At 63.9% G+C, this 55,385-nt stretch carries 57 protein-coding genes (2 of these 57 cut by a window edge); 29 read left to right on the top strand and 28 right to left on the bottom strand.

All coding sequences use genetic code 11. The features are described 5' to 3' along the window. The 4 genes from AC1RQC_RS21445 to AC1RQC_RS21430 all read right to left on the bottom strand — a co-directional run. Window positions 1-1,053, bottom strand: the 5' portion of a protein-coding gene (locus AC1RQC_RS21445; protein ID WP_492827167.1) for an acyl-CoA dehydrogenase family protein. Its footprint begins 102 nt before the window's first position; 1,053 of the gene's 1,155 nt are visible here — the first part of the coding sequence; the start codon lies at window positions 1,051-1,053; the stop codon falls past the left edge of the window. Window positions 1,054-1,152: 99 nt separating this feature from the next. Continuing rightward, a complete protein-coding gene (locus tag AC1RQC_RS21440; RefSeq protein ID WP_492827169.1) occupies window positions 1,153-1,578 on the bottom strand; it encodes a Zn-ribbon domain-containing OB-fold protein in 426 nt (141 codons plus the stop codon). After that, entirely contained in the window at window positions 1,575-2,768 is a 1,194-nt protein-coding gene (locus AC1RQC_RS21435) for a thiolase family protein (protein ID WP_492884517.1), read from the bottom strand. The genes AC1RQC_RS21440 and AC1RQC_RS21435 overlap by 4 nt, the downstream gene beginning before the upstream one ends. A gap of 18 nt (window positions 2,769-2,786) precedes the next feature. Beyond that, window positions 2,787-4,052 carry a CaiB/BaiF CoA transferase family protein gene (locus tag AC1RQC_RS21430; protein WP_492884516.1) on the bottom strand — a complete coding sequence of 422 codons (1,266 nt, stop codon included), beginning with the start codon at window positions 4,050-4,052 and terminating at the stop codon, window positions 2,787-2,789. A gap of 367 nt (window positions 4,053-4,419) precedes the next feature. Between AC1RQC_RS21430 and AC1RQC_RS21425 the strand changes: the two genes are divergently transcribed. Genes AC1RQC_RS21425 through AC1RQC_RS21395 form a run of 7 tightly spaced genes read left to right on the top strand, consistent with a single transcriptional unit; the run spans window position 4,420 to window position 11,923 of the window. Continuing rightward, window positions 4,420-5,736, top strand: a complete 1,317-nt coding sequence (locus AC1RQC_RS21425) for a Rieske 2Fe-2S domain-containing protein (protein WP_492810141.1) — start codon at window positions 4,420-4,422, stop codon at window positions 5,734-5,736. Window positions 5,737-5,757: 21 nt separating this feature from the next. Further along, window positions 5,758-6,717, top strand: coding sequence for a PDR/VanB family oxidoreductase (locus tag AC1RQC_RS21420; protein ID WP_492827172.1), 960 nt, complete (start codon window positions 5,758-5,760; stop codon window positions 6,715-6,717). A gap of 39 nt (window positions 6,718-6,756) precedes the next feature. Next, the gene (locus AC1RQC_RS21415) at window positions 6,757-7,479 is read left to right on the top strand and encodes a FadR/GntR family transcriptional regulator (RefSeq protein ID WP_492827174.1); all 723 of its coding nucleotides are present in this window, start codon (window positions 6,757-6,759) and stop codon (window positions 7,477-7,479) included. A gap of 39 nt (window positions 7,480-7,518) precedes the next feature. After that, a complete protein-coding gene (locus AC1RQC_RS21410; protein ID WP_492884514.1) occupies window positions 7,519-8,487 on the top strand; it encodes a Bug family tripartite tricarboxylate transporter substrate binding protein in 969 nt (322 codons plus the stop codon). 49 nt (window positions 8,488-8,536) lie between these two features. Next, window positions 8,537-9,721 (top strand): thiolase C-terminal domain-containing protein, encoded by a 1,185-nt coding sequence (locus AC1RQC_RS21405; protein WP_492884512.1) that lies wholly within the window; start codon window positions 8,537-8,539, stop codon window positions 9,719-9,721. Then, window positions 9,718-10,182, top strand: a complete 465-nt coding sequence (locus tag AC1RQC_RS21400; protein WP_492884510.1) for a Zn-ribbon domain-containing OB-fold protein — start codon at window positions 9,718-9,720, stop codon at window positions 10,180-10,182. The genes AC1RQC_RS21405 and AC1RQC_RS21400 overlap by 4 nt, the downstream gene beginning before the upstream one ends. Beyond that, window positions 10,091-11,923, top strand: a complete 1,833-nt coding sequence (locus tag AC1RQC_RS21395; RefSeq protein WP_492884508.1) for an FAD-dependent oxidoreductase — start codon at window positions 10,091-10,093, stop codon at window positions 11,921-11,923. The genes AC1RQC_RS21400 and AC1RQC_RS21395 overlap by 92 nt, the downstream gene beginning before the upstream one ends. A gap of 149 nt (window positions 11,924-12,072) precedes the next feature. Here AC1RQC_RS21395 and AC1RQC_RS21390 read toward each other — a convergent pair whose 3' ends face one another. The 4 genes from AC1RQC_RS21390 to AC1RQC_RS21375 form a co-directional block, all read right to left on the bottom strand. Then, on the bottom strand, window positions 12,073-13,431 hold the full coding sequence (locus AC1RQC_RS21390; RefSeq protein ID WP_492884506.1) for an MBL fold metallo-hydrolase RNA specificity domain-containing protein: 1,359 nt from the start codon (window positions 13,429-13,431) through the stop codon (window positions 12,073-12,075). 11 nt (window positions 13,432-13,442) lie between these two features. Beyond that, a complete protein-coding gene (locus AC1RQC_RS21385; protein WP_492884504.1) occupies window positions 13,443-14,279 on the bottom strand; it encodes a universal stress protein in 837 nt (278 codons plus the stop codon). A 129-nt stretch (window positions 14,280-14,408) separates the two neighbouring features. Further along, entirely contained in the window at window positions 14,409-15,053 is a 645-nt protein-coding gene (locus AC1RQC_RS21380) for a response regulator (RefSeq protein WP_492810123.1), read from the bottom strand. Beyond that, on the bottom strand, window positions 15,050-16,423 hold the full coding sequence (locus AC1RQC_RS21375) for a PAS domain-containing sensor histidine kinase (RefSeq protein ID WP_492884502.1): 1,374 nt from the start codon (window positions 16,421-16,423) through the stop codon (window positions 15,050-15,052). Before AC1RQC_RS21375 ends, AC1RQC_RS21380 begins: the two co-directional genes overlap by 4 nt. Before the next feature lie 273 nt (window positions 16,424-16,696). On the opposite strand from AC1RQC_RS21375, the gene AC1RQC_RS21370 reads away from it, so the two are divergent. The 3 genes from AC1RQC_RS21370 (at window position 16,697) to AC1RQC_RS21360 (ending at window position 18,604) form a co-directional block, all read left to right on the top strand. Next, entirely contained in the window at window positions 16,697-17,128 is a 432-nt protein-coding gene (locus tag AC1RQC_RS21370) for a response regulator (protein WP_492884500.1), read from the top strand. Between the two features lie 114 nt (window positions 17,129-17,242). Further along, a complete protein-coding gene (locus tag AC1RQC_RS21365) occupies window positions 17,243-18,043 on the top strand; it encodes a helix-turn-helix domain-containing protein (RefSeq protein ID WP_492374944.1) in 801 nt (266 codons plus the stop codon). A 279-nt stretch (window positions 18,044-18,322) separates the two neighbouring features. Then, window positions 18,323-18,604 carry a DUF1488 family protein gene (locus tag AC1RQC_RS21360; protein WP_174425406.1) on the top strand — a complete coding sequence of 94 codons (282 nt, stop codon included), beginning with the start codon at window positions 18,323-18,325 and terminating at the stop codon, window positions 18,602-18,604. Here AC1RQC_RS21360 and AC1RQC_RS21355 read toward each other — a convergent pair. Next, window positions 18,601-18,855 (bottom strand): hypothetical protein, encoded by a 255-nt coding sequence (locus AC1RQC_RS21355; RefSeq protein WP_492374943.1) that lies wholly within the window; start codon window positions 18,853-18,855, stop codon window positions 18,601-18,603. The two genes, AC1RQC_RS21360 and AC1RQC_RS21355, sit on opposite strands and share 4 nt — an antisense overlap. 204 nt (window positions 18,856-19,059) lie before the next feature. On the opposite strand from AC1RQC_RS21355, the gene AC1RQC_RS21350 reads away from it, so the two are divergent. Further along, the gene (locus AC1RQC_RS21350) at window positions 19,060-20,655 is read left to right on the top strand and encodes a bifunctional aminoglycoside phosphotransferase/ATP-binding protein (RefSeq protein ID WP_492374942.1); all 1,596 of its coding nucleotides are present in this window, start codon (window positions 19,060-19,062) and stop codon (window positions 20,653-20,655) included. Between the two features lie 25 nt (window positions 20,656-20,680). Here the strand turns inward: AC1RQC_RS21350 and AC1RQC_RS21345 are convergent, their stop codons facing one another. From AC1RQC_RS21345 to AC1RQC_RS21335, 3 genes are read right to left on the bottom strand one after another with little or no spacing between them, the layout of a single operon-like run. Continuing rightward, on the bottom strand, window positions 20,681-21,211 hold the full coding sequence (locus AC1RQC_RS21345; RefSeq protein ID WP_492374941.1) for a flavodoxin family protein: 531 nt from the start codon (window positions 21,209-21,211) through the stop codon (window positions 20,681-20,683). Window positions 21,212-21,221: 10 nt separating this feature from the next. Next, window positions 21,222-21,830, bottom strand: coding sequence for a lipid-binding SYLF domain-containing protein (locus AC1RQC_RS21340; protein WP_492374940.1), 609 nt, complete (start codon window positions 21,828-21,830; stop codon window positions 21,222-21,224). Beyond that, entirely contained in the window at window positions 21,827-22,333 is a 507-nt protein-coding gene (locus AC1RQC_RS21335) for a universal stress protein (protein ID WP_492884497.1), read from the bottom strand. The genes AC1RQC_RS21340 and AC1RQC_RS21335 overlap by 4 nt, the downstream gene beginning before the upstream one ends. A gap of 274 nt (window positions 22,334-22,607) precedes the next feature. Between AC1RQC_RS21335 and AC1RQC_RS21330 the strand changes: the two genes are divergently transcribed. The 4 genes from AC1RQC_RS21330 to AC1RQC_RS21315 all read left to right on the top strand — a co-directional run bounded on the left by AC1RQC_RS21330 (window position 22,608) and on the right by AC1RQC_RS21315 (window position 26,668). Next, window positions 22,608-23,063 (top strand): universal stress protein, encoded by a 456-nt coding sequence (locus tag AC1RQC_RS21330; RefSeq protein ID WP_492374938.1) that lies wholly within the window; start codon window positions 22,608-22,610, stop codon window positions 23,061-23,063. 94 nt (window positions 23,064-23,157) lie between these two features. Then, a complete protein-coding gene (locus AC1RQC_RS21325) occupies window positions 23,158-24,774 on the top strand; it encodes a L,D-transpeptidase family protein (protein ID WP_492374937.1) in 1,617 nt (538 codons plus the stop codon). 29 nt (window positions 24,775-24,803) lie between these two features. Continuing rightward, complete coding sequence (mepK, locus tag AC1RQC_RS21320; RefSeq protein ID WP_492374936.1) at window positions 24,804-25,364, top strand: peptidoglycan L,D-endopeptidase MepK; 561 nt, start codon at window positions 24,804-24,806, stop codon at window positions 25,362-25,364. A 308-nt stretch (window positions 25,365-25,672) separates the two neighbouring features. Further along, a complete protein-coding gene (locus AC1RQC_RS21315) occupies window positions 25,673-26,668 on the top strand; it encodes an AraC family transcriptional regulator (RefSeq protein WP_492374935.1) in 996 nt (331 codons plus the stop codon). 64 nt (window positions 26,669-26,732) lie between these two features. Here AC1RQC_RS21315 and AC1RQC_RS21310 read toward each other — a convergent pair whose 3' ends face one another. From AC1RQC_RS21310 to AC1RQC_RS21290, 5 genes are all read right to left on the bottom strand, one after another. Next, window positions 26,733-27,500 (bottom strand): DUF4410 domain-containing protein, encoded by a 768-nt coding sequence (locus tag AC1RQC_RS21310; protein WP_492884494.1) that lies wholly within the window; start codon window positions 27,498-27,500, stop codon window positions 26,733-26,735. 235 nt (window positions 27,501-27,735) lie between these two features. Beyond that, a complete protein-coding gene (locus AC1RQC_RS21305) occupies window positions 27,736-29,127 on the bottom strand; it encodes an ATP-binding protein (RefSeq protein WP_492884667.1) in 1,392 nt (463 codons plus the stop codon). Then, window positions 29,127-29,840, bottom strand: a complete 714-nt coding sequence (locus tag AC1RQC_RS21300; protein ID WP_150985838.1) for a response regulator — start codon at window positions 29,838-29,840, stop codon at window positions 29,127-29,129. The genes AC1RQC_RS21305 and AC1RQC_RS21300 overlap by 1 nt, the downstream gene beginning before the upstream one ends. A gap of 46 nt (window positions 29,841-29,886) precedes the next feature. Next, window positions 29,887-30,180: an EF-hand domain-containing protein gene (locus AC1RQC_RS21295; protein ID WP_492374933.1), complete on the bottom strand. Its 294-nt coding sequence runs from the start codon at window positions 30,178-30,180 to the stop codon at window positions 29,887-29,889. A gap of 69 nt (window positions 30,181-30,249) precedes the next feature. Further along, window positions 30,250-31,206 carry a hypothetical protein gene (locus tag AC1RQC_RS21290; RefSeq protein WP_492884492.1) on the bottom strand — a complete coding sequence of 319 codons (957 nt, stop codon included), beginning with the start codon at window positions 31,204-31,206 and terminating at the stop codon, window positions 30,250-30,252. A 264-nt stretch (window positions 31,207-31,470) separates the two neighbouring features. On the opposite strand from AC1RQC_RS21290, the gene AC1RQC_RS21285 reads away from it, so the two are divergent. Next, window positions 31,471-32,391 carry a sterol desaturase family protein gene (locus AC1RQC_RS21285; RefSeq protein ID WP_492884490.1) on the top strand — a complete coding sequence of 307 codons (921 nt, stop codon included), beginning with the start codon at window positions 31,471-31,473 and terminating at the stop codon, window positions 32,389-32,391. Here AC1RQC_RS21285 and AC1RQC_RS21280 read toward each other — a convergent pair. Beyond that, window positions 32,381-33,394, bottom strand: a complete 1,014-nt coding sequence (locus AC1RQC_RS21280; protein ID WP_492810104.1) for a serine hydrolase domain-containing protein — start codon at window positions 33,392-33,394, stop codon at window positions 32,381-32,383. The genes AC1RQC_RS21285 and AC1RQC_RS21280 overlap by 11 nt on opposite strands. Window positions 33,395-33,641: 247 nt before the next feature. Between AC1RQC_RS21280 and AC1RQC_RS21275 the strand changes: the two genes are divergently transcribed. The 9 genes from AC1RQC_RS21275 to AC1RQC_RS21235 all read left to right on the top strand — a co-directional run bounded on the left by AC1RQC_RS21275 (window position 33,642) and on the right by AC1RQC_RS21235 (window position 41,474). Then, window positions 33,642-34,697: a LacI family DNA-binding transcriptional regulator gene (locus tag AC1RQC_RS21275; protein WP_492374928.1), complete on the top strand. Its 1,056-nt coding sequence runs from the start codon at window positions 33,642-33,644 to the stop codon at window positions 34,695-34,697. A 215-nt stretch (window positions 34,698-34,912) separates the two neighbouring features. Then, window positions 34,913-35,716, top strand: a complete 804-nt coding sequence (locus AC1RQC_RS21270) for a transporter substrate-binding domain-containing protein (protein ID WP_492373690.1) — start codon at window positions 34,913-34,915, stop codon at window positions 35,714-35,716. 55 nt (window positions 35,717-35,771) lie between these two features. Continuing rightward, window positions 35,772-36,530, top strand: a complete 759-nt coding sequence (locus AC1RQC_RS21265; protein WP_492373691.1) for an amino acid ABC transporter permease — start codon at window positions 35,772-35,774, stop codon at window positions 36,528-36,530. Then, window positions 36,527-37,177, top strand: coding sequence for an amino acid ABC transporter permease (locus AC1RQC_RS21260; RefSeq protein WP_150985829.1), 651 nt, complete (start codon window positions 36,527-36,529; stop codon window positions 37,175-37,177). Before AC1RQC_RS21265 ends, AC1RQC_RS21260 begins: the two co-directional genes overlap by 4 nt. Continuing rightward, entirely contained in the window at window positions 37,164-37,898 is a 735-nt protein-coding gene (locus AC1RQC_RS21255; protein WP_492373692.1) for an amino acid ABC transporter ATP-binding protein, read from the top strand. Before AC1RQC_RS21260 ends, AC1RQC_RS21255 begins: the two co-directional genes overlap by 14 nt. Beyond that, window positions 37,895-38,683, top strand: coding sequence for a sugar phosphate isomerase/epimerase family protein (locus tag AC1RQC_RS21250; RefSeq protein ID WP_492884488.1), 789 nt, complete (start codon window positions 37,895-37,897; stop codon window positions 38,681-38,683). The genes AC1RQC_RS21255 and AC1RQC_RS21250 overlap by 4 nt, the downstream gene beginning before the upstream one ends. Then, the gene (locus AC1RQC_RS21245; RefSeq protein ID WP_492884486.1) at window positions 38,680-39,624 is read left to right on the top strand and encodes a sugar kinase; all 945 of its coding nucleotides are present in this window, start codon (window positions 38,680-38,682) and stop codon (window positions 39,622-39,624) included. The genes AC1RQC_RS21250 and AC1RQC_RS21245 overlap by 4 nt, the downstream gene beginning before the upstream one ends. 20 nt (window positions 39,625-39,644) lie before the next feature. Further along, window positions 39,645-40,622: a 2-hydroxyacid dehydrogenase gene (locus AC1RQC_RS21240; protein ID WP_492884484.1), complete on the top strand. Its 978-nt coding sequence runs from the start codon at window positions 39,645-39,647 to the stop codon at window positions 40,620-40,622. 36 nt (window positions 40,623-40,658) lie between these two features. After that, on the top strand, window positions 40,659-41,474 hold the full coding sequence (locus AC1RQC_RS21235) for a shikimate dehydrogenase family protein (RefSeq protein WP_492884482.1): 816 nt from the start codon (window positions 40,659-40,661) through the stop codon (window positions 41,472-41,474). A 43-nt stretch (window positions 41,475-41,517) separates the two neighbouring features. On the opposite strand, the gene AC1RQC_RS21230 is transcribed toward AC1RQC_RS21235, so the two are convergent. Both AC1RQC_RS21230 and argH read right to left on the bottom strand, forming a co-directional pair. Next, entirely contained in the window at window positions 41,518-42,480 is a 963-nt protein-coding gene (locus AC1RQC_RS21230) for a Bug family tripartite tricarboxylate transporter substrate binding protein (protein ID WP_492884480.1), read from the bottom strand. Between the two features lie 31 nt (window positions 42,481-42,511). Then, a complete protein-coding gene (argH, locus tag AC1RQC_RS21225; protein ID WP_492810092.1) occupies window positions 42,512-44,035 on the bottom strand; it encodes an argininosuccinate lyase in 1,524 nt (507 codons plus the stop codon). 159 nt (window positions 44,036-44,194) lie between these two features. On the opposite strand from argH, the gene AC1RQC_RS21220 reads away from it, so the two are divergent. Further along, entirely contained in the window at window positions 44,195-45,088 is an 894-nt protein-coding gene (locus tag AC1RQC_RS21220) for a LysR substrate-binding domain-containing protein (RefSeq protein WP_492810090.1), read from the top strand. Window positions 45,089-45,160: 72 nt separating this feature from the next. After that, window positions 45,161-45,298: a zinc-binding dehydrogenase gene (locus tag AC1RQC_RS21215; protein ID WP_492810332.1), complete on the top strand. Its 138-nt coding sequence runs from the start codon at window positions 45,161-45,163 to the stop codon at window positions 45,296-45,298. Window positions 45,299-45,442: 144 nt separating this feature from the next. Here AC1RQC_RS21215 and AC1RQC_RS21210 read toward each other — a convergent pair whose 3' ends face one another. The 5 genes from AC1RQC_RS21210 to kbl form a co-directional block, all read right to left on the bottom strand. Then, window positions 45,443-45,931, bottom strand: a complete 489-nt coding sequence (locus AC1RQC_RS21210) for a GNAT family N-acetyltransferase (protein ID WP_492810088.1) — start codon at window positions 45,929-45,931, stop codon at window positions 45,443-45,445. Between the two features lie 563 nt (window positions 45,932-46,494). After that, window positions 46,495-47,052, bottom strand: a complete 558-nt coding sequence (locus AC1RQC_RS21205) for a sugar O-acetyltransferase (RefSeq protein WP_492373700.1) — start codon at window positions 47,050-47,052, stop codon at window positions 46,495-46,497. A 221-nt stretch (window positions 47,053-47,273) separates the two neighbouring features. Then, window positions 47,274-48,692 carry an amino acid permease gene (locus tag AC1RQC_RS21200; RefSeq protein ID WP_492373701.1) on the bottom strand — a complete coding sequence of 473 codons (1,419 nt, stop codon included), beginning with the start codon at window positions 48,690-48,692 and terminating at the stop codon, window positions 47,274-47,276. A 474-nt stretch (window positions 48,693-49,166) separates the two neighbouring features. After that, window positions 49,167-50,141, bottom strand: coding sequence for an NAD-dependent epimerase/dehydratase family protein (locus AC1RQC_RS21195; protein ID WP_492373702.1), 975 nt, complete (start codon window positions 50,139-50,141; stop codon window positions 49,167-49,169). After that, window positions 50,138-51,340, bottom strand: coding sequence for a glycine C-acetyltransferase (gene kbl / locus AC1RQC_RS21190; protein WP_492373703.1), 1,203 nt, complete (start codon window positions 51,338-51,340; stop codon window positions 50,138-50,140). Before kbl ends, AC1RQC_RS21195 begins: the two co-directional genes overlap by 4 nt. Window positions 51,341-51,428: 88 nt before the next feature. Here kbl and AC1RQC_RS21185 point away from each other — a divergent pair, with 88 nt between their 5' ends. Both AC1RQC_RS21185 and AC1RQC_RS21180 read left to right on the top strand, forming a co-directional pair. Then, entirely contained in the window at window positions 51,429-52,025 is a 597-nt protein-coding gene (locus AC1RQC_RS21185; protein ID WP_492373704.1) for a helix-turn-helix domain-containing protein, read from the top strand. 211 nt (window positions 52,026-52,236) lie between these two features. Further along, window positions 52,237-53,091: a DUF4434 domain-containing protein gene (locus AC1RQC_RS21180; protein ID WP_492884478.1), complete on the top strand. Its 855-nt coding sequence runs from the start codon at window positions 52,237-52,239 to the stop codon at window positions 53,089-53,091. A gap of 138 nt (window positions 53,092-53,229) precedes the next feature. Here the strand turns inward: AC1RQC_RS21180 and AC1RQC_RS21175 are convergent, their stop codons facing one another. The 3 genes from AC1RQC_RS21175 to AC1RQC_RS21165 all read right to left on the bottom strand — a co-directional run. After that, the gene (locus tag AC1RQC_RS21175) at window positions 53,230-53,742 is read right to left on the bottom strand and encodes a GNAT family N-acetyltransferase (RefSeq protein ID WP_492884476.1); all 513 of its coding nucleotides are present in this window, start codon (window positions 53,740-53,742) and stop codon (window positions 53,230-53,232) included. A gap of 627 nt (window positions 53,743-54,369) precedes the next feature. Next, a complete protein-coding gene (locus AC1RQC_RS21170; protein WP_492373707.1) occupies window positions 54,370-54,795 on the bottom strand; it encodes a GlcG/HbpS family heme-binding protein in 426 nt (141 codons plus the stop codon). A gap of 24 nt (window positions 54,796-54,819) precedes the next feature. Further along, window positions 54,820-55,385, bottom strand: partial view of a zinc-binding alcohol dehydrogenase family protein gene (locus AC1RQC_RS21165; protein ID WP_492884474.1) — the 3' portion only. It continues 448 nt past the right edge of the window; 566 of the gene's 1,014 nt are visible here — the last part of the coding sequence; its start codon lies off the right edge, out of view — the gene reads right to left on this strand; its stop codon occupies window positions 54,820-54,822.

The raw sequence follows: 55,385 nt of genomic DNA, 5'->3' as shown, positions 1-55,385 counted from the left end.
CTCCATCGAGTATCCGGCACCCGCCATGATCTGCATCCCGATGTCCGCGCACTTGAAGTTATTTTCACTAGCCACGATTTTGGCGATCGACGCTTCATTCACCGCGGCCTGGCCGGCGTCGAGCACATCGGCAGCACGGTACACCACCTGGCGCGCCGTTTCCGACAGAATGAGCATGTCTGCAAGCTTGTGCTGGATGACCTGGAAGTCGGAAATCGGCTTACCGAACTGCACGCGTTCCTTCGCGTAGTCTCGGGCATACTCGGTGATCTTAAAGCAGTGACCCGCCGAAATGGCAGCCAGGCCAAGGCGTTCAAGACCCAGGCAGCTCATGATGTTCTTCCAAGCGCGACCCTCGCCACCAAACAGATTCTTGGCCGGCACGCGGACATTGTCGAAGAAGACCTCATTTGCATGGGTCGTGCGGCGGCCCAGCATCTGCAACGGGCGCACGGTAACCCCTGGCGCCTTCGCATCGACCAGCAGCGTGCTGATACCTTGATGGCGGGCGCCCTCACGGTCGGTACGCGTGATGACGACGAAATAGTCTGCCACATGGCCGCAGGTAATCCAAACCTTGTTGCCATTCAGGATGTATTCGTCGCCGGTCGGCTCGGCGTAGGTCTTGAGCCCCGCCACGTCGGAGCCCGTACCAGGCTCGGACATGCAAAGTGCCAGCTTCGCCTTTCCGGAAATAATCTTCGGAATCAGTTCTTGCTGCAGCTCAGGGGTACCGAACTTCGCGATATGCATACCCGCATAGACCGCCGACGTCGTAATCGCTTGGGCAATACCAGTGTAGTAGTACCCTAGCGTCTCGAGCAGAACAGTGATGTCGCGGTACGAGCCGCCCATGCCGCCGAGGTGTTCCGGATAGAACAGCCCGATGTAGCCCGCGTCCGCCAGAGCTTCATAGGCCTCGATCGGGAATTCACGAGCTTCGTCCATCTTCCGGACTTTTTCCCACGGCAGAACCCGGTTGAGCAGATCCAGGACGCCTTCGCGCATCATGCGCTGGTCTTCAGTCAGCCCGACAGTGTTGATCAACGACATTGTTATCTCCTAACTACTATGAGTTTTGCAACAGCATGGGCCACCGTTTTTGCGGCTAAACCGGGATGACCCAAAGTTGATGCTGGTTAAGAAAGTTAATTACCTGATGGGCCGTGCTGCGAACAGAGGACCGTCCTTGTACTGCAAAACCACCATCTCGACCGCCTGGCCAATCTGCAAAGGCACGTCGTGGTCTTCCACCAGTCGACATGCCAAACGGATCCCAGAGTCAAGATCAACGATCCCGCATGCATAAGGGGACTCCGCAGCGAACACCGCGGGAGCGGCATGAATACGCGTCCACGAGTACAAAGTGCCCCGCGTACCGAAAGCCTTCCACTCCATCTCGGTCGACCAGCAGTGGGGGCACACAAGCTTTGGTGGGAACGTTGTCTTGCCGCAATCGCAGCATTGCGTGGTCACCCAGCGGCCGGCTGCTAGCGCCGACCAGAATTCCTTGGTGAATGCGGATTCCCGTGGCGGATACGCACGCTCGCCGTCGACAATCAGTGTTTCGAGGGTCATTGCTTAGCCTCCATAACGTGAATCATGGCCGCGTTGTAGTTGCCGAGTTCGCCGGTAGCCAGGCCAAACTGTGCGTTCTTGACCTGGCGTGCCCCGGCCCGTCCACGCAACTGCTCAGCCAGTTCCACGTAGTTGTAGAGCGACGTGACATACGCCGGGTGGCCGCGCGACGTCAGGCCGCCGGAGGTCGAGACGGGAATTCGGCCGCCAAGGCGTGTCTCGCCATCGAACGCTGCCCGCGCCCCTTGGCCCTTGGCAATGAGCCCAATTGCCTCGCTCACCAGCACCTCGACAATCGTGCAAGGCGCGTATAGCTCAGCGACGTCGATGTCCTTCGCGCTGATGCCGGCTTGCTCGTAGGCCGTGGTGGCGGCCTGCCTGGCAGACTCGAAAGCGATCATGTCATTCGGGACGTCGCTGATCTGATGGCTGCCGTCATGGAAGAATCCGCGCCCCTTGACAAGTACATAGGGCCGCCCAATGTCGCGCGCGACTTCCTCGCTTGCGAGCACCAGGCAGGCGGCACCGTCACCACGCGGCGGCACGTCGTAGAGCCCGAGTGGTTCGACGATGGGACGCTGCTGGACGACCTCCTCCAGCGTCACCGGCTTGCGATATTGCGCCAGCGGATTCATGGTCGCGTGAAAGCGGTTCTTTACCGCCACCGAGCAGAGTTGCTCCTTCGTGGCACCGTGTTCGTGCATGTAGCGCATGGCGTCCATCGCGTACCAGGCAATGGGTGTAAAGCCGGCCGACGTGTGAAAGTCGACATCCCCAGTCGTCCGCATGCTGCTCATCATGTGCTCCGCGGCGGAAACCGCGCTTTCCATGTTGATGCCGAGCGCAAGCGACACTTCGGACCTGCCCAGCATGATGTCGTTGCAAGCCTGATCGAACGCCAAGGCCGCTGTCATGCCATTGCCCATCACCTCCATGACGTTGCCACGGCAAGACAACCGGAGCTGGCCCATCAGGAAGGTGTGGAAGTACTTCTGACGCGTGTAGGGACGCGGAAGCGTAAACACCAGGCTCTGAATATCCTGCTTGTCGACGCCCGCATCTTTCACTGCCTCCACGACGAGGCGAGTCATGATTTCGTGCTCCAAGGTCTGGAGCGCCGCGTCATCCGCGGTCTGATGGCGCCCCACCGGAATAGCACTGGCGCCAATAATGGCTACGTTTCTGGTCATATGCGTGGCTGAGTCGTCTTACTTCGCACCAAACGCCCCGGAGGCGGTGAGTTCAGCAATTTGGTGGTCATTGAGCTTGAGCACATCCTTGAGCACCTGCTCAGTGTCAGCGCCGACAGCAGGCGCGGCCTTCGCTGCGCGCGCAGGCGTGCGGCTAAGCCTGAGCGGCGTGGAGATGTTCGGAATCCACCCTTTCACCGGATGCTCGATCCGGCTTACCAGGTTCCGCGATGCGGCTTCGTCCGACGAGAGTGCCTGCGCAAGCGTTTTGACTTGGCCACTCGGGACCCCAGCGGCACGGAGCTTCGGCTGCCAATAGGCCCACGGATGCTTGCCGAACTCTTCTCCCATGAGCTCGAAAAGCTCATCGCGTCGTTCCAGACGATTGGCCCGCTTCGACAGGACAGGGTCATGAGCGATGTCTGGGCGCTCGAGCACCTGTTCGAACAGCCGGACAAAGATCCCGTCGTTGCCGCAGTTGATGTAAAACGGCACGTCCTGGCAGTGAAAAACGCCAGAGGGACACGTGTCAGGGCTGGTATTCCCGTTACGTTGAGGCTCGTAACCGGTGGTCAGATGCTGCATCGCCGCGAACCCGGTCATCAGAATGGCTGTATCGAAGAGTGCGACTTCGACAAACTGCCCCTCCCCATCCTTCTCACGACCCAACAGTGCGAGCAGAATCGCGTTCGTGGCCATCATCGCGGTGCTGATATCCATCACCGCGGCGCCGGTTCGGACCCCCTGACGGTCCGAGTAGCCATTCATTGAGATGAACCCACTTTCGGCTTGGGCGATCGGGTCAAATCCCAGACGATCCGCATACGGGCCGGTCCGGCCATACGCCGAGACCGAGCAGTAAATCAAGCGAGGGTTGAGTGCGCGGCAGGTCTCGTAGTCCAAACCGAAACGTTCCATGACGCCTGTTGAGAAGTTCTCAACCAAGACGTCGGCTTCGGCAATCAGGGCCTTCGCGAGCGCAAGGCCCTCCGGCGACTTCATGTCGATGCCGATGCTGCGCTTATTGCGGTTGGTCCACAGATAGGGGGCACCCTGCGCCGGAATTTCCGGGTCCATTGGCGGGTAGTACCGGAAATCATCCCCCTTCACGGGCGCTTCCACCTTGATGACGTCGGCACCAAAGTCAGCCATCGTCATCGTCGCCAGCGGCCCAGCGACAAAGTGGGTGAAATCAATGACACGAACGCCATCCAGGACGCCCTTTCCTTTCGCAGTCGCTGCCGCATGTTGCGGCAAAGACTCAACCCGATCCTGGTCAAACACGTCTATCTCCTCCTCAAGCAGCCGCTCTTCTGCCGCTTCAAATTTGTCCCGCCCACAGACAGCGCTGCAGGGCCGCCATCCACGGGCCGCCGCACTGCCCGCACATCTCGGCTTCGCTTTGGTTGGTCCGTTTAATGGTTCTACCAAACTATTCTAGTGAGATGGACTGCGGATAGTCAATGGGTATCAGCACTCGTCTTGTTCGACGCGGCATAGCAAGACGCGAGAAAGGCGGTCCGCTCGCACGGACACGCGGCGTTCCGCACAGAACAGCAGGCCGCCCTAGGGTTATCCCGGATTACACGGAGGTCTCCGCGAAATACAATTGGTTCTACCAAATTGGTTGAACCAATTACAGGAATATCACATGCTTTCTCGCGAAGACAACGAACTGCTGGTACGCGTCGGTCCAGGTACGGTTATGGGCGCGCTTATGCGGCTGTACTGGATTCCGTTTCTCAAGGGCTCGGACGTCACTCCTGGCGGCCAGCCGTATCGGGTCCGGCTACTGGGCGAAGATCTGGTGGCATTCAGAGATAGCGCCGGCAAGGTGGGATTGGTCGACCATGCCTGCCCGCATCGCGGTGCGCCGATGGTCTTCGGTCGCAACGAGGACGAAGGTCTGCGTTGCGTCTATCACGGCTGGAAGTTCGATGTCAGCGGTCAGTGCAAGGAAATGCCATGCGAGCCTGCCGACAGTCCGATGTGCAGCCGCATGAAGATCAAGGCCTATCCAGTGAAGGAGCGCAACGGCATCCTGTGGGCGTATATGGGCGCCGACGCCAACGCGGCGCCGGAACTCCCGGACATGGAGTGGAACATGGTGCCTGAGGAACAGGTCGCCGTTTCCATGCGCGTCCAGGAGTGCAATTGGCTCCAGGCCTTGGAAGGTGAAATCGACTCGGCGCACGCGGCCATCCTCCATGGCCGCGTTGACGGAGGCGTGATCAACCAATGGAAGCAGGCTCAAGACTTGAGTCCGACCTTCGAATGTATCCAGCACGATGCCGGCGTCAGCATTGGCGCACGTCGGAAGACCGCGGATGGTGACAACTATGTCCGCGTCAATCAGTTCCTCATGCCGTTCTGGACGCTTGTGCCCCCACAGTCTCAGTTCCCCGAACTGAGCGGCCACGCGTGGGTTCCCATCGATGACGAGCACACTCTTTGCCTGATGTTCTCGTACCACCCTTCCCAGCCCTTCTACGAGAAGACCCGGAAACTGTTCCAGGACGGACATAAGGGCCGGGAGACGGGCCACCATTCCGATGCTGCGTTCGAGAAGCGCCCGGTGACCGCGCCGTACCACACGTACTGGAGCCAGTACAACCGGGGCAACGCCTATCAGTTCGACTATCAACTCCAGGTGCAGACGTACAACTCCGGCATGCCTGGTCTGTGGATCCAGGATGCAGCATGTCAGTCCGGCGTTGCACCGATCTTCGACCGCAGCAAGGAACACTTGGGAACCAGCGACAGCGGTGTCGCACGCACCCGACGCGTGCTGCTCGAAGCGGTGAAAAAGCTCGCCAATGCTAACGAGATTCCTCCTTCGGCAAATGCCCCGGCGTCATTCCGCTGGCGCGCTGTGTCGTTGACCATTCCGAAGGACGGTGACTGGATGAAGCTCGGCGCCGAAGTTATGCGCGCGGAACCCGGCAAAGACTTTGGTTACACGCCCTAACGCGTCGATCTGAGAGTAAGCATGAGTGCCTCGTTGATTGAGATTCGTCTGAAGCGAATCACGTTCGAAGCCGAAAGAATCGCTTCGTTTGACTTTGTTTCCGCAGATGACAAGCCCTTGCCGGGCTTTCATCCCGGCGCCCATATCGATCTCCACCTGCAGCCAGGAATGGTACGCAGCTATTCGCTCGCGAATGCGGCGTCCCAAGATCCTGTCTACTACCGGGTCGCCGTGCAGCGCGAGCCTAACGGTCGCGGCGGGTCGCGATGGGCCCATGACAGGCTGCGCGTCGGAGACACGATTCGAGCATCGACTCCTCGGAACGACTTCCCTCTCGACGAGCGCGCATCCAAGGCCGTCTTTTTTGCCGGCGGAATCGGCATTACCCCGGTCATGTCCATGATTCGCAGGCTCGACGCGCTTGGCTGTGACTGGGCACTCATGTACGCGAGCCGCTCCCCAAAAGAGACGGCATTCGCGGACGAGCTTAAGAGAATCGATGCCGGCCGCGGGCGGGTACACCACTTCCATGATTCCGAATCTGGCCCTCGCCTCAGCATCAGCGATGCTGTAGCTACGCTGTCCGCCGGCACCCATTTGTACTGTTGCGGCCCCACTCGAATGATCGACGACTTCTTGTCCGTCACCGAGGCCAGGGACCCTGCGACAGTCCATTACGAAAGATTTTCAGCCTCGCAGGATGCCGCGACGGATGGCGGCTTCGAAGTCGTGCTGCGCCAAAGCGGGAAGGCGTTGCGTGTCGAAGCTGGAAAGACCATTTTGGACGTACTGCTCGATAACGGTGTTGCGGTGCCCTATTCGTGCTGCAGCGGCGTTTGCGGTAGCTGCCGAACCACAATCATCGAAGGTAAAGCAGATCATCGGGACGATTTCCTTAGCGATGACGAAAAGCAGGCCAACCAGTCATTGATGGTGTGTTGCTCGGGTGCCCGGTCAAAGACACTCGTTCTGGACCTTTGAGCATTGATTGGAATGGCTAGCGCCTCGCAGGAAAACATAATGCCTCACGCAGCGGAAGCAACAGCTGAATCACGCGCAACAGGTGGCTCAGGCGTTATCGCAGGCATCCTTGCCTACTTGCAGGACCGCCGCCTGCAACCTGGCGATCGACTCCCTTCGGAGCGCGACCTGGCGGAGCGCCTGGGCGTGGCGCGCAACTCGGTCCGCGAAGCCCTGGCGACTTTGGTGGCGCTGCGGGTCGTTGAATCGAGGCCGAATTCTGGCATCTATCTGCGCCACATGTCGCGCGACAGTAGTTTCGAGGCCTTGGTTCTGCTGACAGATATGGGCGCAACACCTTCGCCCACCGAAGTTGCCGAAACGATGGAGGTCCGCGCGCATCTAGAACTTTTAGCCGTGAGTCTGGCATGCCAGCGTCGGACTGACGGTGATCTGTCGCGAATGGCGGACATCCTTGGGCGAACCGATGCTGCCCTGTCCGAGGGTCGGAACATCGCCGAGGAAGATACCGACTTCCACATTGCCATTGTCGATGCGGCGCACAACTCGGTGCTCGTTAGAACCCTTAATGCGTTCTATCGCTTTACGGCGCGGCGCCGGACTGTCTTATTTGAAGACCGTGCACAAGGACAAGCTTCGGCGCTCGAGCACCACCAGATGCTGGAGCACATTCGCAACCGAGACATTCAGAAGGCAGAACGCTTGATCTTTCGTCATATGGATCGAGCGACAAACTACTGGTCCAGCTACCTGGACAGATGACTCGAGCGGCCAACTGAGCCGCACCTAAGGAGACACACCATGCGCCCCCGGCTACCACACCTAAGTGCAACGCTCGCCCTCTCCCTGCTTGTCTCATGTTCCTTGGCTCTCGCCAAGGAATACCCGGACAAGCCTATCCGCCTCATCGTCCCTTATGCCGCCGGTGGGAGCACTGACCAGTTGGCTCGCGTCATCCAAAAGCCGATGAGCGAGATTCTGGGGCAGCCGGTTGTGGTCGAGAATAAGCCGGGAGCCGGCGGCGCCATTGGGGTGGACCTTGTCGCACGGTCGGCCCCTGACGGATACACGCTCGTATTCGGCAACACCGGGCCGAACGCAGTCGTGCAACTGATGCGAAAGGTGCCCTACAACCCGCTTCAGGACTTCCAGCCCATCTCCACAGTCGCAATCACGCCAATGTTTCTCGCCGTGCCTGCCGACAGCCCAGCTCACTCGATGAAGGAGTTCCTCACGCTCGCCCACCAGCAAGGCGCCTCCATGAATATTGGATCTGTCGGTAACGGTTCGCTGTCACACCTGACCAGCGAATACTTCAACGAGATGGCGGGACTAAAGCTTCAGCACATCCCCTACAGCGGCGGTGCGCCGCTAATGGCCGCCTTTGTCGGCGGCCAGATCCAAGCGGCGTTCGTAACAGGCCTTGACGGCGCAGCACTGGTCGGCTCGGGAAAGGTCCGCTACCTCGCCGTAGCCAGCCCGGCACGCAGCAACATCGTCCCTGGTTTGCCTGCCATCGCCGAAAACGTACCCGGATTCAGGAGCCAAGCGTGGTTTGGCGTCCTGGCCCCCAAGGGCACACCCGCTGAAGTCCAGCGGAAGCTGCGCGATGCCATTGCAAAAGCAGTGGCTGAGCCGGAAGTCCGCAAGATCCTCACCGATAGAAAGGTGGAACCGCGCAGTGGTAGCGGTGACGACCTGCAGAAGCTGATTCAGGACGAAGTCGGTCAATGGAATCCCGTCATCACAAAGTACAACATCCGCCTCTGACTCCGAATATGTCCCCCCTCCAACATAACGTCGCCCGGGAGTACCCGCAATGAGTCGTCGCACCCTGAAAGGGCAAGTCGCGGTCGTCGGCATTGGCGAAAGTCCGTACTACCGCCACGGAAAATCTCCTGACAGCGAGTTCAAACTTGCGCTTCAGGCCATCTTGGCCGCCTGCCAGGATGCCGGAATTAACCCGCGCGAGATTGACGGATTCTCGTCATTTAGCGATGACAGGAACGACCCTTCACGCATTGCCGCGGCTCTTGGTCTTCCAAGGCTACGGGCGACCACAATGCAATGGGGCGGTGGAGGTGGAGGATGCTGTGGCGCAGTAGCTAATGGCGCCGCCTCGATTCAAGCCGGCCTCGCAGATTGCGTCGTCGTTTTCCGTTCGCTCGCTCAGGGACAGTTCGGACGATTTGGCCGAACGACCGGGATCGATACAATTTCTGGGGAGAAGGCGTACCTCATGCCGTACGGTGTCTTGGCGCCCCCGCAACGATTCGCGATGCGCGTGCAGCGATATATGCACGATCACGGCGTCCGCCAGGAAGCGTTGCGCGCAATTGCACTGGCTTCCTACCATCACGCCCAGTCGAATCCCAGGGCCGTGATGTATGGCAAACCGCTCAGCACAGAGAAGTACGACCAATCGCGATGGATCGCCGAACCGTTTCACCTCTTCGACTGCTGCATGGAGAATGACGGCGCCGCTGCTCTGATCCTGGTGTCAGCCGAGCGTGCAAAAGAGTTTCCCGGAAAGGCGGCCTACGTCCTTGGCGCCGCCTCTGGCTCCGGGCACCGCACTGGCGCCATCCCACACAACTCCCCTTTGTATGGCAGTGCGAGCTTCGACACGGTGGCGCCTGACCTCTTCAGGATGGCGGGCATTGGACCGAGCGACGTTGGCGTTGTCCAGAGCTACGAGAACTTCACGGGTGGCGTCGTGATGGCGCTGGCAGAACACGGCTTCTTCAAGCCCGGCGAGGCAAACGAGTTTCTGACACTCGACAACCTCATCGCTCCATCGGGAAAACTGCCCCTTAATACCAGTGGTGGAAATCTTGCCGAGTGTTACATGCACGGCTTCGAGCTAGTGCTCGAGGCCGTTCGACAGATTCGAGGTACGTCGTGCAACCAGGCTCCGAGGAACGACGTTGCTCTCGTGATTGGAGGCCCGATGGTATCCCCCGTCAGTAACTTGCTGCTGGCGTCCGAGGAGGCTGCGCAATGACGATTCGAACCGTAGACACCCCATACCTGCCGCCAGGCCTGCCCATTCCGATAGCCGAATCGGACGGCCTCTCTGCTCCCTTCTGGAATGGCCTGCACGAAGGACGGTTGATGGTTCAGCGTTGCCAGCATTGCAAGACATGGCAGTTCGGTCCGGAGTGGCTGTGTCATCAATGCCTACAGTTTGACCCCGGATGGCAAGAGGTCGAAGCACGAGGGAGGATCTATAGCTGGGAGCGCGTTTGGCACGCTTCCCACGACGCACTGAACGGAAGTCCTCCCTACCTTGCTGTTCTGGTCGAACTCCCGGATGCCGGCAATGCACGCATTGTCGGCAACCTCCTCGGAGATCCGCTGCAAGATGTGGTGATTGGCGCTGAAGTGGTCGGCGTCTTCGAACATCACCCCCGCGCCAACCCACCCTTCTCCTTGCTGCAATGGCAGCTTGCGTCGTCAAAGTAGACTGGATAGTTCTGCAACTATGTCTAACTACGATCTCGTAGTATGCGGTGCCGGTGCCGGCGGGATGACCGCGGCCCTGACCGCAGCCCATCTCGGGCTCAGCGTGCTGATTTGCGAAGCGACGCACCAGGTGGGCGGAACTACCGCGACGTCTGCCGGGACGCTATGGCTTCCCGGCAATTGTCACGGTCAACAAGCCGGGTTCGGGGACAGCGTCGCCGCCGGCGCCCAGTACCTAGACGCCTTGATTGGCGCCGATGACCGTCTCGGGAGGCGGCAAGCGTTCCTGGAGAGCGCCAATCCGGCCATCGACTTCCTCGAGAGCCAATGCGGATTGGCATTCGTCAGTTCGGGCCAGCATCCCGACTATCTGGATCAACCAGGCGCCGCTGTCTACGGCAGAGCGCTCTCCCCAACGGAGTTCGACGGGCGAAAACTCGGGCATGACTTTGACCGGGTGCGTCCACCGCTTCAAGACTTTCTCGTCCTCAAGGGCATGATGGTCAACAAGGCGGATGTCGCTGCACTGCTGAATCGGTACCGGTCATGGGCCGCATTCCGACGCTCGATGGAGCTCGTACTGCGTTATACCCGAGACCTGCTCACGTACCGCCGGGGGACTCGTCTTGTCATGGGCAATGCGCTGGTAGGCCAGATGCTTTATGCACTGAGAAAGGCAGGCGTGGCCATCCGCTTTGACACCCGACTTCTGTCGATCGAGAAAGCTGATGGCCGTGTCTCGGGTGTCGTCGTCCGGTGCAATAGCCAGACCATGCGGATCGGTGCGAAGCACGGCATCGTGCTGGCGACGGGCGGCATCGGGCACAACGCGACGCTGCGGGCCAACCTGCCTTCCTCGACGTTTGAGTCACTGACCCCCTCAGCGGTCCGCGGCGACGCATTGATGGCTGCCCAAGGCGTGGGTGCCACGCTCGAACGCCACGCCAGCGACTTTCTTTGGCAACCAGTCTCCCGGGTTCCGGATGAACAGGGCGGCTGGAGGCTGTTTCCCCATCTGTATCTGGATCGGGCAAAGCCCGGGCTCATTGCCGTCAACGCTGCGGGCACGCGGTTCGTCAATGAAGGGGCTTCCTATCACCATTTCGTGGAAGGTATGTTGGGCTCCGGCTATGCGATGAAGTCGAACCTGCCCACCTATCTCATTTGCGACCACAATTTCGTGCGGAAGTATGGCGTCGGCGTTGTCCCGCCGCATTGCCGCGATCTTCGTCCGTTCATACGTTCGGGTTATCTGAGTCGTGCAACAACGCTCGGAGAGCTGGCGGAGAAGATTGGCGTGAGCCCGTCCGGGCTGACGGAAACCGTGAAGTTGTACAACGCCGACGTGGCAATGGGCAGGGATAGCGCGTTTGGTAAAGGCGAGAGTACTGTTTCCCGCTTCAACGGCGACGCGAACCAGGAGCCTAATCCGTGCCTGGGTCCCGTCCAGGTCGCGCCCTTCTACGCCGTCCAGGTGTTCCCCGCCGACGCGGCGAGTTGCACGGGACTTCGTACGGACAACGATGCCCGCGTACTGGACGCGCGGGATCAGCCCATCGAAGGGCTTTACGCATGCGGCAACGACATGGCGTCGGTCCTGAAGGGCGCCTATCCGGGGCCGGGCGCCACCTTGGGGCCCGCCATCGTTTTCGGGTATCGCGTCGGCATCCATGCCCACCGAAAATCGTTGCAGCCGAAGCGGTTCGATCGTGCGCCAATGGCAACTGGCGCACTGAGATAAGATAATTGGACGGTATTCCTGACGCTGCACCAGTCAAAGTCGCCTGCGCTCGCTACACAGAAGCGGGCCATCCATGCCGGCTGAGATGCCGCTGAAAGGCCGCCGAGACGCCGGCGGGGATGCCGCCGGCCACCGCTTGCCATGCCTGCCTAATCCAGCGCGTACGAACGAAGATACTCCGGCATCGTGACCGCCCAGCGCAGCTCCCGCTCGATCCGCTGGCGCAGGGCGTCGCTCGCGCACGGCTCGCCATGCACCACGAAGGTCTGCCGGGGCGGGCTGCCGAAGCCGCCAAGCCACGTCATCAGCTCATCGGCGTCGGCATGGGCCGAGAGCGAAGTGATCTGCTCCACCGAGGCCTGGATCGCAACCGGCCTGCCATGGATGCGCAGTTCACGCATGCCCGAGGCCAGCGCCGCGCCGCGGGTACCGGCGGCCTGGAAGCCCGAGAGCAATATCGTATTGCGCGCATCCTGCCCATAGGTCTCCAGGTGATGCACCACCCGCCCGCCGGTTGCCATGCCGCTGCCGGCCAGGATGATCTTGGGCGCGCGGTCACGGTTGAGCCACATGGACTGCTGCATGCTCTGGATCAGGATGGCGATATGGCAGGCCGCCGCGCAGGCCGCGCGGTCGATCCGCAGTTCGTCCGGGTGCAGGGCGAAGATCGTGGTGGCGTCGATCGCCATCGGGCTGTTGAGGTAGACCGGCACCTGGGGAATGCGGTTTTGCTCGCGCAGCTTGTAGAGGCAGTACAGCAGCGCCTGGGTGCGCCCGACGGCAAACGCGGGAATCACCACGCTGCCGCCGCGGCCGATGGTGCGGCTGACGACCTCGCCCAGCGTGTCGAGCGGATCCTCCGTGGGATGGCCGCGGTCGCCGTAGGTGGACTCGACCAGCAAGTGATCCGCTTCGCGAAGGATCTCCGGGGCGCGCATCACGATGTCCTTCTGGCGTCCCAGGTCGCCGGAAAACACGATCCGCTTGCCATCCGCGTGCAGCGTCACGATGGCCGAGCCGATGATGTGTCCGGCGCGATGAAACTCCGCCTCCACGTCGGGCGTCACCCGCACCCGCGTGTCGTAGTGAAACGGGTCGAGCCGGCGCAAGGCGCGCACGGCGTCCGCGCCGTCGTAGAGCGGCAACGCCGGCTGATGCCGCGAGTAGCCCTTGCGGTTGGCGTAATGCGCATCCTCCTGTGCCAGGTGGGCGCTGTCGGGCAGCAGGATCTGGCACAGCTGCGCGGTGCCCATGGTGCAGAACACCCGCCCCCGAAAGCCGTTGCGCACCAGCAGCGGCAGGTATCCGCTATGGTCGATATGCGCGTGCGTGAGCACTACCGCGTCCAGTGTGGACGGATCGACCGGCAAGCGGTCCCAGTTGCGCAGGCGCAGCGCCTTGTAGCCCTGGAACAGCCCGCAGTCCACCATCACGCGACTGCGGCCGGTGTCGAGCACATACTTGGATCCCGTGACCGTGTCGGTCGCGCCGAGAAATTGCAGCTGCATGGCGCGCTCCGTCAATGCGACAACAGCAGAGGCACCGGCGCGTGATGCATCAACGTGCGCGTGGTGCCGCCCATGATTAGTTCGCGCATGCGCGAGTGCCCGTAGCCCCCGGCCACCAGCATGTCGGCCCCCAGCGCGCCAACCGCGTCGAGCAGACTGGCTGCGACGGGCCCCGCCTTCTGCACGTTGCGCACGCCGGCCACGATGCCATGGCGCTGCAGGTAATGCCGCAAGCCGGCCACCGGCTCCGAGTCTGCCCGCGGTTCGCCGCGATCGTCCCAGACGCCGATGATGGTGACGTGGCTGGCGCGCAGCAGCAAAGGCATGGCATCGGCCACGGCCCGGGCCGCTTCGCGCTGCCCGTCCCATGCGATCGCCACGTGCCCGCCATGCAGCCGGCGAAACGCCTGCGGCACCAGCAATACTGGGCGCCCGGCGTTGAGCAGCACGTACTCGGCGGCCCCGGCGCCCAGGGAAGGCACTTCCTGCGTCGCCACCGGCCGAGCCATCACCGCCAGATCGGCTACGCGGGCCTCCTGCGCCAGGACCCAGCCGGTCTCCTCCTCGACCACGCGGTGCGAGAACGGCACGCCCGGCGCATGCGCCGCCATGGTGCCGCTCAGTATCTCGCCCTGCAGCGTGGCCTGCGACAGCAGCCTGCTGCGCGACGCCGCCATATGCCGCGCAACGTCATCGCCCGCGCCCCGGACCGGGTCCAGGCGAAGGCCGGTGGCGCTGACGCCGGTGACATGCGCGCCAAAAGTGGCGGCCAAGTCGGCAGCCATCCTGACGCGAGATGCGCAGTCGGGATCCGCTCCGAGCGCGACCAGCACGGTCCGGTAGTCCATGATGTGCTCCATGTATTGGCGAGCATGCCTGCTGGCAGACCCGGTCCAGTTCATGGTGGCACAGCGCGCCGGCCGCACTTTGTCCCAGATCAAGCGCAGGAAGCTCGGGAAGTGCGGGAAGCGCGGGGGCTAGATATCGCCTTCGCCAAACAGGCGATGCTGGATCGCATAGCGCACCAGCGCCGCCTCGCTGGGCAACCGCAGCTTTTCCATCAGCCGCATCTTGTAGGTGCTCACGGTCTTGGCGCTGACGCACAAGGCGGCGGCGATCTCGGTCAGCGGCTCGCCCAGCACCAGGCGGCGGTAGACTTCCATCTCGCGGTCCGACAGGCGCAGGTGGGGATCCCCGCGGTGCTCGTCCTGCAGGCTGTTGGCCAGCTTCTCGCCCATCGCGGCGCTCACGTAGGTGCCGCCCGCGGCGACCTTGCCGATGGCGCTGACCAGCTCCGTGGCCGCGCTTTCCTTGGTCAGGTAGCCCGCCGCCCCGGCCCGGAACGCACGCACCACGTACTGCTCCTCGGCGTGCATGGTCAGCACCAGAATACGCAGCTCGGGCTGCTCCACGCGCAATTGCCTGATCAGCTCCAGCCCGCTGCGCCCGGGCATGGAGAGGTCCAGCAGGATGACCCGGGCCTTGCAGTCGCGCGCCATCTGCAGCACGGCGGCGCCATCCACCGCCTCACCCACCACCTCGAAGCCGCCCGCGCGGCTCAGGATGTGGCGCAGCCCGTCGCGCATCACGGCGTGGTCGTCGGCAATCATCACAGGAATCACGGGCTTGCCTCCTCGCTCGTGGTTGGGGCGGTGTTTATGGCCGTGGCCAACGGAAAGCGCACGGTCAGGCAGAAGCCCTCGCCAGGCGCTTGGCTTGTCGCTACGGTGCCGCCAAGCAGCCGTGCGCGCTCCCGGATCCCCACCAGCCCCAGCGATACCCGCTCGCCACCGGGAGGCTGCGCGGCGGCATTGCCGCGGCCATTGTCCCGTACGGTCAGCTCAAAATGGTCGTCCAGGCGAACCAGCTCGATATCGACCCGGTCGGCCTGGGCATGCTGCACGACATTGCTGAGCGCTTCCTGCACGATACGGAATACCGCGGTGGCCGCGTGCTCGCCGACGTCTTCCTCCTCGGCGGCATGGGTGATGACATTGACGCCATAGCGGGCGGAGAACTCCTTTGCCAGCCATTCGATCGCCGGGATCAGGCCAAGCTCGTCCAGCAATGCCGGGCGCAGGTCGGCGGCGATGCGCCGCACCGAAGCCACGGTTTCGTCGATGACCAGGTGCATGGCGGCGGCCTGGTCCAGCAAGGCAGGCGCCGTTCCCGCGTCCTTGAGGTCGCTGGCGAGGATAGCCAGGTCCATTTTCAGCGCGCTCAGGCGCTGGCCCAGGTCGTCGTGCAACTCGCGGGCGATACGGCGGCGCTCCTCTTCCCGCGACGCCTGGACCCGGTCGGAGAGTTGCTGGAGCTCCTCGCGCGACTGCCGCAAGGCCGTCTCCACCCTCACCCGCTCCGTGGTGTCCCGCAGGATGACGGTAAACAGCTTGCCGGCGCCGTCCTGCGTCTGGGAGATGGAGGCCTCGATGGGGAACTCCGTGCCGTCCTGGCGTAGCGCATGCAGTACCCGCTGCTGGCCCATCTGCCGATCCGTGACCCCGGTGACGCCGAACCGGCGCACGTGCGCCTCATGCGCCACACGAAAGCGCGCCGGAATCAGGTCCGCCAGGGGGTGGCCGGTTACCTGCGCGGCGGTGTACCCAAAAAGACGCTCCGCCGTGGGATTGAACAACACGATGCACTGCGCTTCGTCCACCGTGATGATCGCTTCCATCGACGAACGGATGATCCCTGCCAGGCGAGCCTCGCTGTCCTGGATGCGCGCCAGGTTGTCTTCCCCCGCGCGCCGCAGCCGCCGCAGCCGCACCAGCATCAGGGAGAGCATCACGGCCACCGCCAGGCCCCAGGCGCCGAGCATCGGCGCGGCCAGGCCGCCTGGCCGGGGGGCAAGCACGGTAATGAACCACAGTGCCAGCAGCAGCAGGAGCACGAGCACGGCGCCGCCTGCTGCCAGTTCGCCAAGCGTGGCGTGAAGCGATGTCTTCGGCGTGGAGGGCAAATTCGGTGAAGGAGGCTCGTTGGTCGCCATGGCTGGTCGCGAAGTGCTCCCGAAGGGTGGCAAGTCCTGCGTGGATCCCGCGAGGATCGCCGGAGGCTCTCTTGTAAAGGTAGGCGATTTGAGTGAAATGCACACGCCCTCTGTGATGTGTTCGCAATATAGCGAGGTGGGCGTAGCAGGTACCATCGTCCGAATAGCCGATGGCCTTTGTCAGGATTGCCTGACAGGGACCCGCCTTTTTCCGACACCACTCTCAGCCACCGCTGCTTTCTGCCCATCACGGCGCAAGCCATACTTGATTGCATGGATTCCATGACGCTTCCTGAACGCCTGACCGTCCTGCTACTCGAGGACTCCGTCCTGATCGGCGCGCGGCAGGCCAGGATGCTGAGATCGATCAAGGAAGTGGAACTGCTCGCGCTGGCCCGCGAGCCGCGTGCCGCACTGCTGGCCGCGCAGATCCTGCTGCCCGACATTGTCATCCTCAGCCTGAGCAGGTATGGCCGATCGGGGCTGAGCGCACTGCAGGGCCTGCGAAGAATGCGCCGCCAGGCGACCGTGGTCGTCCTGAGCAACTGCCCGGCGCCGCCAATGCGCAGTGCTTGCCTGCGGGCCGGCGCGTCGTACTTCTTCGACAAGACCATGGAATTCGACGCGTTGCGCAGCACCCTGCTGCGCCTTGCGGCGCAGAAGCTAACCGCTCGGGCGGCGGCACCGGAACACACCGCGGCATAGTGCGCGCAGCGCTTTGCCCGGCATCGGCGGCAAACACGGCCGACAGCAGGGGCCAGTCCGGGCAGCCAGGGGCAAGAGATAAGAGACCAGAGACCAGAGACAAAGGAATCAGCCATGTCAGCGTACCTGCAACAGCAAGCGAAAGCGCCTGCGGCGATGCCCCAGGCCTTTCACAGCCCCCAATTGCTGGATTTCCTGCCCCTGGAACCCACCCCGCCGGCCACGGTGTCCCATAAGGCAAATTGCTCAAGCTGCGCCATGCGCGCCATCTGCATGGGCGGCAACCTGAACGATGCGGATCGCTCCAGGCTCGATACCGTGATCCACAACTGGCGCATGGTCCGGCGCGGCGAAGCGCTCTACCGGGCCGGCGACGCCTTTCAGAGCATCTACGCGCTGCGTTCCGGATCGTTCAAGACGGTGTTGGCGCACCAGAACGGCTGCGAGCAGGTCAGCGGCTTCTTCCTCACCGGCGAGACGCTCGGGCTGGATGGCATCTGCACGGAGCACCACGCCTGCGACGCCATCGCCCTGGAAGACAGCGCGGTGTGCGTCATTCCCTTCCATCTGCTAGAAGCGCTCTGCCGCGAAATGCGCTCGCTGCAGCAGCACGTGCACCGCATGCTAAGCAGCGAGATCGTGCGCGAATCGGGCGTGATGCTGCTGCTCGCCAGCTTGTGCGCGGAGCAGCGCGTGGCGGCATTCCTGCTCAATATCTCGGCGCGCCAGCATGCGCGCGGCTACTCCCGGCGCGACCTCGCGCTGCGCATGACGCGCGAAGAAATCGGCAGCTACCTGGGCATGAAGCTCGAGACCGTCAGCCGCACCTTGTCGCGCTTCCAGCGCGACGGCCTCATCGAGGTCAAGGGCAAACGCGTGACCTTGCTGGATCTTGACGCGCTGGACCGCATCTAGGCGGGCGCCGTTGCGCAAGCCGCCCCTGCCAGCCTTGTGGAAGCAGTGAGCGCGTGGCCCGCCATCTTGCGCGCCTGGTTGACGTTGGCTTGACGTTGATCAGGAAACGCGCACGGTTCGGCTTGCGGCTGCAAACGTAGTGCCTAGACTGGCAGAAAGCTGCCGCGGCGTGCCCGCGGCGCTCACCTTTTCCGTGCTCCGCCTTGCACTTCATTGCGCCTGCCTTTTTGCGCTGTCCTGTTTGCACCTTCCTTGTTTCTCTTCCCGGGGGTCGATGCCATGACCATCAAGATCGTCTTTGCAAAAACCATCCCCTCGTATCGCCCGGCCGATCTCTGTCTCGAGTGCGCTGCCAGCGTCGACGGCATCCCGGCCAGCTACGCGATCACGGCGGAGGCACTGGAAGACCACTTCGGTGCGCGTTCGTACCGGCCGGACGACCTCATCCAAGCCTTCGAAGGGCACCGCGAGGATATCGAATGCGTGGCGCAGCAGCTGTTTGAAATGACCGCGGCTCACCACATCGTGCTGCACAGCGGTCATTTCCGTTTCGCGCTCTAGACCTGGCTGGGCGCCGGCTGGCGCGGCGCCTCGATGGCAACGGCACCGATTGCCAGCAACGGATCGGACAGGCGCATGGCATTCCAGGCATGCATCGAGGCGGCAGGCGCGACCGAGTCGGCCTTGGGCCTGGGCGGCCGCCACCACTCCGGTCCCGGCGCGCAGCCAGCGCAAAGCATGGCCGCCAGGCAAGCCGCAAGGCCGCGCCGGCGCACGCAGCCGCCCGTGGCACCTTGGTGGGGAACTGTCATCTTCATCGCCGCCTCCGGTTGCCGGCGCTTGCGGGCACCGGCTTGTCACGCCCGTGGCCTGCCGCGCCGAATCCTCGTTCCGCTTCAATATAGGCGCGTGGTTGCCACTCGGCTTGATCCGCATCAAGCTAACTTCCGGGCACGCGCATAGCATGGGTACATGACCTGCCCGATCGGGGAGACAGGCACCTGGGAGAGCGCGGCATGGAACCGGCGGCACTCACGCAAGCGTTGATGCGACCCGCGGCTTACCGGCATCCGGTGGGCAAGGTCAGCCTCATCGAGACGCACATCTCGCAAGTCTTCCTTGCCGGGCCCTTTGCCTACAAGGTGCGCAAGCCCGTGCGCCTGGACTTCGTCGACTTCGGCACGCTGGCCGCCCGCAAGGCGGATTGCCAGGCCGAACTCGAACTGAATCGCAGGATGGCGGCGGCGCTCTACCTCGGCGTGGTGCCGATCGTGGGGGGACCCGGCCCCGGGGAGGTCCGGGTAGGGGGTACTGGCCAAGCGCTGGAGTACGCGGTAAAGATGCGCCGCTTCCGCCAGCAAGACCTGTTCTGCGCGATGGCACAGACGAACCGGCTAACCGGCACCCATGTCGAGACGCTGGCCCGCCGGCTTGCCGCGATCCACCTGGCCGCGCCGGTCGCCAGCGGCGGCACGGGGCATGGCACACCGGCACGGATCGCAGCGGTGGCGCAACAAGCCATGGCGGGCGTTGCCGCCCTCGCCTCGGGCACCGGCGCGGCGGCACACGTGGCGGCGCTGCTGCGCGAGCGGGCCGTGGCGCTGCAACCGGCATTTGCCAAGCGGCTGGCAAGCGGCCATGTCAGGGAGTGCCACGGCGACCTGCACCTTGGCAACATCGCCTTGATCGACGGCGAGCCCACGCCATTCGATTGCCTGGAGTTCGATGCCGGGCTACGCTGGATCGACACCATCAGCGATACCGCCTTTGTTTTCATGGATCTGCTCCATGCCAGCCGGCAAGACCTGGCCTACTGGCTGATCAATACCTATCTGGAGTGCAGCGGCGACTATGCCGGCCTGGCGATATTGCCGTTCTACACGGCGCTGCGCGCCGTGGTGCGCGCCCGCGTGCTGCTCGAGCGGGCCCACCAGCGCAGCGCGGCGGGAACCGGCACCGCCGCGGAAATGGCGGCGGCGCAGATGCGCTGCAACGATCTGCTCGCGCTGGCCAGCGCCGCGCTGACGCGCAATCCGGGCGCGATCACTATCATGCATGGCCTCTCGGGCAGCGGCAAAAGCACCGTTGCCCACCAGCTCGCGCTGGCCGCGGCCATGGTGCGCGTGCGCGCCGATGTGGAGCGCAAACGTCTTGCGCTTGCACATGGCCATCAACGTGGCGATAAACGTGGTGATCAGCTGGGCGATCAACTGGGCGATCAGTTTGCCGATGCACATGGCGATCCGGCCGCGCACGGCGACCTTTACACGGCGCAACGCACTGCCCGCGTCTACCGGCGGCTGCTGGCAATCTGCCGGCTAGGCAGTGGCGCCGGATTCCCCATGATTGCCGATGCGACCTTCCTCGCGCGCGCCGAGCGGCGGCGCTTCGCGTCGCTGGCCGCGCGCCGGGGCGCTGCCTTTTCCATCGTCGACTGCCATGCCGGCCTGGCCACCCTGCGCGAACGGATCGTCACACGCGCGCGCCAGGGCGGCGATCCTTCAGAGGCGGACCTCCAGGTGCTGGAGTGGCAGCGGCGCGCGCAGGAGCCATTGGGCAGCGATGAATGGCGCCATGTGGTGCGCATAGGCGAGACCGTCCTGTCCGGCTGATGGCGGTTCGTGGAAACTTGCCCCCTCAGGCTTCCTTGGGCGATAGCCATGCTGGCCGCTGCGCGGCGCCGCTGCGGCCGTTGGCGGCTTCCACCTGCTCGGCAAACGCGCGCAGGGCCTGCATTGCCGCCCCGCTGGCCACATCGGCCTGGCGCAGCGCCAGTACCGGCGACGGCGGCTCCGTGGCCAGGCGGGCGATCTCCTCTGCCGCCCTGAAAGCGCCTTGCCGGGCCATCACGCAGATCACCGACGTCTTGCAGGCCAGCGGCATGTGGTCGCGCAGGAAGCTGCGCATGGGCGCAGCCAGGTGGCCGACCCAGATGGGCGCGACGATGACAAGCCGCTGGCAATCGTCCAGCGCCGGGCCGGCGTAGCGGTAGCCTACATGCCGCTGCAACAAGATATCCAGCACGCAGCGCGCATCGCCCAGCAAGCCGGCGCGGCTGGCCTGGTCGCCGACTTCCGCCAGCGGCCAGCCGGATTGCGCCGCCAGTTCTTCCGCGGCCTGGCGCGCCGTGCCGGTGCGCGAGTAATAAACGATCAGGATCTTTTCCATCGATGGCTCCTCAGCTCTCGATCCGGGTTATCCGCGTGCCGACCAGCGACAGGCTGATCATGATGCCGCCGTTGGTCAGCACGAAGCCCACAATATCGCCCCGCACGGTATTGCTATCCACGCTGGCACCGATGCCCAGGCTCAGGACGGACACCGACCCGTCCACGCCCACGGTCCAGCCCTGGCTGGCACGGAAGCGTTCCAGCGCCTGCCCGGTCAGGAACACCAGCACCACGGCCCTGGATGCCATGCCCGCCTGCGCCCCGAGCGAGGCGCCAATCAGCCGGTAGTAGGCCTTGTCCCCGCCTGCGCCATGCATCATGCCGTCGCCCTGCTCCACGCCCGCCACCGCGCCGCCAGCGAGCACATCGGGAAAGACCAGCACGCCGCTGGCCTTGTCCAGCAGGGCCCGCGCGCCGGGGTTGCGCGCAGTCAGGCGCGCCAGCACGGCTTCGCAGCGTGCATCGAGCTCGTCGGCATCCAGCACGCGCTTGTCGGCGGCTGAACCCGCCCACGCGGCCGCCGGCAAGCCTGCTGTGCAGCACAGCACGGCAGCCGCGGCGAGCGCCCGGCATGCCAGGCGCCGCCGCCTGGCGGCAGCCGGCAACGTGGAGGTCATGGCCTCACCGGCGCGCCTGATGCCGGCTTTGCGCCGGCGCTCGGCTCAGCCTGTGGCGCGTGCACCAGCAGTACCGGCTGGCGGCATTGCCGGACCAGCGCTTCGGCGACGCTGCCCATCAGCAGGCGCCGCACGCCGCGCCGACCGTGCGTGCCCAGCACCAGCAACTCCGCCCCGGTCTGCTGCGCCACCTGCTCGATCGCATTGGCCACGTCGCCCAGCGCCAGGGCTTCATCCACCATCAGCGTCTTGCATGACACCTGCGCTGCCGCCGCCTTGGCCTTGGCCTTGGCTTCGTCCAGCAGGATCTGCCCGCCTTCGAGCAGGCCGGCACGCAGGTCTGTCAGGTCGATGTAGCCGACCTCGTACCTGAGGTAGCTGTTATCGATCACATGCACCACGGTGAGTTCCGAGTGCATCGCCGCGGCCAGGCGCAGAGCCTCCTCCAGCGCCCGATCGGCGGACTCGCTGCCATCCACGGCAACCAGGATCTTGCTGTACATCTTGTACCTCCCGATAAAAAAGACAGGCGCCGCAGCTTGCAGCCGACGCTTCCAGTTTGTACGCCCGGGCAAGCGCGGTGTTGATGTAGATCATGGCATTCGCTGCTTTCCCGGGCAACGGGTCGTTTCTGCGCCTTGCGCGCATCGCCAGGCCGCTTGACGTGCATCAATACGCCCCGTGCCCAGCCCTCTAAGCTGCTAATGGAGGCCGCTCCCATGCGCGCTTTCCTATCGACATTGCAACATGGCGACATCCAGCCAGGAGGCACGGACCATGTACCAGAGAATATTGCTCGCGGTGGACGGCAGCCGCTCTTCGGACCTTGCGCTGAGCCAGGCCATCACGGTGGCCAAGGCGACCGGCAGCGAGGTAAAGGTGCTCTTCGTGGCGGACGACAACGATATCTTCTTCACTGCGGGCAGCTACGACCCGCGCAAACTGATGGAAGGCATCCTGGCCGCGGGACGCGATGCGCTGGCAGCGGCCGCCACGCGCCTGGCGGATGCCGGCATCCCGCATTCGACGCTGATCCTCGAGAAGCCCGTTTCCCCCGGGCAGATCTCCACCACGATCGTGGAGCAAGCCGACCGCTGGAATGCGGACCTGATCGTGATCGGCACGCACGGCCGCCGCGGCTTCCGGCGCCTGGTCATGGGCAGCGTGTCCGAAGGCGTGGTGCACAAGAGCAACAAGCCGGTGCTGATGGTGCGCAGCGAGATCGAGGAATGAGGACGCCCCGGGAACGACGCGCTGAACGATGCGCTGAACGATGCGCTGAACGACGGGCTGAACGACGGGAATCATGCCGGCGGCGGGCGGATTGATGCGAGGCGCTTCCCGGATCCGACGCAACGGCGTGGCCGCGCCCCGGGTCCTGGCCGGCCTGCTGGCCGCATGGGCCTTGAGTTGCCATGGGCTCGCGCTGGCCGCACAGGCAGCGCCAGCAGCGCTCTGGTTTTCTCAGGGCCATCCCAATGCCCAGGCCTGGCAAGCCGCCGGCATCCTCGACGGCGCCACGGCCGACGGGCTGGAACCCCGCGATTATGATGCCGACGGCCTGCGCCGCGCGCTGGGCCAGGCCGCGGACGGGCCGCCGTTGGCGCCCGAAGCCGCCGCCTCGCTTGACGAGAGGCTGACAGCGGCGATGCAGCGCTATCTTGCCGACCTGCACGGCGGCCGGGTCGATCCCGGCACGATCCACGAGAAATTTGCCCCGGCGCCGGACCGGCAGTTCGATCCGTCGCGCCTCCTGCGCGCAGCCATCGCCGGGCAGGACCTGCCCGAGGCAGTCCGGCAGGCGGCGCCGTCGTTCCCGCTCTACGCAAGCTTGCGCGCGGCGCTTTCACGCTACCGCGCGCTGGCAGGCCACCCGGCCTGGCAGGCACCGCTGCCGCCGCTGCCCGGCAGGAAGCTGGTGCCCGGGCAGGCCTACGCCGGGCTGCCGGTGCTGGCGCAGCGCCTGATCGCGCTAGGTGACCTGCCCGCCGCCACGCCGCTCCCGGAACGCTACCAAGGCGAACTGGTGGAGGGCATCAAGGCGTTCCAGGTCCGCCACGGGCTGGAGGCGGATGGCGCCATCGGCGCGGGCACGTTCGCGCAACTGAACGCGCCGCTCGCCGGCCGCATACGGCAGATCGAACTGACGCTGGAGCGCCTGCGCTGGACGCCCCTGCTGGAGGGCCCGCGCATGATCGTGGTCAACGTGCCGGAGTTCGTGTTGCGCGCCTACGAAATCCACGGCGGCGCCATCCAGGTCAAGGCGGAAATGAAGGTGATCGTGGGCAAGGCGCTCGATACGCGCACGCCGCTGTTCAAGGAGGACATGCGCTTCATCGAGTTCAGTCCTTACTGGAACGTGCCGCCGTCCATCGCGCGCGCGGAAACCGTGCCCCGGCTGCGCCGCGATCCCGGCTATTTCGAGCGGCAAGGCTTCGAGTTCGTCAGTGGCGAGGGCAAGGTGATCACCACCCTGTCGGCCGCCAGCCTGGATGCCGTCCAGCGCGGCCAACTGCGCATACGGCAACGCCCGGGGCCGATGAATGCGCTTGGCGACATCAAGTTCGTCTTCCCCAACAACGAGAACATCTACCTGCATCACACGCCCACCCCGCAACTGTTCGCGCGGGACCGGCGCGACCTGAGCCACGGCTGCATCCGTGTCGAGGCGCCGGAGGCGCTGGCTGGCTTCGTGCTGCAGGACACGCCAGGCTGGACCGAGGCGCGCATCCGCGAGGCCATGGAGAAGGGAGAATCCAGCACGCTGCGGCTGCGCCAGCCCTTGCCGGTGGTGCTTGCCTACGGCACGGCCATCGTCAAGGCTGACGCTCGCGTCTACTTCTTCCCGGATATCTATGGGCTGGACCGCGTGCTTGACGAGGCGCTGCGGCAACGGTCCGCCCGCCTGCGGGCTTCCGCCTTGGCCAGCACGCAGGCAAGATAGGGCAATTGCACCAAAGGGGAGTGCTTTCGATGACCAAACCGCCCAGCGATCCTCGCCGCCTGTTCCTGCGGCACGCCGGCGGGCTTGTGCTGGCTGGCACGCTGCTGCCGTTGCCGGCCCGGTCCGCGCTGGCGAGCTTGCCCGATGCCCGCAGCTTGTCCTTCGAGCACACCCACACCGGCGAGCGCATCGCCTTGGTCTACGCCGTCGGCGATCAGTTCGTGCCCGAGTCACTGGCCGCGCTCAATCGCTTCCTGCGCGATCACTACTCGGGCCAGGTCGGCGTGATCGATCCGCAACTGTTCGCGCTGCTTTACCGCCTGAGGCAAACGCTGTGCTGCGCGGCCCCCTTCCAGGTCATCTCCGGCTATCGCAGCCCCGCCACCAATGCGCGGCTGCGCAAGACGCGCGGTGGCGGCGTGGCCAGCCATAGCCTGCATATGGACGGCAAAGCCATCGATATCCGCCTGCCCGGCGTTGCGCTGTCCGACCTGCGCGACGCCGCGCTCTCGCTGCGCGCTGGCGGCGTGGGCTTCTATCCGCAGGAGCAGTTCGTGCATGCGGATACGGGCCGGGTGCGGGATTGGTAGGCAAGGCGCCATTGAAGACCATCGGCCGGTTCTGGTCAAGCTCTCGCATCCGGGTTTTCCCCATCGGCGGCCCCCCTAGCCTGGGCGGCCCGGACAAGTTATGCTCTTGGCCGCATATTAGCCCGCACGGGGTGGGCTAGCGCTCAATCGACAATCCCCCGGCACCGGGCGGGCATATCTGGAAGGAAATCAGCCATGCGCACCCCTGCACGAACAATCTCTTGCCCGCGCGCATGCCGCTAAGCCGGTTGTTGTTGCCTCCAGAGCCGCCCGCGCTAGCGCCCGGCATCGCGCACAGCAGTTTCAGCGTGCAAGGCGACGCCCGCCAGAGCTTGCTGGCCTGGCAGGAGCGGATGAGCCCGGTCTACGATATCCGGCCTGCCACGGCGCAAGGCGAGCAGACCTTCGAAGCCTCGCTGTCTCGCTACTCCATCGACGATCTGAGCTTCTTCGACATCCGCACCAGCCCCAATCTGGCCGAGCGCTCGTTGGGGCGCGTGTCGACAGAGAACATTCGCGACATTACCTTCAGCGTGTTCCTGGAAGGCGCGCCCGCCCAATTCCTGGGCGGCAAGCCAGGGCTGAACGCGCCGCAGTGGCACGGCGTGCCAAGCATTCTCGCGCTGGACATGGACCAGCCGTGCACCATCCGGAGTTTTCATGGCCGCATGCTGCTGTTTTTCGTGCCGCGCGCCTTGGTGGAAATGGCCTTCCCCGATGCCGCCTCGCTGCATGGCCGCCTGGTTGAGGCCACCACACCGCTGATGCGGGTGCTGATCTCGCATCTGGTGGCACTGAATCGACAAATCGTAGGCCTGTGCAAAGAGGAAGCAGACCGGGCATTTCGCACCGCGATCGAACTGCTGGCCGCCGCGTTCAGCCGGCACGCGGGGCTCTCCGGCAACGCCCGCGCAGCGGTGCGGGCGGCGGTGTACGGACAGGTGCGGCGCTATGTCGAGGCCAATCTGCATGACCCCGACCTGAGCCCTGACAGCGTGCTGCAATCGCTGCATCTGTCGCGCGCCAGCGTGTACCGCCTATTCATGCATGAAGGTGGCCTGGCCGCTTATATCCGCAGCCGCAGGCTGCGGGCGGCGGCCGATGAACTGGTGCGCTTTCCTGACATGGCGGTGCAGGACATTGCCTCAGGGCTCGGTTTCAACAATGCATCGAGCTTTACGCGCGCCTTTCGCCGCGCCTACGACATCGCGCCGCAGGAATTGCACAGCTATGCCCCGCTGCTACAGCGCGAACAGGCAAGGCTACAGCGCCATGCGCCCTGGCGCGCGGCGGGATTGAGGTAGGAATCCGGTAGGAATCCGTTCAAGGCACTGGCCCTCTCACCACCTCTCGCCCCTTCTCGCCCCGTCACTCCACCGGCACCGCCGACATCCACCCGTTTGCGGCATTCGCCGCCACGACCTGTTTCGCGATCGAATCGCCCAGGCGCCTGGCATCCGCGGAGATACTGTCGCGCTTGACCTCGGACACGCCATGCAAGCCCGCGCCGGCCGCGGCGGACATCGCGAGATGGCCGGCGGCGGCACCGACGCCGGCGGTTTCAGCCACGCCCGGCATGTGGCCGCTGTTGGCCTCGGCCGCGAAACTCTGCAGCGGCATGGGCGCACCGTCCGCCGGCTTGTACAGGATCTGGACCGACGCGCCGACCTCGCTCTTGCCTGCGCCAAGGCCGATCAGCAAGCGGCGCCGACGCTTGCCCTCGTCGATCTTCTGGATGCTTCCCTCGACGATCAGCGCGTTGCTTTGCGCGGGCGCGGGGCCGTCCGCGCGTACCGCGCGCAGTCCCTGGGACTGCAGCTGGCGCACGATTTCATCGGACACCTGCTCGCTCGCTTCGCACGCCGCCTGGCTCTGCTCGCTGGCCGCGGACCTGCCGGTGACCATCGTCTTGAGCTTCTGCGCCATGCCGCTGTCCAGTTTCACCTGATCCGGGCTGGCATCGAAGGCTTGCACATAAATGATGTCCGCCTGCACCTGTGCCTGAGGCATGGCGCTGGCCTGAGTCACGCCGGTGACGCCCCAGGCGCAGCCCGCCATCAAGAGCGATCCTGCCGCCAATGCCGTCATCGCCAGACGCGTGGCGTTGTGCTTTAGGAGTGGGTATGAATTCCGCATGTTGTTCCTGTCATCGGCACCATCGCGGCGCCGATTGCCGAAAAATTGCCGCCGATTGCCGAAAATCTGCCGAGAAGATGTCGCCGACAATCATGCGATCCACAGGATCAGAAACCATCGGAGATCACGCCTGCTTGCGTGCGGCGCATCTGCAATCGGTGTGAGCCGCAACCCGCAGACGCAAGTATGGGAGGAACTGGCTGCGCGAGCCATGCAGGAAATATGTCGCGCGATGTCATGCTTGCGTCGAGCCCGGGCGTACGGAATGCGCGGCTTCGCCTGAGGCCGATGGCCGGTGCAGCGGCAACGCCACCACCGCTTCCAGCCCCCCGCCCTCGCGGGCGCGGAACTGCAGGGAGCCGCCGTGCAGGCGCGCAATGCGCTCCACGATCGCCAGGCCCAGGCCGGTGCCGCCCGAATGGCCGCGCGCGTTGCTGCCGCGGCTAAAGGGCGCCTTGAGCTGCTCCAGCTCCTGCGCGCTGATGCCGCTGCCCCGGTCGCACACGGCGGCGTAGGCCATATCGCCCTCGGCCCAGGTGCGCACGAACAAGCCGGTTCGTCCGTAGACGACCGCGTTGTGCATCAGGTTCATCAGCAGCCGCATCAGGCTCACCGGCCGGAACGAAAGCGCCGGCACGCTGCCGAGCGAAAGCTCGAACTCGTGCCCGAGCCCGGCATAATCCGCGGCGAGCTGGCTAACGAGCGCATTGAGGTCGCCAGGCTGCGGCACCTCGCGTTCGCCACTGCCCGCGTAGTCCATGAACTGCTGGAGGATCGTGTCGATCTGATCGAGATAGCCCTCCGCCGATGCCACGAACTGATCGGCGGCTCCGCGTGGCATTGCCATGGCCATCGCCAGACGCAGCTTGGTGAGCGGCGTGCGGATATCATGCGACACGCCGGCCAGCATCAGCGCGCGTGTGGCCTCCGCCTGCTGCAATGCCTGCGTCATCTGGTTGAACGCGCTGCTCACCTGGGCGATTTCCGTCGGCCCGCTGGCGGGCAGAGGCACGGGGGCTTCACCGGCGCTGACGTGGCGTGCCGCGCGCGCCAGATCCTGCAGCGGACGGTTGATGTGCAGCTGGATCAGGTAACCCGTGAGCGCCGCGAGCAACGCGAAGGCCGCCGACAGCGCCAGCGCGGTGGTGACGCCGCTCGCCTGCGCGTCTTCGGTCATCGGCAAGGCGATCCATTGGGGCGCGCCATCCACGTGTACGCGAATCCAGAGTTGCTCCCCTTCCCCCTCCCTCCCGCCTTTGCCCGTCTGCCATCGCACCGCCATGTCCGGCGGCAGATAGCGCTGCAATGCCTCCATGAAGACGTCGCGCTGGTAAGTGCGAAAGAAGTGGAGCGCACTGGCATGCGGCGCCTCTACGCCTTGCTCCGGCGGCTGCGCCTGCCCCCCGAGCCGTGCGGCCGCCGCGCGGCCCTGCTCGGGCGGCATGGCGGCAAAGACGCGGTCGAGCGTCTTCACGTAGTCGGAAAAGATGATCGCCGCACGCTCGATGTGTGGGCGCTGCACGAAATGCAGCAACACGGTGAGCGCGCTGACCTGGGTCAGCGCCACGAGCACCACCAGCAGGGCGATGTTGCGCGCGAGCAGCGAGCGGGGCAGCGCGAGCCGCATCACGGCCCGACGCCGGCGACCAGCATGTAGCCGACGCCCCACACGGTCTTGATGAAGCGCGGCTTGGACGGATCGTCTTCGACGATCTGGCGCAGCCGCAGGATCTGTACGTCGATGCTGCGGTCAAGGGCGTCATGGTCGCGGCCGCGGGCGCGCGCCAGCAGGTTCTCGCGGCTCACCGGGCGGTTTGGCGACGACCCTAGCGCGTGCAGCAGCAGCATCTGCGCGGAGTGCACTTCGACCGGCTCACCGCCGCGCTCCAGCGTCTGCTTGCCAACATCGAATGCGAAATCGCCGAAGCGCAAGGTCTGCGAGGTCACGGTCGGATCTCCAGCCGCCATCTTCTGCCGGCGCAGCAGCGCGCGGATCCGCGCCACCAGTTCGTCCGGGAGGAATGGCTTGGCGAGATAGTCGTCGGCGCCGGTCTCAAGCCCGACCACCCTGTCGACCGGATCGCCCTTGGCGGTCAGCATCAGGATGGGCAGCGTCTGCCCTTCGGCACGCAGCCGGCGGCAAATGGCCAGGCCATCTTCCGGTTCCATCATCAGGTCCAGCACGAGCAGGTCGTACGGCTCGCGCTGCAGGTAGCGGTCAAGCCGCTTGCCATCGGCGACCGCGCGCACCTGGAAACCATGCCCGGTCAAGAACCGTTGCAGCATGTTGCGCAGCTCGGCCTCATCATCGAGCACGATAATCCTGTTCACCTGCTCCATGGCGCGTCTCCGGCAAGGATCGCGAATCGCCTGAGATCAGCGGTGATCAGCGGGCCATTGCCTTCTGTCTCATGAACCCCTCGATCTGCGCCAACGTGACGTATCCGGCCTGCTGCGTGTCGATCTCGTCGAAATGGCTGGCGACCATCGGCATGCCCGCCGCCGCTTGTTCCCGGGTCAGCTTGCCGTCGCGCGTCGTGTTGGCATTGGCGAAGCGCATCTGCAATTGCTGCATCGCACGTTCCACCCGCGCGCTGCCGCCCGCAGGCGGCGCGACGCTCTGCGCCGATGCGCCTGCAGAAACAATACACAAAATCAAAACCGCGATCATCTGCTTCATGGTGTTCTCCGTGGTGTAGCCGACATTCGATGCCGGCCGGGGTAGTCGATCCGATAGGGCTGATGGCCGTCAGGCCCAGTGCGCAGGCACCCAGACGCGGCCCACCCAATGTCCGGGCACCATGACCGCCGCACGCGGCGCCCGTGCCACGTAGACGGCACGCGGCGCGACATACACAACCCGCGGCGGGGGCGGCGGCGCAACCACCACCACCTTGGGCGCCGGCGGGGCGACGTAGACCGCCTTCGGGGGCTGCGCGGGCGGCAGGTAGACAGGCGTGGGCTGCACATAGGCCACCGGAGGCGGCGGCACATACGCCACCGGCGCGGGGGTGACGACCACCGGCGCGGTGCCAACCGCCACGGTGGCGCCCACGGTGGTCACCGTGCCGCCGGTCGTGACCGTGCCTGCGGTCGTCACCGTGCCGCCGTGTACCACCGTGGTGCCGCCGCCCGTCGTCACGACACCCGGCGCCACGCGCGTCGCGGTGCCAGAGTGGGTGACGGTGCCGCCTTCCGCGCCGGTCACCGTCCCCGAACGGGCGCACGTCGCGCCGGCGCAGGTGGTCGATGCCGCGTGGCTGACCGTGTTGCCGTTCGAGCCGGTGATCGTGCCCGACGATGAATACTGGCCCGGCGCGTCACGCGTCACGCTGCCCGCCGTGGAGGCGGTCTGGCCATTTGGCCCGGTGAGGTTGCCCGTGTGCGAGCAGGTGCCGCCGGCGCAACTGGTGTCGCCAGCGTGCTGTACCGAGCGGCCGTTGGGCCCGGTCGCCGTGCCCGAGTTGGAGAACTGCCCCGGCGCGGTACGGGTCACCGTGCCGGTATTCGTCGCGATCCCGCCGTAGGGGCCGGCGAGGCCACCGGCGTGCGAACAGCTTGCGCCTGCGCATGAACCGGCATGCGCGCCGTTGTAGACGCCGTGCGGCGTGTAGGCCGTGCCGTGGCCCGACCAGCCAGCGAAGGCCGGGGTGCTGGCGAGGAGGATCAGCGAGGCGGCCGCTGTGACAACGTGATGGCGTTTCATGGGATGTCCTTCGGGTTCGGGTTCGGGCCAGATCACGCACTGCGGCCTGGCAACGGGACGAACTATAGGACGAGGGTGCGAAACATTCGCCATGGAAAACATGTCGCGGTGTTACACCGGCCGGGCAGACGGATCCAGTGACATCGAGCGACATATTTTCCGTCTGGTTCTGGCGGCGGCCGCCCACTACAGTGGCCTCACCCGACGCGACGGCGGTCACTGCCGCAGACGACGCGCCCCACCCCAACCTGTCCCGCGCCCATCATGCATACCACTGGAAACATCGCGCTCTATGTCGCGCTAGCCACGTCGTTCATCGTCGCCGTCTCGCTGATCGAGGCGTTCGTGCTCACCCGAACGCTGCGCCACAGCGCCGCGCCGTTCGACTGGAATGAAACATGGCTGTCGCTGGCCGACCTGGTGGGCGGCAAGCTGTTCGCGCTGCTGCCGCTCTCGCTGGCAACGCCGATCTTCGCCTTCGCCTGGGATCATCGCCTCTTTACCGTCACGATCAACAGCGCGCTGATGGCGCTGCTGCTGTTTGTCGGCCAGGAGTTCTGCTACTACTGGTATCACCGCGCGTCGCACCGTATCCGCTTTTTCTGGGCCACGCATGCAGTCCATCACTCGCCGAACCAGTTGACGCTGTCGTCTGCCTATCGGCTTGGCTGGACCAGCAAGCTGAGCGGCTCGGCGATGTTCTTCGCGCCGCTCGTCTGGCTTGGCGTGCGCCCTGAGGTCGTGCTCGCCACGCTGATGTTCAACCTGCTGTATCAGTTCTGGCTGCACAACACGTGGATGCCCAAGCTCGGCTGGCTCGAATACGTGCTCAACACGCCGTCGGCGCATCGCGTGCACCACGCGTCGAATGCCGATTACCTGGATGCCAACTACGGCGGCGTGCTGATCGTCTTCGATCGCCTGTTCGGCACCTACGTCGAGGAACGCGCCGACGAACCGTGCCGTTACGGCCTGGTAACCCCGACGCGCACGCGCAACCCGCTCGTCAATCAGTTCGAGCACTGGGTCAGCCTCGCGCGGGATATCGCGTCGGCGCGCAATGCATGGACCGCCATCCGTTACGTGATGCTGCCGCCCGGCTGGCGCGCGGACGGCACTGGCGAGACCACGGAGAACCTGCGCCGGCGCCACTGCGCCGCGCCACGGCCTGTGTCTACTCGCTGACCCCGTGCGCTAGCCAACGAACCGCAGGGTGTTCTCCGGGCAGCGCCGCGCGGGTGGCATCCTCCATCAGCCGCAAGCCTGTGTTGCTGTTGGTGAGCAGCACGACGCCCGCGCGCTGCTCGGTGCTGCCCATCACGAATGCCCTCACGCCTTGCATCTTGCCCCACTGGAAAAACGTGCCCCGGCTGGGCTCGACGCCCCACCCCAGCCCCCAGCCGATGTCCGGCTCCGTGGCAGCCGGCGCGCCATCGAGGTAGACGATTTCTCCTTTTGGCACCATGACGCTCGCCGTCAGCCATTGTTGCCAGGTCGAGGCACTGAGCCCATCGCCCCGAAGCACGGCGGCAACAAAAGCGCCGTAGTCGCCGGCCGTGGTTTGCAGCGAATAGGAGGCGCTCGCCGCGGGCGGGCGATGCACGTCTAGCCGCTGCGCCGCCTCATGCGGGTTGGCCGCATTCGCGAGGAACCGATCCTGCCACTCCAGGCTCGACGAGCGCATCCCGAGTGGCTCGAACACCAGGCGCCGCAGGATCGCTTCCAGGGTTTCCCCTGTTTTTGCCTCAACGGCAGACTGCAGAAAAATGAACCCCAGGCTGGAGTAGCTGAACCACGCGCCAGGAGCAAAGTGCAGCCGCAGCGGATTCTTGTCGCGCAGGTTCTGCAGCCCACACGTATGCGTTAGCACGTGGCGCATGGTGATGCGCGCCGAGGCCGCATCGTCCGGCACGATCGGCTGGGCCGAGCGCGACAGCGGCTCGTCAAGATCCAGCACGCCGGCGTCGACAAGCTGCAGCAAGGCGTACGAGACAATCGGCTTGGTGAGCGATGCCGCGCCGAACACGGTGCCGGCATCCACCGGCTCGGCGGTGTCCTGGTTCCTCACGCCGGCGGCGGCCACCTCGACCGAGTCCTCGCGCACGTGCGCCAGGCAGGCGCCTGTGACGGATTTGTCCTTCAGCAGATGCGCAAGGCGCATGTCCAGCGACGGCGTTCCATGGCCCATGTTGCCTCACTCCGATAGCAAGGCCGCCATTATCGCGCAGGTGCGGCCCGGGCCTCTTCCGCACAGCGCATGATCGCCTCGGCCAGCGCCTCGCGCGGATACGCGTTCTGCGTGACGAACGGCGCGACGCAAACACGACCGGCATGCCCGTCACCAGCCGGCGGATCTGCGCGAAGGCCGGCGTGCTGGCAAGTCAGGTACGCACGATGCATAATCCTGAAACTGGTTTCACCGAGACCAACTTCCCATGCCACGCGCTGTGACACAACCCAAGTCCGACCTGAAGCCCGCAGAGAAACTCACCATCCAGGACGTTGCCAACCATGCGGGTGTCTCGAAAGCAACGGTATCGCGCTTCCTGAACCGGGGCGGCGAGCAGTTGTCCGCCGACGTGGAGGCACGCGTGGCCGCAGCCGTGCGCGCGCTGGGCTATAGCCCGAGTCCCATGGCGCAAGCGCTCAAGCGCGGCAAGTCGCGCCTGATCGGGCTGGTGGTGGCGGACGTTTCCAACTCGTTCTCGGTGGCCGTGCTGCGTGGTGTGGAGAAGGCCTGCCGCGACGCTGGCTATATGGTGATGCTGTTCAACCTGGGCAATGACGAGCAACTGGAGCGCGAAGCCATTCGCTCGCTGTCGGCTTACCGGGTCGAGGGCTTCATCCTGCACACGCTGGGCCACGACGCCGGCGCCCTTGCCGATGCCGCGCAACTGGGCAAGCCGGTCGTGCTGGTCGACCGCAAGGTCGGCGACGCGGAAGTCGACCTGGTGGCCCTGGATAACCTTTCCGCGGTCCACGAGGCTGCCGGCCACTTGCTCGAAGCCGGCTACCGGCGCTTGCTCTTCATCAGCGAGCCGATCAAGGCCATCAGTTCGCGCAACGAGCGGGCCCGGGCCTTCCAGAACTTCGTCGCGGAACACGCCGACTCGCTTGGCGGCAGCGTGTTCGAAGCCCGCCCCGGTGACGACGACGCCCTGGACGAAGCGCTGCGCGCCCTGCGCCGCGACGCCGGCAAGGCGCCGGTAGCCGTGCTGGCGGCCAATGCGGTGATCTCGCTGCGCGTGGCCGCTGCCGCCGCCAGGCTGGGGTGGCAGCTCGGCACCGACCTCGGCCTGATCGGGTTCGATGATCCGGAATGGGCTGCCCTGGTCGGCCCCGGCCTGAGCACCATTTCCCAGCCGACCGACGATATCGGACGCGCCGCCACCAACTGCCTGATCGAGCGGCTGCAAGGCGCGCAGCTTGCGCCGCGCCAGGTCTTGTTGCCTGGCACCCTGGTCAAGCGCGGGTCGACGCGCCGCGGCTGACAGGAACCCGACAGTGGTTCCTGGCGACGCGAGGGCGTAACGAGCGCCCACCCTCTCCCCCGCCCCCCGCCCCATCCCCCAATTTCACCCGTAAGGGTTTCCACTGCTGGAGTTCTGAAACCGGTTTCCTATAATCCTGAAACCGGTTTCAGAACCGTACTTTCCGATCGCTGCGACGCCAGCGACGCATTCCACAGAACGTGCAGGAGACATTGATGACTATCCAACGCTTGTTGCGCCAGATTGCCGCGCCCGTGCTCACGCTGCTGGTCCTGGCCAGCGCCTCGGCCGGCGTCCAGGCACAGACCGTCGCCGAGATCGTCAAGAGGGGCAAGGTCACCATCGGCGTGGTGACGGGCGCGCCGCCCTTCGGCACCACGGACGCCACCGGCAAGCCCGCCGGCTACGATGTCGACGTCGCCAACCTGCTGGGCAAGTACCTCGGCGTGCCGGTCGATATCGTGCCGCTCACCTCTCCCAGCCGCATTCCGGCGCTGGAAGCCGGCAAGGTCGATTTCCTCGTCGCCACCCTGGCGCCGACGCCCGAGCGGGCGCGGGCCATCATGTTCAGCTCGCCCTACAGCGCGTTCGAGCTGACCATCTTCGCGCCGGTCGCGGCCAAGTACGCCAAGCTGGCTGAGCTTGGAAAGAAGAAGGTTGGCGTGACGCGCGGCACCACGCAAGACACGGCACTGACCCGCCTGGTGGTGCCCGGCATGAGCATCGTCCGCTTCGAGGACGACGCCACCTGTGCGCAAGCACTGATCAGCAACCAGGTCGAAGCCATTGCCCTGCCCAGCACCACCGGCAACGAGATCATGAAGGCACGCGGCGCCGGCAAGTTCGATGCCAAGTTTGCGTTCTCGGTGCAACCGAACTCGATGGCCGTGCGCAAGGACGCTTTCGAGCTGCGCCAGTGGCTCAACACCACCATCTCCTACGTCAAGCTCAATGGCGAACTCGACGCCATTGCGCAGAAGTGGACCGGCAAGGCGCTGCCCGCGCTGCAAACGTTCTGACCCCGGCAAGCCCGACGTTGCGCGCGGGCGTCAGCCTGCGCGCCAGGAGACCCGCATGAACTATCAATTTGAATGGAGCCCGGTGCTGTCGCAGCTGGACCGCTTTGCGGACGGCGCGGCCATGACGCTGGCGCTCAGCTTCGGCTCGATCCTGCTTGGCACGCTGGTCGGTACCGCCGGCGCCATCGCGGCAGCGTTTGGCGGCCCCTGGCTCCAGCGCGCCGCCAGGGTATACGTCGAGGCGATCCGCAACACGCCCTTCCTGATCCAGCTCTTCATCATCTTCTTCGGCTTGCCTACCATCGGCCTGCAGATCGATGCCATCACCGCCGCGGTGATTGCCATGACGGTCAACCTCGGCGCCTACTCGACCGAGATCATCCGGGCCGGCTTGCAGGCGGTTCATCGCTCGCAGCTCGAAGCCGCCGCCGCGCTGGGCATGACGCGCTGGCAGTTGATCCGCCACGTCGCCCTGGTGCCGGCCTTCGAGAAAGTCTATCCGGCGCTGACCAGCCAGTTCACGCTGATGATGCTGACTTCGAGCGTGGTGTCGGCGATCTCGGTGGAAGAGCTCACGGCGGTCGCCAGCCAGGTCGATTCGCAGACCTTCCGCACCTTCGAGAGCTACATCCTTGTCATGTTCATCTACATCGGGTTGGCACTGCTGTTGCGCGCCATGTTTGCCCTGATCGGCAATCTGGTGTTCAGGCGCCGCCGCGTGGTGGCGCGCGCCAGGAAGGCTGCGCGCACTGCCCGCGTTGCGCCCCTGGCGCATGCGGCGCTGACGCCAGCTGTTGCAGGGAGCGCGAAATGATCACCGAGTTCTCCTGGAATCATCTGGAAATCCTGCTCCTGGCAGCACGCTGGACGCTGTGGGTGACCTTGCTGGCCTTCGTCGGCGGCACGCTGGCCGGCTTCCTGGTGGCGCTGGGGCGGACCTCCAGAAGCGCCCTGCTGCGCCTCGCCAGCACGGTCTATATCCAGATCGTGCAAGGCACGCCGGTGCTGATCGTGCTGTTCCTGAGCTACTACGGTCTCTCCGTGCTCGGGCTCAAGCTGTCGCCGATGGTCGCGGCCATGCTGGCGATGTCGATCTACGCCAGCGCTTATCTTGGCGAGATCTGGCGGGGCTGCATCGAGGCCGTGCCGCAAGGGCAGTGGGAGGCCAGCGAGGCGCTCGCCCTCACCCGCTGGCAGCAACTGCGCCATGTCGTGCTGCCGCAGGCCGTGCGGCTGGCCCTGCCGCCCACGGTGGGCTTCTCGGTCCAGCTGGTCAAGAACACCTCGATCACTTCCATCATCGGCGTCATCGAACTCACCCGCGCCGGCCAGCTGATCAACAACGCGACCTTCCAGCCCTTCGCGGTCTTCGTCGTCGTCGCACTTATCTACTTCGCGCTTTGCTTCCCGCTTTCTTCGGCAGCCAGGCGCATGGAAAGGAGGCTCCATGCCCATCGTTGAAGCACAAGGCGTGCACAAATCCTATGGCCCCGTCGAAGTCCTGAAGGGCGTGTCGTTTGCCATCGAGCCAGGCCAGGTGGTCGCCATCATCGGCCGCAGCGGTTCCGGCAAGAGCACCATGCTGCGCTGCCTGAACGGCCTGGAAACCATCAACGCCGGCAATATCACGGTCGCCGGGCACAAGCTGGATCACGACAGGAAGCGGCTGCTCGACCTGCGCCGCGACGTAGGCATGGTGTTCCAGAGCTACAACCTCTTTCCGCACCTGACGGTGGGCGAGAACATTGCGCTGGCGCCTTCCATCGTCAAGAAGATGGCCACGGGCAAGATCGACGGCATCGTCGACCAGGTGCTGGCCCAGGTCGGCCTGCAGGACAAGAAGGACTGCTACCCCGAGCAGCTCTCGGGCGGCCAGCAGCAGCGCGTGGCCATCGCCCGTTCGCTGGCGATGGAGCCCAAGGTGATGCTGTTCGACGAAGTGACCTCCGCGCTTGATCCGGAGCTGACGGCGGAGGTGCTGCGCGTCATGGAAAACCTGGCCGCTTCCGGCATGACCATGGTGCTGGTGACGCATGAGATGGAGTTCGCGCGCCGCATGGCCCATACCACCATCTTCATGCACCAGGGCAAGGTGCACGAGGCGGGCCCGTCAAAGGCGCTGTTCGCGCAGCCACGCACACCGGAACTACAGCAATTCCTCAGCGCGGGAGCCTTGAAATGACCCAGCGGCAAGCAGGTAGTTCTTTGCAGCCGCCGGTGCTGATCTCGCTCACGGCCTATGGCGCGGACCTGGCCCAACGCGACGGGCAGGCGGCACTAGCGCGGATTGCCGCGGCGGCCGGGGCCGACGGCGTGGAATACCGCGGCGAACTCCAGCGCGGACACAAGGATGAAGTCAGGGAACAGCGCGAGGTCGCCGAACAGCACGGGCTGGCCGTGGTCTGGTCAAGCCCGGAGGGGCTCTGGAGCGAAACCGGCAGCCTCGATCTCGCCGCGCTCGATCGCGCCTTCACGACCGCGCTGGCGCTCGGTGCCGGCCGGGTCAAGATGTCGCTGGGTGGCTATCGCCAAGGCACGGCACTTGAAGGATTGCTCCCGTGGCTGCGGCACGGCGGCATCGAACTCGTCGTGGAAAACGACCAGACCGCCAGCGCCGGCACCGTAGCGCCGCTGCGTGACTTCTTCGCGCGTGCCACGGCACTCGGCAAGACGGTCCCGATGACCTTCGATATGGGCAACTGGCACTGGACGGGCGAAGATCCCCTCGACGCCGCGCAGGTCTTCGCCGCCCAGGTGGGCTACGTGCATTGCAAAGGCGTGCTGCGCACGCCTGCCAAGTGGATCGCGGTGCCGCTGGACCAATCGGCTGCGCCATGGCGCAGCGTATTGCGCCGCCTGCCAGCCGGTGTTGCGCGCGCCATTGAGTTTCCGCTGCAAGGGGAAGACCTGGTACAGGTCACGCGCAACCATGTCGAACTGCTGCATTCGGTGGAGATCCCCGCATGAGCCCCGATCTGGATGTGGTGACGCTGGGCGAGGCAATGCTGATGCTGGTGGCCGGTGAAGCCGGGCCGCTCGAAGGCGTGCAGACCTTCCACAAGCGCACCGCCGGCGCCGAGACCAATGTGGCCATCGGCCTGTCGCGCCTGGGCTTGAGGGTCGGATGGGCCAGCCGCCTCGGCGATGATTCGATGGCGCGCTACCTGCTCGGCGAAATGCGGCGCGAAGGCGTGGATTGCAGCCAGGTGGTGTGCGAGCCGGGCGAGCGCACTGGCTTCCAGTTCAAGGGACGGGTCGACGACGGCAGCGATCCGCCCGTGGAATATCACCGCCGTGGCTCGGCCGCAAGCCGCATGAACCCGGGGCATCTGGACGACCGGTGGCTACGGCGCTCACGGCACCTGCACGTCACCGGCGTGTTTCCCGCGCTGGCCGAAGGCACGCAGGCCGCCACGCGCCAGGCCATCGCCACCATGCGGGCTGCCGGCCGCACGATCTCGTTCGATCCCAATCTGCGCCCCGCGTTGTGGGCCACGCCCGAGCTGATGCGCGAGACGTTGAACGATCTGGCCCAACAGTGCGACTGGGTGCTGCCCGGCATCGAGGAAGGCCGCTTCCTGACCGGCCATGCGGAGCCCGAACGCATTGCCGCCTTTTACCGAAGGCGCGGCGCCAGGCTGGTAGTCGTGAAGCTGGGCGCGGAAGGCGCCTACTTCGATGGCGATGCCGGCACCGGCCATGTCCCGGCGTTCAGCGTCGAGCGTGTCGTCGACACCGTCGGCGCCGGAGACGGCTTTGCCGTAGGCGTCATCAGCGCGCTGCTGGAAGGCCGGCCGGTGGCCGATGCCGTCCGGCGCGGCGCATGGATCGGCGCGCGGGCGGTGCAGGTCCGTGGCGATACCGAAGGCCTGCCGACCCATGCCCTGCTGGCGGCCAGCAACCTGTGAAGTCACAGCAAGGATTTGCGATGCGCAAGAATGTACTGGTGTTCCGTCCCATTCCGCCCGACCTGCTCGCCCGGATCGAATCGGAGCATGACGTGATCGTCGCCGACCCGCGCCAGCCGGCGCAACGGCCGGCCTTTCGCGCCGCGCTGGCAAACGCGCACGGCCTGATCGGCTCCAGCGTCAAGCTAGGCGCGGCCGAACTGGCCGAAGCCGGCCAGCTGGAAGTGATCTCAAGCATTTCGGTGGGGGTCGACAACTATGACCTCGCCTGCCTGCGCCGGCGTGGCATTACGCTCTGCCATACGCCCGGCGTACTCACCGAAACCACCGCCGACACCGTCTTCGCGCTCATCATGGCGGCCAGCCGCCGCCTGGTCGAGCTCGCCGCCCATGTGCGCGAAGGCCGCTGGGCCGCCAATATCGGTGAAAGCCTGTTCGGCTGGGACGTGCATGGCAAGACGCTGGCGATCCTCGGTTTCGGGCGCATCGGGCAGGCGGTGGCACGCCGCGCGGCGCTTGGCTTCGGCATGGAGGTGCTTTACGTCAACGAGACCGCCGCCGAACCGCCCGATCTCGTGGGGCGCACCACCCGCACGGAACTCGATGACGCCTTGCGGCGCGCCGATATCGTCGCGGTCACGCTGCCGCTGACCGAGAGCACGCGCAGCTTGATGGGGCAGCGCGAGTTCGCACTGATGAAACCGGGTGCCATCTTTGTCAACGGCGCCCGCGGCCAGATCGTGCAGGAAGACGCGCTGCTCGCGGCACTCGACAGCGGCCACCTGCGCGCGGCCGGGCTCGACGTCTTTGCCACCGAACCGCTGCCGCAGGATTCGCCGCTGCGCTGCCATCCGCGGGTGACGGCCCTGCCCCATATCGGCTCAGCCACGCATGAAACCCGCCGCGCCATGGCGGAACTGGCCACGCGCAATCTGCTGGACGCGCTGGCCGGCCGGCCACCCGCCGCGCGCTTCGACCTGGCAGCCATCGCTGCTTAGGCAACCGTTCAATCTTCCCCGCGAGGACTATCCGCAATGCCCCGTTCCATTCCCACGCTGTGCGGCTCGATCATGGGCGAGCCTTTCACCTTCAATGTGCGCATCCACAATGCGGCCTACAGGGCGCTGGAGATCGACTACACCTTCGTCTGCTTCGGCGTGCAGGACGTGCCCGGCGCCGTGCAATCGATCCGGGCGCTGGGCGTGCGTGGCATGAATGTGTCGATGCCGCACAAGCAGGCCGTGATCCCTCACCTCGACCAGCTCGACGAGACCGCGCGCGCCATCGGCGCGGTCAATACCATCAACAATGTCGATGGCGTGCTGACCGGCTATAACACCGATTGCATCGGCGCCGTACGCGCCTTCCAGGAGGTGACCGAGCTGCCAGGCAAGCGCATCGCGCTGCTGGGCGCCGGAGGCGCGGCGCGTGCCATGGCCTATGGATTGCGCGAGGCCGGCGCCGCCGTGACCCTATTCAACCGCACCGCGGCGCGCGGCGAAGAACTGGCCGCCTCGCTTGGCCTGCGCTTTGGCGGTGCGTTGTCCGACTTCCGGGCGGCAGACTTCGACATGCTCGCCAACGCGACGGCCGCCGGCTTTCGCGCACCCGATGTCAACCCCGTCGCCGGGCAGCTCGCCGCCCACCTGATCGTCATGGACGCTGCCTTTATCCCGGTCAGGAGCAAGCTGATCCGCGATGCCGCCGCGCTTGGCTGCCGCACCATCGACGGCACGCGCATGATGCTGCACCAGGCGTGCGCCCAGGTCGAGTTCTACACCGGCTGCGCACGCGCGCCGATCGAAGCGATGGAGGCGGCACTGCTGGAGGAAATCGCACGCCTGTCCTAGCCACCCACCGCTCGCAACTGCCTCTGACTCACGCCGTTACCGGCTAGTCAATCTGGACCTTCGCATGCTGAATGACTTCAGTCCAACGCTTGGTGTCTTCGTTGATCAGCTTCTGGAGGTCGGCAGCCGTGCCTGGCAAAGGGCGTGCGCCCTGAGCAGCCAATTGCTGGATCGTGGACTTGTCGTTCGCAATCGAGATCACGGTGTCCTGGAGTTTCTTGATCACCTGCGGACTCGTATTAGCCGGCGCCATCAGGGCAGACCACGATTCTGTGTTCGCATCCTTGATACCCAACTCGTCGAAAGTCGGAATGTCAGGAATCGCCGGGCTTCGCTCCTTGCTCGCAATGGCTAGCACGCGAACCTTGCCCGGTTTTATATAGGGTTGCACCGTCGGAAGATTGACAAAGAGCACCTGTACCTGACCTGCCAGGAGATCCGCAGTAGCAGGGCCAGCACCTTTGTAGGGAACATGGGTGAACGCCGTGCCGGTCCTGAGCATGAACAGTTCACCGACCATGTGGTTTGCCGACCCCATCCCGGCCGATCCCATGTTCAGCTTTCCGGGATTTGCCTTGGCATACCGCAGCAATTCGGCCATATTCTTGGCAGGAGTGTTTTCTGACACCACCAACACATTCGGGACGGTAGCAAATAGCGCGACCGGCTTGAAATCTCTTGACGGCGAGAAAGGCAGGTTCTTGGATAGCAGTGGCTGAATCACTTGATTCGCCGGCGTCGCGTACAAGAGCGTATAGCCATCGGATTTCGCGCGCGCAACGTAGGCGGCTCCGATGTTCCCTCCGGCCCCGGCCCTGTTGTCGACAACAACCGGCTGCCCCAACACTTCTGACATCCGTGTGGCAAGAAGGCGCGCTGTGAGATTGACGGTGCCGCCGGGCGCGAACGGCACTACGAGATTGATTGGTTTGTCCGGGTAGGTTTCAGCGTTTGCTGCCGAAACGACACCCATGGCAAAGGCGAGAACTACAGCGAACTTGGACATCGCTCGATTCCTCGGTGAATAGGCGTAGGAACTACACGCCTTGGTCGGACTCAGCGGAAACGAGCGCGCGGGTACGTCGTTCCAACAACGTTTGTGCTTCGACGAGCCGGTGACCAACCGCATCGATTGCATCTGTCTTCTCTTTGAGTGAGCGCTTTTGCTCGCCAATGTGCTGGAGGACGCCATCCGGAGCCGGCGCGCCATACGACCGGCGCGCGGCAACGTTGCGAACCGGATCCAGGCACTCGCCGATATCGTCTTCCGATAGTGAGGCCCTTCGCCCCACCTGTTCGAGCGCTGCGGCATCGATCATTTGGGCAGTAATCCCCGTAGCAGGGATTCCTTGGTCAAGCGCTTGCCGAACGACAGCGCCAATGATGTGATGCGCGTCCCGGAACGAGAGGTCGGCTTTTCGGACCAGCAGGTCAGCCAGATCGGTGACAGCCGAGAAGTCCTGCGCAGCACGGTCTGCCATGCGCAGCCGATTTGGCTCAACGCGTTCCACAAGCAGTTTCATCAGTTCGAGAGCCTTTACGGCTTCCTCGCAGCTCTCCCAGCACGTCCTCGTGCTTTCCCGGCTACTGTCGCCCGAGTGCGAAAAATGGGTAGATTTGACTGTCGTCAGTGCGGCCGACGTCAGTCCGATCAGATGGGATGTCTTCCCCCGCAGATACTCCAGAACGACCGGATTCTTCTTTTGCGGCATGATGCTGGACGTGCCGGCAATGCTGTCGGGGAACGACAGGAATCCGAACTCCGGCGTCGACCAGATGTAGAAATCCTGCACCATCCGGCTGCAAGTGATCATCATGATCGAGAGCACCGCGCTCAGTTCCAATGCGAAGTCGCGTGACGCAACCCCGTCCAGCGAGTTCGCCATGGGCCGGGAGAAGCCCAGCAGCGAACTGGTCGACGCCCGATCGATGGGGAACGAGGTGCCGGCCAAGGCACAGGCGCCAAGCGGGCAATTGTCTGTCGTTTCCAGGACGTGCATGAGGCGATCAATATCCCGGGACCAGGCATCGACTAGTCCCGACAGATAGAACCCATAGGTGATGGGCTGCGCAGCCTGCATGTGCGTGTATCCAGGCATCACATAGGTGGCGAACCTCTCCGCTTGTGCCGCCGCGGCGCCAGCGACATCGGTCAATGCCCGACTGATGCGTAGAATGAAATCGCGCGCGCGAATCCGATCGTTGGTGGCGCCCATATCGTTGCGACTGCGTGCCGTATGCAAGCGACCACCGATGTCCTGACCTACCAGCCTAATCAGATGCGCTTCGTAGTTGAAATATGCATCTTCTCGTGCTGCGTCGAGCTCAACCGCTTCGGGGCCGTCCTCCTGCATCTTTATCAGAGCATTGGCCAGCTGAATCGACGTCTCCCGGTCGAGAATGCCTTGGTCGTTAAGCATCAACAGGTGAGAGAAATTGATTTGAGTCAGAATCGCGAAATTTTTCGCGAAGAATTCCCTGGTCGTGCGGGGCTGGAAAATGTAATCAATAACCTCTTTCGCGGGAGGTTGTTTGAGTCGACGGCTAACTTTCGATTCCATGATGGCAGCACTCTGTTAATAGGATACGACCAGTTTGGAATAAGGCGGACCATACGTCAAATCAGCGTTTCACTGCTATTCATACAAAATTGATATGATAGGATCCGGTGCACGCGGCCGGAGCGGGTCGGCCAAAATGTGTGCTTTTGAGGACCTCACATGAACTTCAAGCAAGTCGAGGCGTTCAGGGCCGTGATGAAGACGCGTTCGATGACCACGGCAGCCGGACTCCTCCACACCTCTCAGCCGAATGTCAGTAGATGGATCTCGCTCCTGGAGCAGACGGTTGGGTTCACACTGTTCCAACGAATCGGGACGCGGCTGATCCCGACGGCGGAAGCGGAGGCGTTTTATGCCGACGTGGAACGCGCATTTCTCGGCCTGGAGTCTCTGGGGGAAAGCGCGGATTCGATTCGCCGCCGAGGGACCGGCTTGCTCCGCGTGGGCGCCGTAGGCTCGATTGCACACTGCGTGTTGCCCGACGCCCTTCAGATTTTCAGGGCTATATTTCCAGACATACCGATTGTGGTTAATCTGGGGCGGTCCGATGTCGTCGCAAAATGGACGGCGACTGGTTTTTGTGATGTTGGATTCTGCTCTATTATCACTGATTTACCGAGCCTGGATTTTGAACTGATCAATACCGCTCGGGGTGTGGTAATTGTCAATAGTTCACATAGGCTGGCCGCGCATGATGTCGTGTATCCACGCGATTTTGAAAATGAACACTTCATATCGCTGCCCATGGGTAGCCCAAACCGAAACCAGATAGATCGTCATTTCCCCAATGACCTCAGGCATCTTTCCATCGAGACGCCATACGCCTCGACAATTTGCACGATGGTTAGCAAGGGCCTTGGCTCGTCTATCGTAAGCCCGATAGATTCCCGAGCGCTTCGAATGCAAAATGTTACCGAGATCCCTTTTTCTGAAGTGGTTCCGTTCAATAGCTACGCCGTGACATCGGACCATTTTCCAGTGGGATTCCTGGCTAATCGGCTAACAGACTGTGTGCGCCGTAGCTTCGAGGCCCTAAGACATTCAATAGATTGATCTTGGACCCGTGGTTTTCCAAAAGGCCCCAACCGCCCCGATCCGGGGACGGTACATCGGCGTGCGGATGGCATTTTCGAGGCACTCGCCCCGGGGAAAATCCATATGCCCATCGCAAGCCACTATGGCTTTGACAATGTGAAGAGGGCACATGCGCTGATCGAACAACGACAGCAGATTGGGAAGTCCGTATTATCGTTGGCTGGTTAAAGGCGGCACTGGATAGGCGCTTGCGGCGCCGAGAATCCGCGCGGGTCTCCATTGCGGCCCGCTGGTCTCCACCTGCCGAAGGTCCGGAGAGCGGCTGAGGATTCAACCGGTCGATCCACCGGTTGAATCCCCAACCCGAAGAAGTCATTCGGAAGGGGCCAACGCAAGCTTCTTCACCATGGGCATGCAGGCCAGCCGAAGTCCCGAGGGGGATTGGTAGATAGACGGCTTATCACCGATGAAACCACATCGCCGGTAAAAAGCGGCGGCGTTCAACGTGGCCTCGATATTGATCTCAGTTAACTCGGCCTGGCGCGCCAGGCATTCGAGGTGGGTCACCATCTTCATACCTACGCCGCGTTGCATGAAGTCGGGGTGGACAAAGATTGCCCCCAACTCTCTCTTTGCAAGGTCGAGCATGCCTGTGGCGACGGGATCCCCCTGGATGCAGACCAGATGAAAGTGATTTTCCACCAGGTCCCTATACCACTCCGTGAGCGGTACGTCTGTCCACGCCTGGACCTGCTCCGGGCTATAGGCGGTGCCGCATTGATCAAGTATCGCCAGACGGCGAATATCGAATGCCGCCTGCGCATCGCTTCGCCTGGCTCGTCGAATCTCCAGCATTTCCATTCTCCGTTCATGGCCATCGGTTCATGGCCATCAGTGACGGAGAACTAAAAAGCCCCGTCATTGTTGGCGGGGCTTCGAGTCATACGCTGAATCCTGGATGCGTACGACTTCATGGCCCGCCGAAGGCGGTCATGGCGAAGCACATCATGTTCATCTGGCGTATGTGGGGCATCCCCGGATAATGGTGGACGCTTTGCGGATTGTCAATGTCAGGGTCCGCTCCTGGCCGATCGTGTTGAAAACCCAATCTACCCGCTGAGCAGACCGGGCCTGCCGGTTGCCAACCTCTCAGATCGGCCCGTGTTGAACGATCGTCGGTTCGGGGTTCTCCCCTCCTGAAATCTCGCCGGGAGTTGGGTCTACGGAGTGTCTCAACGCCATCGGCGGCATTCAGCCGTCGGACCGATCCCTTGAACTATACGGTTACGGTCACCCGGGTCGTCTCGACTCTCCCATGTGCAGGAATGGGGCCGAATTCGACCCACAAGGGGCAGTCGCCTTTCTCAAGAGCGGACCTTCATAACCCGGCTTCGGCGAGTAGCCGCCCCTTTGCAGATGTTCCCTTAGTCAGCAATCGAACGAATAACCCGCGCCGGATTTCCACCGACAAGAGTATTCGGAGGGACGTCCTTGGTGACTACCGATCCTGCTGCCACAACCGAGTTCTCGCCTACGGTTACGCCACCGATAATGGTCGCGCCGGCTGCGATCCAGACGTTTCTCTCAATCACGATGGGCTTTGCGATTACGCCGTTATGCCGCTGGGAAGGTTCAATGGGATGGCCAGACGTGATGATGCTCACGTTCGGCCCAATCATCACATCGTCGGCAATGTCGAGTCCGCCAAGGTCATAGAAAGTGCAATTCTGATTGACGAAGACATTGCGCCCGATACTGATATCGACTCCGCCGGTTGTGTAGAACGGTGGTATCAATAAAAAGTTGTCGTCCACCTTCTTGCCGATGAGATCGCTGAACAAGGCACGGACTGCATCCGCATCGTTGAATGTCAACCGGTTGAGAGTGGCGGTGATCGCCATCGCTCGTTTGATGTTTGCTGACATGGCCGCTGATTCCGGCGTTCTCCTGGAAATTATTTTGGTGCGCTCATCATTCGCCATTCGTTCCTTCCTTCGATAGCCAAGCGGTCGGTCTGATTGTCGACGATCTAGCCCTCTCTGTCGATCGACCGTACCTGGCCGAACCCGGAAGTTCGTCGCCGGCCAACGCTCGATCGCGCCGACTCAGCTCCGAGCTTCCGTAGTCAACTGCGGATTCGACCGGTCGGGGTCCGGCGCTGCGCGCCGCCGCGTAGGAGCACCGGCAGCGCGCGGGACAGTGATCAAGCCGACTTTCGGACATGCCCCTCAAGCGGCGCACGCGATTTGGTGAGCCGATAGCCGATGCCGAGCAGCGCGAACCACACAGGTGCCACGTAGAGCGCCACCCGGGTACCCGGATCGAGCGACAGCAGCGCCGCAACCGCGATCATGAAGGCGACCACCAGCCAGTTGGCATAAGGCGCGCCAGGCATGCGAAAGTCCACCGCCTTGACCCGGCCGGCGGCGATTGCCTTGCGATAGCCGAGGTGGGCAATCATGATGATCGACCAGGTCCACAGCGAACCGACCAGCGAAATGCTGGTGACCCAGACGAAGACCTGCTCCGGCACGATGTAGTTGAGCAGCACGCCGATGCCCATCAGCACGGCCGAGAACGTGATGGCGGTGGACGGCACATGCTTGCTGCTGACCCTGCCGAAGGCGCGCGGCGCCTGGCCAAACTGCGCCAGCGTGTACAGCATGCGCCCGGTGCTGAAGATGCCGCTGTTGCAAGACGAGGCTGCCGCCGTGATGACGACCAGATTGACGATCGCGGCCGCCCCCGGAATGCCGATCCTCTCGAACACGTAGACGAAGGGGCTGACGCCGGGCTTCAGTTCATTCCAGGGCACCAGCGCCATCATGACGATCAGCGCGCCAACGTAGAAGATCAGGATGCGCCAGACGACGCCGTTGGTCGCATGCGGCAACACCTTCTCGGGATTCTGCGCCTCCCCCGCGGTGACACCGATCAGTTCCACGCCCTGGTAGGCGAACATGACGATCTGCAAGGTCAGCACCACGCCGAGCGTCCCGAACGGCATGAAGCCGCCATGCGTCCACAGGTTCGAGAAGCTGGCCGTCGGGCCGAGCGGTGTCACACCGAAGAAGATGATCGCCAGCCCGATCACGATCATGGCGATGATGGTCACCACCTTGATCAGCGCGAACCAGAATTCCAGCTCGCCGAATACCGCGACCGCGATGCAATTCACCAGGTACAGCACCGCCAGGGTGGCCAGCGCCGGTATCCACTGCGGCACGTCCGGGAACCAGTAGTGCACGTAGACTGCGACCGCGGTGATCTCGGCCATCCCGGTGACCACCCACATGAACCAGTACGACCAGCCGGTGGCGAAGCCGGCAAAGGGGCCGACAAACTCCTCGGCGTAGGTTGCAAAGGATCCTGTCACCGGGCGGTACAGCAGCAGCTCGCCCAGCGCGCGCATGATGAAGAAGATCGCCACGCCGCCGATGGCATAACTCAGCATCAGTCCCGGGCCGGCGATGGCGATCGCGCGCCCTGCTCCCAGAAACAGTCCGACACCGATGGCGCCGCCGATGGCAATCATCTGGATGTGCCGGTCCTTGAGCCCGCGATGGAGATCCTTCTCCTCGTGGGCCCGCTCTTCGTCGAGCAGTTTCCTTACGTCAGTCATATTGATCTCCTCTCAGACCCGCGAACGCTTGTCAGCACCCGCACGGCTCTCACCCGTGAATTGGTTCCGGCGCGCAATGACCTTCCGGATACGGGTTGCCCGGCTTCGCGCCGGTAGTGCGCCAGCATGAACCCTCCGATGTCGAAGCCGGCCCTCGCGGCCGGAAAGTCGGATTGCTGGATTTGCAGCCGTGATCATGAGTTGTCTCCTCTGGTAATCGTTATTCGGATCGATGCGGCCGGCGCTGCGCGCCTTGTCTATCGCCCGCGCGGCATCGCGCATCGTCCTGATCGCCTTCATTCCCCGACAACGCATCCCAGCGTCCGAAATCGAGGCGATCTTCTATCACTGGGTCTCGACCCTGTCAATACGTTTCCCGCGCTACCGTGCAACGACCTTCGCGCAGCCTGCTGTCATGCCGCGAGGCCGGCCGGCGCCCGGGTTCCTGGCTTTACCTGCTGCGCCAACCCGGTCTCAGCTCACGCATTCCAAGGCGCTACCCTGGTTCAGCGTTGCCAGGTTTTTCAGCATGTCGGCCACCATCTCCTTGAGGCCGAATTCAGGTCTCCAGTTCCAATCCCGCCTGGCTACCGAGTCGTCGATAGAGTCGGGCCAGCCACCGGCAATCTCCTGACGGAAATCAGGCTCGTACCTGACATCGAACCCCGGGCAATGCCGCCGGATCTCGCTCGCGATATCGCCAGGCGTGAAGCTCAAGCCCGCAAGGTTGTAGCTTCCCCGCTCGGAGATGCTGGCGCCGGGCGCCTCCATCAGCTCGATGGTCGCGCGAACGGCGTCCGGCATGTACATCATTGGCAGGGCTTCATCTTTCTCCAGGAAGCAGGCATAGGGTTGCGCCCTGAGCGCCGAATGGAAGATATCGATTGCGTAGTCCGTGGTTCCGCCACCTGGAGGCGTCTTGTAGGAAATCAATCCTGGATACCGCACGCTCCGGACATCCACGCCATGGTTCTCAAAGTACCAACGGCACCATCCTTCGCCCGCCAGCTTGGAGATGCCGTAGACGGTCTTGGGCTCCATGATGGTGCTTTGGGGTGTGGCGTCCGGCGGCGTTGTCGGGCCGAATGCCGCAATCGAACTGGGCCAGAATACTTTGTCGAGCTTCTGGTGACGCGCAGCCTCCAGCACGTTCAGCAGGCCGTTCATGTTGAGTTGCCACGCCCATGTGGGCGACTTCTCTCCGGTTGCCGACAATGCGGCTGCCAAGTGATAGATCTGGGTGATCCCATGCCGCTCGATGACATCGCGGAGTTGCGCCCGATCGGTTACGTCGAGCATTTCATGCGTGAGATGCGGGTGGCGGCCGTGCGGCACCATGTCGCTCGTGACGACATTCTGCTTGCCATAGCGATCGGCCAGCGCCGACGCCAACTCTGTTCCCAATTGGCCGTTGGCGCCAATGATCAGAACCCTGGCTGGCTTTGTCATTGAATGATCCCCAGTTCCTTGCCTGCGATCTCGAACGCCTCCAACGCCTGGTCCAGCTCGGCGCTGTCGTGCAAGGCGCTGATCTGTACGCGGATGCGTGCCTGCCCCTTGGGGACCACGGGATAGAAGAAACCGATGACATAGACGCCCAGCTCCAGCAGACGCCGGGACAGTCGCTGCGCCTTTTCCGCGTCATACACCATGACGGGAATGATGGGGTGGTCGCCGAGCTTCACGTCGAAACCCAGCGTGCCGAGCTTGCCGCGGAAGTACCGCGCATTGCGCTCGAGCTTGTCTCGCAACGTGGTATCGGCTTCGAGCAGGTCGAGCACCTTGAGTGTCGCCCCCACGATGCACGGCGCCACCGTGTTCGAGAAAAGATAAGGCCGGGAGCGCTGGCGCAGCAACGCCACGACTTCTTTTCGCCCACTCGTAAAGCCACCCGAGGCGCCGCCAAGCGCTTTGCCGAGCGTTCCGGTGATGATGTCGACCTTTCCGAAGATCCCACGGTGTTCGTGAGAGCCGCGGCCGCGCTGCCCAAGGAAGCCGGTGGCATGGCACTCGTCAATCCCGAGGAGCGCCCCGAACTCGTCGCAGATCTCGCGGATCTCGTCGAGCCGGGCAATCGTGCCATCCATCGAGAATACGCCATCGGTAAAGACGAGCTTGAAACGTGCGCCTGCGGCATCGGCCGCCTTCAACTGCTCGCGAAGATCCTCAAGGTCATTGTTCTTGTAGCGGAAACGCTTGGCTTTACAGAGCCGGATGCCATCGATGATGGACGCGTGGTTCAGTTCGTCGCTGATGACAGCGTCGTGCGGACCAAGGAGCGTCTCGAACAGGCCCCCGTTCGCGTCGAAGGCCGAGCCGTAGAGGATCGTGTCCTCGGTGCCGAGAAAGCTCGCGAGACGCGCCTCGAGCGCCTTGTGCAGGTCTTGCGTACCACAAATGAACCGAACGGAGCTCAAGCCAAAACCACGCTCGCCGAGCGCGCGATGCGCAGCCTCCACGACCTCCGGATGGGACGAGAGGCCCAGGTAGTTGTTAGCGCACAGGTTGATGACTTCCTTCCCATCGGTAGTCCTGATAAGGCTGCCCTGGGGAGAGGCGATGACACGCTCGGTCTTGAACAGACCGGCTTGTTCAATGGACTCGAGCTCCTGGCGGATGGCTGCGTAGAATGCGTCTGTTGTCGGCACAGCGGTGCTCCTGTAAACTGAGGATGATCGATAAACCGAACGTGTTCTGTATATCGAACGTTCTGTTCACTTTACAGGATCTCATTTCATGGCACAAGTCCCCCCGGCGGAGGCGTTCGCAGAAGGCCCCCCCGTCATTGGAGCCAGGCTGCAATTGCTTCGCCAGGCACGCAAGCTCTCTCTCGACGAGCTTTCCCGGCGTGCTGGCGTATCCAAATCGATGCTTTCGCAGGTTGAGCGGAATCTCGCCAATCCCACGGTAGCGGTCTTGTGGCGATTGGCGAACGCCTTGGGGATTGGCCTGGCCGAGTTCCTCTCCGGCGGGCAGGCCGACAAACCGACACCAACCGTAACGGTCATTCCTGCCCACTCGATCCCGGTGATCAGAAGCCCGGATGGCAAATGCGAGTTGAAGATTCTCGGCCCGGTGGACCTTGCGAGCCGGGTGGAATGGTATGAGCTGTCGATCCATCCTGGCGGCGTACTCGCATCCGAGCCGCATGAGAGTGGTTCGAAGGAACATCTGTCCGTAATGAGCGGCTGCGTCACCGTTCAATCCGGCCCCAGTGAGAAGAAAGTCCGGCACGGCGAGTCCGCGCGCTATCCGGCGGATGTTCAGCATGCCATTTCGAATCCTGGAAAAACCATGGCCACGGCATTGCTGGTCGTTGAGTACGCCCAATGACAGCCGTTCATCGGAAGTCGACAGGATCACGCTAGCCACATTGATCAGTGCACCGCCTCGACGAAGAACAGCAGCGGTGAGCGTGATCGCGCCGGGGCTAGCACGGCCGGCACAGCGCACTACGCGCTCAACGGCTGCACGTAGCCCTGCACCGAATGCCGGAATGCCCTTGGCGTGAGGTTGAACTGCTCGCGAAATGCGGTGGCAAAGTTTGCCGCGCTGGAGAAGCCGACTCGGGCAGGCGGAATGGCACCAGCGCCTGAAGGCCGTGCGCGCCCTGGGCTGCGGCGAGATCGTGATCCAGTGGGTCGCGGTGGATGGCGAGCAGCCCTGGCAAATCCCCGAGGCGCTGCTGGACTTCCTGTTCGACGATAGTGGCCAGCTCGGCCTGGGCATCCGGCTCGGACTGCCCTACGATGAGCGCTGGTGGCAAGCACTGGGCACGCCCGACGCCGCCACGCTGCCGCGCTTTCTCGCCCAGACTCGCGCACGCAGCGTGGCCTATGCCGAGCAGGCCAAATGGCCGAGGCGGAACAATTTCAGCGGCTGGTACATTCCCTACGAACTGGAGCAGCACAACTGGGGCACGCCGCAGCCGCAAGCCCTGTTGGTGCCCTGGCTGCAATCCATCGCCTCCGCCACATCGGCAGGCCGCCCCCCGCAGCCGGCCATTTCCACCTACTACAGTCGCTTGCCCTCTTCCGGCACGCTGGAGGAGCTATGGGCCGTCATACTCGACCAGGTGGTGATTCGCCCAATGATCCAGGACGGCGTCGGGGTCAACGGCCTGGACAACTACCAGGCGCTAGCGCCGTTGCTCGCCCTGCTGCGCACCCGCGAGAGATCGTTCGACCTCATCGTGGAGCTGTTCCAGGAACTGCCTTCCCAGGACGCCACCACCTTCAAAGCCGTCTCCGCCGGCCTGCTGCGGCTGCAGCGGCAACTAGCCATTGCGCGGCAAACGGGTGGACAACAACTGGTTGCCTTCGCTCTCGATCCCTGGGTGATTGGAGAATCTCCGCAGGCAAAGCAACTTCTGGAAGCCTGGCGCGAACTCAGTGAATAGGCACCGACGGTGCAAAATCCTGTCCGTATTGGCTGAACTCGCGCCCCTTAGGTACTGGCAATAGGATGGGGATATGAGCTGCATACTTTGAAAGCTCGATGAGTAATGTACGAGCATCCTGATGCTTGTCATCATCCGTCAATCGCAGACGCATGGTAGGCGTTGCGCGGAAGTGGCCAACGCAAGCTTCTTCACCATGGGCATGCAGGCCAGCTGAAGTCCCGAGGGGGACTGGTAAATAGACGGCTTATCACCGATGAAACCACATCGCCGGTAAAAAGCGGCGGCGTTCAACGTGGCCTCGATATTGATCTCAGTTAACTCGGCCTGGCGCGCCAGGCATTCGAGGTGGGTCACCATCTTCATACCTACGCCGCGTTGCATGAAGTCGGGGTGGACAAAGATTGCCCCCAACTCTCTCTTTTCAAGGTCGAGCATGCCTGTGGCGACGGGATCCCCCTGGATGCAGACCAGATGAAAGTGATTTTCCACCAGGTCCCTATACCACTCCGTGAGCGGCACGTCCGTCCACGCCTGGACCTGCTCCAGGGTATAGGCGGTGCCGCATTGATCAAGTATCGCCAGACGGCGAATATCGAATGCCGCCTGGGCATCGCTTCGCCTGGCTCGTCGAATTTCCAGCATTTCCATTCTCCGTTCATGGCCATCGGTTCATGGCCATCAGTGACGGAGAACTAAAAAGCCCCGTCATTGTTGGCGGGGCTTCGAGTCATACGCTGAATCCTGGATGCGTACGACTTCATGGCCCGCCGAAGGCGGTCATGGCGAAGCACATCATGTTCATCTGGCGTATGTGGGGCATCCGCGGATAATGGTGGACGCTTTGCGGATTGTCAATGTCAGGGTCCGCTCCTGGCCGATCGTGTTGAAAACTCAATCTACCCACTGAGCAGACTGGGCCTGCCGGTTGCCAACCTCTCAGATCGGCCCGTCTTGAACGATCGTCGGTTCGGGGTTCTCCCCTCCTGAAATCTCGCCGGGAGTCGGGTCTACGGAGTGTCTCAACGCCATCGGCGGCATTCAGCCGTCGGACCGATCCCTTGAACTATACGGTTACGGTCACCCGGGCCGTCTCGACTCTCCCATGTGCAGGAATGGGGCCGAGTTCGACCCCAAGCCGCCGTTCGAGCCGCCAGGGCTTCAATGGCAGTTATCGGAGTGATCCGGCCGTCCGCGCCGGTCCCCCACGAGCAACGGTTCCACCTCTTTGTGGACGTTTGTCGATTGACGGCAAGGCGATCGTTCAACGGCCCAGGCTTACTGCTTAAACCCTGCGTGACGCAGCGCTTCCTCAGCGGCCTCGTGGTCTTGAACCGATGTTCCGCCAGAAACACCGATGCCACCCACCAGACGCCCTTCGTGGAAGATCGGTACGCCACCGCCGACCGGCGTCAGCCGCGGATGGTGCGCCAGTGGGGCAACGGTGGGCTCGGCCATGTACTGATTCCATTGGTGCGTGGCCATGCCGAACGACGCGGCGGTCCATGCCTTGTCGATGGCGACATCAACGGTAAGGAACGGGGCGGCATCCGCTCGCTCGAAAGCGCGCAGGTGGCCTCCTGCATCGGTAATTGCGATCGTCGCGGCGAATCCGCGCGCTGCGCTGGCGCGGCGCGCTTCTGCCAGCAATGCTTGTGCAGCTTCCAGGCTGATCGTTGTCGTGCTGATGATTTGCGATGTCATGTTGATGCTCATTGTCAGAAGAGTTCAGCGGTTGGCGACGACGACCTTGCCGATCATATTGCCTGCCTCGACCAGCGCATGCGCCTCGATCAGACCTGCGGCGTTGATGCCGTCAATGCGTCGGGTCAGCGTGTGCTTGAGGCGGCCCAGATCGACCAGCTCCGCCGCGCGGCGCAGCAACGCGTATTGCCGTGCGAGGGTGTCGGTGGTGAACATCGCGCGGGTGAACATCAGCTCCCAGTGAATCGAGATGGACTTCCCCTTGAACGGCCCGATGTCCAGACCCACCGGGTCGTCGATGAGTGCGAACTGGCCTTCCGCGCGCAGCACGGAGGCGATTTGCGGCACATAGGCGGCGCTGTTGTTCAGCCCGGCAACGTGGGTGACGTGCTCGATGCCGAGCGCGGCCAACTGGGGTGCCCAGGCCTGATGATGATCGAGGACGTAATGTGCGCCATGGGCCAGCACCCACTCGCGGGTTTCCGGCCGCGAGGCCGTGCCGATGACGGTCATGCCAGTCAACTCGCGCGCCAGTTGGGTCAGAATCGAACCGACGCCGCCAGCTGCTCCAATGACGAGCAGCACGTTGT

The sequence above is a fragment of the Cupriavidus sp. GW822-FHT03E04 genome (assembly GCF_058801495.1).
The sequence above is the reverse complement of the archived record's forward strand: the minus strand, read 5'-3'. Positions and strand labels throughout refer to the sequence as shown.

Coding starts and splice junctions, on each gene's coding strand:
- AC1RQC_RS21440 (WP_492827169.1), bottom strand. CDS start 1,578: ATGACCCTCGAAACACTGATTGTCGACGGCGAGCGTGCGTATCCGCCA.
- AC1RQC_RS21435 (WP_492884517.1), bottom strand. CDS start 2,768: ATGACCAGAAACGTAGCCATTATTGGCGCCAGTGCTATTCCGGTGGGG.
- AC1RQC_RS21425 (WP_492810141.1), top strand. CDS start 4,420: ATGCTTTCTCGCGAAGACAACGAACTGCTGGTACGCGTCGGTCCAGGT.
- AC1RQC_RS21420 (WP_492827172.1), top strand. CDS start 5,758: ATGAGTGCCTCGTTGATTGAGATTCGTCTGAAGCGAATCACGTTCGAA.
- AC1RQC_RS21415 (WP_492827174.1), top strand. CDS start 6,757: ATGCCTCACGCAGCGGAAGCAACAGCTGAATCACGCGCAACAGGTGGC.
- AC1RQC_RS21410 (WP_492884514.1), top strand. CDS start 7,519: ATGCGCCCCCGGCTACCACACCTAAGTGCAACGCTCGCCCTCTCCCTG.
- AC1RQC_RS21405 (WP_492884512.1), top strand. CDS start 8,537: ATGAGTCGTCGCACCCTGAAAGGGCAAGTCGCGGTCGTCGGCATTGGC.
- AC1RQC_RS21400 (WP_492884510.1), top strand. CDS start 9,718: ATGACGATTCGAACCGTAGACACCCCATACCTGCCGCCAGGCCTGCCC.
- AC1RQC_RS21390 (WP_492884506.1), bottom strand. CDS start 13,431: ATGCAGCTGCAATTTCTCGGCGCGACCGACACGGTCACGGGATCCAAG.
- AC1RQC_RS21385 (WP_492884504.1), bottom strand. CDS start 14,279: ATGGACTACCGGACCGTGCTGGTCGCGCTCGGAGCGGATCCCGACTGC.
- AC1RQC_RS21375 (WP_492884502.1), bottom strand. CDS start 16,423: ATGGCGACCAACGAGCCTCCTTCACCGAATTTGCCCTCCACGCCGAAG.
- AC1RQC_RS21370 (WP_492884500.1), top strand. CDS start 16,697: ATGGATTCCATGACGCTTCCTGAACGCCTGACCGTCCTGCTACTCGAG.
- AC1RQC_RS21365 (WP_492374944.1), top strand. CDS start 17,243: ATGTCAGCGTACCTGCAACAGCAAGCGAAAGCGCCTGCGGCGATGCCC.
- AC1RQC_RS21360 (WP_174425406.1), top strand. CDS start 18,323: ATGACCATCAAGATCGTCTTTGCAAAAACCATCCCCTCGTATCGCCCG.
- AC1RQC_RS21355 (WP_492374943.1), bottom strand. CDS start 18,855: ATGACAGTTCCCCACCAAGGTGCCACGGGCGGCTGCGTGCGCCGGCGC.
- AC1RQC_RS21350 (WP_492374942.1), top strand. CDS start 19,060: ATGGAACCGGCGGCACTCACGCAAGCGTTGATGCGACCCGCGGCTTAC.
- AC1RQC_RS21345 (WP_492374941.1), bottom strand. CDS start 21,211: ATGGAAAAGATCCTGATCGTTTATTACTCGCGCACCGGCACGGCGCGC.
- AC1RQC_RS21340 (WP_492374940.1), bottom strand. CDS start 21,830: ATGACCTCCACGTTGCCGGCTGCCGCCAGGCGGCGGCGCCTGGCATGC.
- AC1RQC_RS21335 (WP_492884497.1), bottom strand. CDS start 22,333: ATGTACAGCAAGATCCTGGTTGCCGTGGATGGCAGCGAGTCCGCCGAT.
- AC1RQC_RS21330 (WP_492374938.1), top strand. CDS start 22,608: ATGTACCAGAGAATATTGCTCGCGGTGGACGGCAGCCGCTCTTCGGAC.
- AC1RQC_RS21325 (WP_492374937.1), top strand. CDS start 23,158: ATGCGAGGCGCTTCCCGGATCCGACGCAACGGCGTGGCCGCGCCCCGG.
- mepK (WP_492374936.1), top strand. CDS start 24,804: ATGACCAAACCGCCCAGCGATCCTCGCCGCCTGTTCCTGCGGCACGCC.
- AC1RQC_RS21310 (WP_492884494.1), bottom strand. CDS start 27,500: ATGCGGAATTCATACCCACTCCTAAAGCACAACGCCACGCGTCTGGCG.
- AC1RQC_RS21305 (WP_492884667.1), bottom strand. CDS start 29,127: ATGCGGCTCGCGCTGCCCCGCTCGCTGCTCGCGCGCAACATCGCCCTG.
- AC1RQC_RS21300 (WP_150985838.1), bottom strand. CDS start 29,840: ATGGAGCAGGTGAACAGGATTATCGTGCTCGATGATGAGGCCGAGCTG.
- AC1RQC_RS21295 (WP_492374933.1), bottom strand. CDS start 30,180: ATGAAGCAGATGATCGCGGTTTTGATTTTGTGTATTGTTTCTGCAGGC.
- AC1RQC_RS21290 (WP_492884492.1), bottom strand. CDS start 31,206: ATGAAACGCCATCACGTTGTCACAGCGGCCGCCTCGCTGATCCTCCTC.
- AC1RQC_RS21285 (WP_492884490.1), top strand. CDS start 31,471: ATGCATACCACTGGAAACATCGCGCTCTATGTCGCGCTAGCCACGTCG.
- AC1RQC_RS21280 (WP_492810104.1), bottom strand. CDS start 33,394: ATGGGCCATGGAACGCCGTCGCTGGACATGCGCCTTGCGCATCTGCTG.
- AC1RQC_RS21275 (WP_492374928.1), top strand. CDS start 33,642: ATGCCACGCGCTGTGACACAACCCAAGTCCGACCTGAAGCCCGCAGAG.
- AC1RQC_RS21270 (WP_492373690.1), top strand. CDS start 34,913: ATGACTATCCAACGCTTGTTGCGCCAGATTGCCGCGCCCGTGCTCACG.
- AC1RQC_RS21265 (WP_492373691.1), top strand. CDS start 35,772: ATGAACTATCAATTTGAATGGAGCCCGGTGCTGTCGCAGCTGGACCGC.
- AC1RQC_RS21260 (WP_150985829.1), top strand. CDS start 36,527: ATGATCACCGAGTTCTCCTGGAATCATCTGGAAATCCTGCTCCTGGCA.
- AC1RQC_RS21255 (WP_492373692.1), top strand. CDS start 37,164: ATGCCCATCGTTGAAGCACAAGGCGTGCACAAATCCTATGGCCCCGTC.
- AC1RQC_RS21250 (WP_492884488.1), top strand. CDS start 37,895: ATGACCCAGCGGCAAGCAGGTAGTTCTTTGCAGCCGCCGGTGCTGATC.
- AC1RQC_RS21245 (WP_492884486.1), top strand. CDS start 38,680: ATGAGCCCCGATCTGGATGTGGTGACGCTGGGCGAGGCAATGCTGATG.
- AC1RQC_RS21240 (WP_492884484.1), top strand. CDS start 39,645: ATGCGCAAGAATGTACTGGTGTTCCGTCCCATTCCGCCCGACCTGCTC.
- AC1RQC_RS21235 (WP_492884482.1), top strand. CDS start 40,659: ATGCCCCGTTCCATTCCCACGCTGTGCGGCTCGATCATGGGCGAGCCT.
- AC1RQC_RS21230 (WP_492884480.1), bottom strand. CDS start 42,480: ATGTCCAAGTTCGCTGTAGTTCTCGCCTTTGCCATGGGTGTCGTTTCG.
- argH (WP_492810092.1), bottom strand. CDS start 44,035: ATGGAATCGAAAGTTAGCCGTCGACTCAAACAACCTCCCGCGAAAGAG.
- AC1RQC_RS21220 (WP_492810090.1), top strand. CDS start 44,195: ATGAACTTCAAGCAAGTCGAGGCGTTCAGGGCCGTGATGAAGACGCGT.
- AC1RQC_RS21210 (WP_492810088.1), bottom strand. CDS start 45,931: ATGGAAATGCTGGAGATTCGACGAGCCAGGCGAAGCGATGCGCAGGCG.
- AC1RQC_RS21205 (WP_492373700.1), bottom strand. CDS start 47,052: ATGGCGAATGATGAGCGCACCAAAATAATTTCCAGGAGAACGCCGGAA.
- AC1RQC_RS21200 (WP_492373701.1), bottom strand. CDS start 48,692: ATGACTGACGTAAGGAAACTGCTCGACGAAGAGCGGGCCCACGAGGAG.
- AC1RQC_RS21195 (WP_492373702.1), bottom strand. CDS start 50,141: ATGACAAAGCCAGCCAGGGTTCTGATCATTGGCGCCAACGGCCAATTG.
- AC1RQC_RS21185 (WP_492373704.1), top strand. CDS start 51,429: ATGGCACAAGTCCCCCCGGCGGAGGCGTTCGCAGAAGGCCCCCCCGTC.
- AC1RQC_RS21175 (WP_492884476.1), bottom strand. CDS start 53,742: ATGGAAATGCTGGAAATTCGACGAGCCAGGCGAAGCGATGCCCAGGCG.
- AC1RQC_RS21170 (WP_492373707.1), bottom strand. CDS start 54,795: ATGACATCGCAAATCATCAGCACGACAACGATCAGCCTGGAAGCTGCA.